This window comes from Intestinibacillus massiliensis (assembly GCF_900155735.1).
Taxonomy (GTDB): domain Bacteria; phylum Bacillota; class Clostridia; order Oscillospirales; family Butyricicoccaceae; genus Intestinibacillus; species Intestinibacillus massiliensis.
This window is the reverse complement of sequence record NZ_LT707059.1, coordinates 220,551-278,221: the sequence shown is the minus strand read 5'-3', so window position 1 is coordinate 278,221 and position 57,671 is coordinate 220,551. Positions and strand designations below refer to the sequence as shown.

Annotated in this window: 30 protein-coding genes and 1 pseudogene (2 of these 31 cut by a window edge); 6 read left to right on the top strand and 25 right to left on the bottom strand. The window is 60.4% G+C overall.

What is annotated here, in order from left to right; translation table 11 throughout:
* The 13 genes and pseudogenes from hisB to pyrH all read right to left on the bottom strand — a co-directional run.
* Window positions 1-482 carry the 5' portion of an imidazoleglycerol-phosphate dehydratase HisB gene (gene hisB, locus CZ203_RS09135; protein ID WP_087065798.1) on the bottom strand. Its footprint begins 97 nt before the window's first position, so 482 of the gene's 579 nt are visible here — the first part of the coding sequence; its start codon is at window positions 480-482; its stop codon lies off the left edge, out of view.
* Window positions 475-1,776, bottom strand: a complete 1,302-nt coding sequence (gene hisD / locus CZ203_RS09130; protein ID WP_087065797.1) for a histidinol dehydrogenase — start codon at window positions 1,774-1,776, stop codon at window positions 475-477. Before hisD ends, hisB begins: the two co-directional genes overlap by 8 nt.
* 32 nt (window positions 1,777-1,808) lie before the next feature.
* Complete coding sequence (gene hisG, locus CZ203_RS15145) at window positions 1,809-2,477, bottom strand: ATP phosphoribosyltransferase (RefSeq protein ID WP_227104165.1); 669 nt, start codon at window positions 2,475-2,477, stop codon at window positions 1,809-1,811.
* Window positions 2,478-2,492: 15 nt separating this feature from the next.
* A pseudogene (gene hisZ, locus CZ203_RS15140) lies at window positions 2,493-3,446 on the bottom strand (ATP phosphoribosyltransferase regulatory subunit); the annotation flags it as partial.
* A gap of 62 nt (window positions 3,447-3,508) precedes the next feature.
* Complete coding sequence (locus tag CZ203_RS09120) at window positions 3,509-4,453, bottom strand: DUF3658 domain-containing protein (RefSeq protein ID WP_087065795.1); 945 nt, start codon at window positions 4,451-4,453, stop codon at window positions 3,509-3,511.
* Between the two features lie 11 nt (window positions 4,454-4,464).
* Window positions 4,465-8,823: a PolC-type DNA polymerase III gene (locus CZ203_RS09115; RefSeq protein ID WP_087065794.1), complete on the bottom strand. Its 4,359-nt coding sequence runs from the start codon at window positions 8,821-8,823 to the stop codon at window positions 4,465-4,467.
* Between the two features lie 15 nt (window positions 8,824-8,838).
* A complete protein-coding gene (gene ispG / locus CZ203_RS09110; RefSeq protein ID WP_087065793.1) occupies window positions 8,839-9,885 on the bottom strand; it encodes a flavodoxin-dependent (E)-4-hydroxy-3-methylbut-2-enyl-diphosphate synthase in 1,047 nt (348 codons plus the stop codon).
* Between the two features lie 24 nt (window positions 9,886-9,909).
* Window positions 9,910-10,950 carry a M50 family metallopeptidase gene (locus CZ203_RS09105; RefSeq protein ID WP_087065792.1) on the bottom strand — a complete coding sequence of 347 codons (1,041 nt, stop codon included), beginning with the start codon at window positions 10,948-10,950 and terminating at the stop codon, window positions 9,910-9,912.
* 21 nt (window positions 10,951-10,971) lie between these two features.
* Entirely contained in the window at window positions 10,972-12,123 is a 1,152-nt protein-coding gene (locus CZ203_RS09100) for a 1-deoxy-D-xylulose-5-phosphate reductoisomerase (RefSeq protein WP_087065791.1), read from the bottom strand.
* A gap of 28 nt (window positions 12,124-12,151) precedes the next feature.
* Entirely contained in the window at window positions 12,152-12,973 is an 822-nt protein-coding gene (locus tag CZ203_RS09095) for a phosphatidate cytidylyltransferase (protein WP_087065790.1), read from the bottom strand.
* Between the two features lie 2 nt (window positions 12,974-12,975).
* The gene (locus CZ203_RS09090) at window positions 12,976-13,716 is read right to left on the bottom strand and encodes an isoprenyl transferase (protein ID WP_087065789.1); all 741 of its coding nucleotides are present in this window, start codon (window positions 13,714-13,716) and stop codon (window positions 12,976-12,978) included.
* Window positions 13,717-13,828: 112 nt separating this feature from the next.
* Window positions 13,829-14,383, bottom strand: coding sequence for a ribosome recycling factor (frr, locus tag CZ203_RS09085; protein WP_087065788.1), 555 nt, complete (start codon window positions 14,381-14,383; stop codon window positions 13,829-13,831).
* Window positions 14,384-14,385: 2 nt separating this feature from the next.
* A complete protein-coding gene (pyrH, locus tag CZ203_RS09080) occupies window positions 14,386-15,108 on the bottom strand; it encodes a UMP kinase (RefSeq protein ID WP_087066223.1) in 723 nt (240 codons plus the stop codon).
* Window positions 15,109-15,718: 610 nt separating this feature from the next.
* Here pyrH and CZ203_RS09075 point away from each other — a divergent pair.
* Entirely contained in the window at window positions 15,719-19,654 is a 3,936-nt protein-coding gene (locus tag CZ203_RS09075) for an S-layer homology domain-containing protein (RefSeq protein WP_087065787.1), read from the top strand.
* A gap of 130 nt (window positions 19,655-19,784) precedes the next feature.
* Here the strand turns inward: CZ203_RS09075 and CZ203_RS09070 are convergent, their stop codons facing one another.
* From CZ203_RS09070 to CZ203_RS09060, 3 genes are all read right to left on the bottom strand, one after another.
* A complete protein-coding gene (locus CZ203_RS09070) occupies window positions 19,785-22,595 on the bottom strand; it encodes an ATP-binding protein (RefSeq protein ID WP_087065786.1) in 2,811 nt (936 codons plus the stop codon).
* Between the two features lie 39 nt (window positions 22,596-22,634).
* Window positions 22,635-25,268: a hybrid sensor histidine kinase/response regulator gene (locus CZ203_RS09065; protein WP_087065785.1), complete on the bottom strand. Its 2,634-nt coding sequence runs from the start codon at window positions 25,266-25,268 to the stop codon at window positions 22,635-22,637.
* Between the two features lie 401 nt (window positions 25,269-25,669).
* Window positions 25,670-27,334 (bottom strand): putative bifunctional diguanylate cyclase/phosphodiesterase, encoded by a 1,665-nt coding sequence (locus tag CZ203_RS09060; protein WP_087065784.1) that lies wholly within the window; start codon window positions 27,332-27,334, stop codon window positions 25,670-25,672.
* 195 nt (window positions 27,335-27,529) lie between these two features.
* On the opposite strand from CZ203_RS09060, the gene CZ203_RS09055 reads away from it, so the two are divergent.
* Complete coding sequence (locus tag CZ203_RS09055) at window positions 27,530-28,984, top strand: GntR family transcriptional regulator (RefSeq protein WP_087065783.1); 1,455 nt, start codon at window positions 27,530-27,532, stop codon at window positions 28,982-28,984.
* A 233-nt stretch (window positions 28,985-29,217) separates the two neighbouring features.
* On the opposite strand, the gene CZ203_RS09050 is transcribed toward CZ203_RS09055, so the two are convergent.
* The 4 genes from CZ203_RS09050 to CZ203_RS09035 form a co-directional block, all read right to left on the bottom strand.
* On the bottom strand, window positions 29,218-31,986 hold the full coding sequence (locus tag CZ203_RS09050; RefSeq protein WP_087065782.1) for a response regulator: 2,769 nt from the start codon (window positions 31,984-31,986) through the stop codon (window positions 29,218-29,220).
* A gap of 339 nt (window positions 31,987-32,325) precedes the next feature.
* Window positions 32,326-33,993, bottom strand: coding sequence for a diguanylate cyclase (locus CZ203_RS09045; protein WP_087065781.1), 1,668 nt, complete (start codon window positions 33,991-33,993; stop codon window positions 32,326-32,328).
* Between the two features lie 157 nt (window positions 33,994-34,150).
* Window positions 34,151-46,915 carry a YDG domain-containing protein gene (locus CZ203_RS09040; RefSeq protein ID WP_143436184.1) on the bottom strand — a complete coding sequence of 4,255 codons (12,765 nt, stop codon included), beginning with the start codon at window positions 46,913-46,915 and terminating at the stop codon, window positions 34,151-34,153.
* On the bottom strand, window positions 46,912-47,310 hold the full coding sequence (locus CZ203_RS09035; RefSeq protein WP_087065779.1) for a response regulator: 399 nt from the start codon (window positions 47,308-47,310) through the stop codon (window positions 46,912-46,914). The genes CZ203_RS09040 and CZ203_RS09035 overlap by 4 nt, the downstream gene beginning before the upstream one ends.
* A gap of 292 nt (window positions 47,311-47,602) precedes the next feature.
* Here CZ203_RS09035 and CZ203_RS09030 point away from each other — a divergent pair, with 292 nt between their 5' ends.
* The 4 genes from CZ203_RS09030 to CZ203_RS09015 all read left to right on the top strand — a co-directional run bounded on the left by CZ203_RS09030 (window position 47,603) and on the right by CZ203_RS09015 (window position 53,753).
* A complete protein-coding gene (locus tag CZ203_RS09030) occupies window positions 47,603-48,361 on the top strand; it encodes a LytR/AlgR family response regulator transcription factor (RefSeq protein WP_087065778.1) in 759 nt (252 codons plus the stop codon).
* Complete coding sequence (locus CZ203_RS09025) at window positions 48,358-50,538, top strand: hypothetical protein (RefSeq protein ID WP_087065777.1); 2,181 nt, start codon at window positions 48,358-48,360, stop codon at window positions 50,536-50,538. Before CZ203_RS09030 ends, CZ203_RS09025 begins: the two co-directional genes overlap by 4 nt.
* On the top strand, window positions 50,538-52,478 hold the full coding sequence (locus CZ203_RS09020; protein ID WP_087065776.1) for a sensor histidine kinase: 1,941 nt from the start codon (window positions 50,538-50,540) through the stop codon (window positions 52,476-52,478). The genes CZ203_RS09025 and CZ203_RS09020 overlap by 1 nt, the downstream gene beginning before the upstream one ends.
* A gap of 78 nt (window positions 52,479-52,556) precedes the next feature.
* On the top strand, window positions 52,557-53,753 hold the full coding sequence (locus tag CZ203_RS09015) for a GGDEF domain-containing protein (protein ID WP_159456447.1): 1,197 nt from the start codon (window positions 52,557-52,559) through the stop codon (window positions 53,751-53,753).
* Between the two features lie 219 nt (window positions 53,754-53,972).
* Here the strand turns inward: CZ203_RS09015 and tsf are convergent, their stop codons facing one another.
* The 5 genes from tsf to CZ203_RS08990 all read right to left on the bottom strand — a co-directional run.
* The gene (gene tsf, locus CZ203_RS09010; RefSeq protein ID WP_087065774.1) at window positions 53,973-54,905 is read right to left on the bottom strand and encodes a translation elongation factor Ts; all 933 of its coding nucleotides are present in this window, start codon (window positions 54,903-54,905) and stop codon (window positions 53,973-53,975) included.
* Window positions 54,906-55,022: 117 nt separating this feature from the next.
* The gene (rpsB, locus tag CZ203_RS09005) at window positions 55,023-55,751 is read right to left on the bottom strand and encodes a 30S ribosomal protein S2 (RefSeq protein WP_087066222.1); all 729 of its coding nucleotides are present in this window, start codon (window positions 55,749-55,751) and stop codon (window positions 55,023-55,025) included.
* A gap of 185 nt (window positions 55,752-55,936) precedes the next feature.
* Entirely contained in the window at window positions 55,937-56,224 is a 288-nt protein-coding gene (locus CZ203_RS09000) for a YlmC/YmxH family sporulation protein (RefSeq protein ID WP_087065773.1), read from the bottom strand.
* Between the two features lie 12 nt (window positions 56,225-56,236).
* Window positions 56,237-57,097, bottom strand: coding sequence for a polysaccharide deacetylase family protein (locus CZ203_RS08995; protein ID WP_087065772.1), 861 nt, complete (start codon window positions 57,095-57,097; stop codon window positions 56,237-56,239).
* 12 nt (window positions 57,098-57,109) lie between these two features.
* On the bottom strand, window positions 57,110-57,671 hold the 3' portion of the coding sequence (locus tag CZ203_RS08990; RefSeq protein ID WP_235847493.1) for a M23 family metallopeptidase. Its footprint extends 431 nt past the window's final position; the window shows 562 of its 993 coding nt (coding positions 432-993); its start codon lies off the right edge, out of view — the gene reads right to left on this strand; the stop codon is at window positions 57,110-57,112.

Sequence of the window (57,671 nt, the reverse complement as noted above, 5' to 3'; positions counted from 1 at the left end):
TGGTGCGCGTTGTCGCCATATTCGCACCTGAGGTGCAGCGTCAGCCCGGCGTTCACCGCGAGCGCGCGCATGAACTCGGCCGTCAGGCAGGTGTCATAACCCCCGCACACCGGCTGCGGCATGGGCGCGTCGAACACCAGGTACGGCCTGCCGGAAACGTCCAGCGCACAAAAGCCGAGCGCCTCGTCCATCGGCACAAAGGATTGCCCGAAGCGCGCGATACCGGCCTTGTCGCCCAGCGCCTGGCTGAGCGCCTGCCCGAGCGCGATGCCAATATCCTCCACCGTGTGGTGGCCGTCGACCTGCAGGTCGCCCTTGCAGGTGACCGTAAGCCCACACCCGCTGTGCACGGCAAAGGAATTTAACATATGGTCAAAGAAGCCGATCCCCGTATCAATTGATATTAGGCTGCCATCGTCAAGGTCGAGGAACAGGGAAATATCGGTCTCTTTCGTCTTGCGTTTTACGTCGCCTTTACGCATTTTTATCCCCCTCCGTCCCCTGGAACCGGACGCGCACCGAATTGGCGTGCGCGTTCAGGTGCTCCGCCTCGGCAAGCGAGATGATATCGGCGGAGAGGGCTTCGAGCGCCTCCCGCGAATACTCGATGACGCTGGTCTTTTTAAGAAAGGTATCGGTAGACAGCGGCGAGAAAAAGCGCGCGGTGCCCGAGGTCGGCAGCACGTGGCACGGGCCCGCCATATAGTCGCCGAGCGGTTCCGGCGCATACTGCCCGAGGAATACCGCGCCCGCATTGTGGATGCGCGGCAGCAGCTCGCGCGGCGCGGCGGTCACAATTTCCAGATGCTCCGGCGCGACCTGGTCGGCCATCTTGCACGCATCCTTGAGATCCTCAAACACGATCGCGCAGCCATAGTTTTCAACCGAATCCCTGATGATGTCCCAGCGCGGCAGCGCCTTGGCCATGCGTTCCATTTCCGCGGAAATGGCCTGCGCCTGCGCCATGGAATCGGTCAGCAGGACGGCGGAGGCCAAGCGGTCGTGCTCGGCTTGGGAAAGCAGGTCGGCCGCCACATAGGTCGGGTTTGCCGTGTGGTCTGCAATCACCAGCACCTCTGAGGGACCGGCGATCATATCGATATCCACCGTGCCGAACGCCAGCTTTTTGGCCGCCGCCACATAGGCGTTGCCCGGCCCTACGATTTTGTCGACCTGTGGGATCAGGCTTGCGCCATAGGTCAGCGCGGCGACCGCCTGCACGCCGCCGCATGCGATGACGGTATCCACGCCCGCGATTTTTGCGGCCGCAAGCACCTCGCGGCTCAGGTTTTCCGTCGGCGGCGTGACCATGATGATTTCGCGCACGCCGGCCACCTTGGCCGGGATCGCGTTCATCAGCACGGAGGACGGATAGGCCGCCGTACCGCCCGGCACGTAGATGCCGACGCGGTCCAGCCCGCGTACGGTCTGCCCCAGCACCTGCCCCGGGCCGCGCTTAAACTCCCAGGTGCGCACCATCATGTGCTCATGGTAGTCGCGGATATTTTCCGCCGCGCGCAGCAGCGCGCCGATCAACGCGGGCGGGCAGCTTTCGCACGCCTTTTCCAGCAGTTCCTGCCCGATGATATAGGGTTTCTGTCCATCGAATTTGACCGAGTATTCCTCGACCGCCTCCAACCCGCGCATGCGCACGTCTTCCATGATGGCACGTACGGACAGCTCGATATCGCCGCGTGCACCCGCGGCGCGCGCCTTCATTTCCCGGATGACGCGCTGTTCCGCCTCGCCGTCCGCGATTACTGTTTTCAAGAACATATCTGACATTCCCTTTCCTATCCGGGCGGCGGTTAGTCCTGCGCCAGCCCGCTTTCCAGCTCGGCGATGACCTTCTGGATCTCCGCCTTTTTCAGCTTTGCGCTCGCCAGGTTCACAATCACGCGGGCGGAGATCGGGGCGACGTCCTCGATGACCTCAAGCCCGTTTTCCCGCAGCGTCGACCCGGTCTCTACAATATCGACGATCGCGTCCGCCAGCTCCAGCAGCGGCGCAAGCTCGACCGAGCCCTCGATCTTGATCGTCTCGACATCCATATTCTTCTTCGTAAAATACGCCTTGGTAACGGCCGGGTATTTAGTCGCGATGACCGGGGTCTTATAGCCGCCGTACACGTCCTTGCCCTTCTTGGTGGCCAGCGCGAAGCGGCACTTGCCAAAGCCCAGGTCTACCATCTCATAAAAGCTGCCGCCCTTTTCCATAATCGTGTCCTTGCCGACGACGCCCATATCGCAAACGCCATGCTCGACATAGGTGATCACGTCCGCGGCCTTTGCGAGGACGATTTCCACATGGGTGCCCGGCAGCGTAAAGATCAGCTTGCGCGAGCCTGCTTCCAGCTCGCTGATATCGTACCCCGAGGCCTTGAGCAGCGACAGCGTCTTCTTTTCCAGCCGCCCCTTGGTCAGCGCGATGCGCACCGTGCCCTTGCGGCTCTGCGCGGACGTATCCGCCGCGCCCATCAGCGATTCTGCAACGCTCTCGACGTCAATGCCGAAGCCGCCCGCGGGGATGCTGCGCCCGAATTTGGCGCACAGGTCGTTATACCGCCCGCCGGACAGGATGGCCGCGCCCGCGCCGCCGATATAGCCGCGGAACATAATGCCGGTATAGTAATCCATCTCGTGTACCAGGCCGAGGTCGATCATCACCGCGTCGCTGTAACCCGCCCGGTCGAGCGCGGCGTACAGGCGGCGCAGGTACGCGACCGCGCCGAGCACGCGCACGTTGCCGGTCAGGTTTTCCACCTCGTCAAGTACCTCGATCCCGCCGAAAAGCTGCGGCATCGCGCACAGCGCGCGGTAGGCCGGGCGGTCGCGGTACGGCTCGAGCATATCGCCCAGCGCGGCGAACGATTTGTTTTCAATCAGGCGGCGGATGCCCTCGGCAGTTTCACGGTCCACGCCGAGCGCCTCGATGAGCGCCTTGTAAATCTCCGCATGGCCAAGCTCGATGCGGAAGCTCTGCGCCCCCGCCATGCCCAGCGCCTCAAACGCGGAGGACAGGATATCGAGGTCGGCTTCCAGGCCGTCCGCGCCCATCAGTTCCGCGCCGATCTGCAAGAACTCGCCCTTGTGCCCGTGGTCGCCTGATACGGAGCGGAACACCTTCTGGCTATAGTACAGCCGCACCGGCAGCGCCGCGCTGTCCAGCCGGGTGGCCGCGATGCGCGCGATCGGCGTGGTATTGTCCGGGCGGGCGACGCAGATGCGCCCCGAGCGGTCGATGACCTTCAGCATGGTCTCCTGGTCAAGCTCCGGGTTCGCCTGCGCAAAGACGTCATAATACTCGACCGAGGGCGTCACGATTTCACTGTAGCCGCGCTTTTCCAGCGTGCTGCGGATTTTCCCCTCGGTGTCGCGCAGCGCGCGGCATGAGGCAAACAGCAGGTCGCGCGTGCCCTCGGGCGTAGATATGCAAAAACGGTTCATAGTTCCGTTGTCTCCTTCATTACTTCATTGTGCTAAAATGATAACACACGAAACCCCTATTGTCAACCCCCGCGGCGGATTACCAGGTCGCGATAGGTTTCGCCGTCTGCCACCACGCCGACCTTGCCCTGTGCGATCAGGCTGCGGAGCCGTTTATAGATCAGCATATCGCTGATATGGAGCTGATGCCGCCCAATCACGCAGCCGATCACCGACGCCGCGCACACGTCGTCCACCGGGACTTCGGACAAAATCAGCCCGTCATAGTAATCCTCCGGCGCGGAACACAGCCTGCCGTCCTCCAGCACGCGCATGGGCGCGTTTTCCCGGCACAGCGTTTCCCACTCCGCCACGAGCTTGGCGCACTCCTCGTGGGACAGCAAACGGCGCTTTTCATAAAAATAACCGGCGTCTACCGGGCTTAGCTCCCCCGTCGACGCGAAATACGCCGTGCCATGCCCGGTTTTCCGGCCGCGCCGGTAGGTGCGCCGCAAGTGCCGCCGCACGCGCCAGCGCAGGTACCATTGCGGGCGGCGCAGCGGCTTGCCGTTGTTTTTCACCACGCCGATCACGCCCATGCCGCAGTCCTTGCCGCTGAGCCAGTCCGGTTCCTTCTGCGCTTCTGCGGGCATGCTGTCGGCATGCACCACCCAGATGGGGACGCCGCGCGCCGCGAGGCGGCTGACGGCATAGAGCATGCCGCAGCGCTCGCGCGCATTGTCGCCGTACCAGATGACCGCCTCGTCCACCTGGCCGAGCATGGGCAGGGACGTTTGGAAATGGCGGCGCAGGTATTCGTCCCGCTGCCCCGGGGCATCCCCCATACCCACCGCCCATGGGCACAGGATATCCCCGCGGGCATCCGGGTCGTCCAGCGCGGCCAGGTCCCCTTGGGAGAGGTCGTCCAGCAGCGGCACGATATGGCCGGCGGGCAGCTCCGGCGCCAGGCTGTGGCGCGCGGCCTTGAGCATCCCGCCGGGGCTTTCCCCAAAACAAATCCAGTACATTTCGTCCCTCCTCAGAACAGCGATACCTGTGTCGATTTCGGCATCGTGCCGAGTGCGCCGATCTCCTCCAGCGCTTCCACGACCGACTTGCCCACCTTGGCGCAGCGGATCGTCATTTCCTCTGCGGACAGGAACGGCCCCTTCTGGCGCTCCTGCACAATGTCCAGCGCCGCCTGCTCGCCCACGCCGGGCATGGAGGTAAACGGCGGGATCAGGCCGTTTTCCGTGACAATAAAGTTCTTTGCGTCCGATCGGTATACGTCCATCGGCTCAAAGGCAAAGCCGCGTTTATAAAATTCGTGGCACACCTCGAGCGTGGTAGCGGTTTCCTTTTCCGCCGCCGTAATCGTCTTGTCGCGCTCTTTTTCGGCCAGCTCGCGGAGCTTTGCCTTGCAGACCGCGTCGCCGCGGATCATGCAGGATGCGTCAAAGCCTTTGGCGCGGATCGAGAAATAGGCCGAATAGAACGCCAGCGGGCGGTGCACCTTAAACCACGCGATGCGGAACGCCATCATGACGTAAGCGACCGCGTGCGCCTTGGGGAACATGTATTTGATCTTTTTACAGGAGTCAATATACCATTCCGGCACATTTTGTTCGCGCATCGCGTCCTCCCATTCGGGCTTCAGCCCCTTGCCCTTTCGGACGGACTCCATAATGGTAAAGGACAGCTTGGGCTGCACGCCCTGCAAAATAAGGTAGTTCATAATATCGTCACGGCAGCAGATGCACCCGGAAAGCGGGATGCCCTGGCGTACCAGCTCCTGCGCGTTGCCGAGCCATACGTCGGTGCCGTGCGATAGGCCGGAAATGGAGACCAGGTCGGCGAAGGTGTGCGGCTGCGTGTCGCGCAGCATGCCGCGCACGAACTTCGTGCCGAACTCCGGCACCGCGATGCTGCCCATTTCGCCGAGGATCTCGTCCGTCCCGTCCACGTACCGCAGCGCCTCGCAGGAGGTAAAGAGGCTCATGGTCTCCGGGTCGTCCAGCGGGATTTCACGCGCGTTCACGCCGGTCAGCTCCTCCAGGTGCTTGATCATCGTCGGGTCGTCGTGCCCAAGCTCGTCAAGCTTGAGCAGGTTTGCATCGATGGAGTGGTATTCAAAATGGGTCGTGACAATCTCGGAATTGGGGTCGTCCGCCGGGTGCTGCACGGGGCAGAAATCGTAGATTTCGACCTCCTTGGGGACGACGACGATGCCGCCCGGGTGCTGCCCCGTCGTGCGCTTGATGCCGGTGCAGCCGGCTGTCAGGCGGTTTTCCTCGGCGTGCGAGCACTCGATGCCGCGCTCCTCCATGTACTTTTTGACATAGCCGTACGCCGTCTTCTCCGCGACCGTGCCGAGCGTGCCCGCGCGGAACACATGGTCGTGCCCGAAAATCTCGCCGGTATACCAGTGGATTTTGGGCTGATACTCGCCGGAAAAGTTGAGGTCGATATCGGGCACCTTGTCGCCCTCAAACCCCAGGAAGGTTTCAAACGGGATGGAAAAGCCCTCTTTGCTCAGCTTATGACCGCACTGCGGGCATATTTTGTCCGGCAGGTCGACGCCGCAGGACATGTCCTCGTGCCACTCGACAAATTTGCAATCTGGGCACAGGTAGTGCGGCGCAAGCGAGTTTACCTCCGTGATATCGGACATAAACGCCGCGAGCGACGAGCCGACCGAACCGCGCGAGCCGACCAGGTATCCATCCTCGATGGACTTGCAGACCAGCTTCTGCGCGATGATGTACATCACGTCGTAGCCGTTGCCGATGATCGAGCCCAGCTCGCGATCCAGGCGCTTCTGCACCAGTTCCGGCAGCGGGTCGCCGTAAATGCGGCGCGCCTTTTCGCGGCACATGTTTTCCAAATCCTCCGCGGAGCCGTCGATCTTCGGGGGATAGTTTTCGCGCGGCACCGGGCGCACCTCGTCGCACATGCCGGCGATCAAGTTCGTGTTGGTTACAACCACCTCAAAGGCGCGGTCGGCGCCGAGATAGGAAAACTCGTCCAGCATCTCATCCGTCGTCTTGAGGTAGAGCGGCGCCTGGTTGTCCGCGTCCGGGAACCCCTGCCCTGCCATCAGGATGCGGCGGAACGCCTCGTCCTCCGGCTCCAGGAAGTGTACGTCGCCCGTCGCGCAGCAGGGCTTGCCCAACTCGTCCGCAAGCTTTAGGATTTTCCGGTTCCAGTCCCGGAGCTGCTCCTCGTCGCGCGCCATGCCCTTTTCCAGCATAAAGCGGTTGTTGCCGATCGGCTGGATCTCCAGGTAATCATAAAATTCCGCGATTTTTTTCAGCTCATCCCATTCCGCGCCGTCCGTCATGGCGCGGAACAGCTCGCCCGCCTCGCAGGCCGACCCGAAAATCAGCCCCTCGCGGTGCCGCAGCAGCTCGCTGCGGGGGATAATGGGACGTTTATAGAAGTATTCCAGATAGGATTTGGAAATCAGCTTGTACAGGTTCCGCAGCCCGGCCTGGTTCTTGACCAGGATGATGAAATGGTAGCGTTGCAGGTTTTTCAGGCTGCCGGACTTGGCTTTTTTGCCGGCGAGCACGGCGTTGACGTCCGCAATACGCACCGCGCCCTCCTCCCGCAGCAGGTCGAGCAGCTTTATGTAAATGCGCGCCAGAACGGCGGCGTCCTCGCTTGCGCGGTGGTGCTCAAACGGGCCGACGGCCAGCTTCTTTGCCAGCACGTTCAGCTTATACCGCCCAAGGTCGGGCAGCAGGATGCGCGCCATTTCCAGCGTGTCAATATAGGTGAACGCCTCCGTGCGCCCCAGCCGCCTGCACGCCGCATGGATAAACGACATATCGAAGCCGGCGTTGTGCGCCACGAGCGGCCGACCGTCCACAAACGCCAGGAACGCCGCCAACGCGTCGGGCAGTTCGGGCGCATCCGCAACCATATCGTCGGTAATGCCGGTCAGTTCGGTGATCTCCGCCGGGATCGGCTTGTGCGGGTTGACATAGGTCTGGAACCCCTCCGCCGTCTGCCCATCCCGTATGACGGTCGCCGCGATTTCGGTAATCTCCTCGGAATCGGGGCGCAGGCCGGTGGTTTCGATATCAAAGCAGACAAACTCGCCGGTAAGGAGGCCGTCCCCCGTGCCGCGCACGACGGAAACCGCCGCCGCGTCGTTGACATAGTAGGCTTCCACGCCGTAAAGCACCTTGAAGCCCTCTATTTTGCCCCATTCGACCGCGTGCATCGCATCCGGGAAGGCCTGCGCCACGCCGTGGTCGGTGATCGCCATGGCCGTATGCCCCCAGTATTTGGCGCGCTCAATCAGCTTTTTCGCCGGGGAGATGCCGTCCATCGCGGACATATTGGTATGTAGGTGCAGTTCGACGCGCTTTTGTTCGCTTTTGTCCTGCCGGATGACCTTTTTGGACTTTACGATGCCGCTCGGCTCCAGGATCGTTTCCTTTTCCCACTGGTCATAGGTGACCTTGCCCTGCACGACCAGGTGCATGCCGGTCTTGATTGCGCCGACCAGCTCGCCCGCCTGGTCCTTGGCCATAAATTTGCACACGCGCACGGAATTGGTGTTGTCCGTGATGTCAAAGGACAGCTTGACCCATTCCTTGCCGGTCTTTTTGCTCTTGATTTCTCGGTGGTCGACAAAGAACACGTCCCCCTTGACCGTCACGCGGTCAAGCTCGTGCACCGCGTCGCGGATCGGGATGGGCGCATCCTCATACAGCTTGCCGAGGATGAGGTTTTCCTCCTTGACCTCGGCGGCCTTCTGCCTGCGGTATCCCCCGCCTTCCGCGGGCGCAGGCTTGGGGCGCGGCTTCTTCGGGCGGGTTTCCGCCGCCTGCGCGGCTTCCTGCGCCTGCTGTTCCGAAGCCTTCTGGAGCTGCGCCGCGCGCGCCTGCTGCGCCGCCTGCCGCGCCGCCGCCACGCGTTCCTCCGGCAGCGGCACCGCCACGACGGGGCAGGCCATGCCGGTCTCCGTGCGTATCTGCTCGGAAAGCTGGCGGAGGGACAGGGACAGGTATTCCGCCGCGGTATCCGACATGGAGACGCGCAGCTCGCCTCCCTCGTACTTCCACTCGCTCCCGGCCAGAAGCCCCTGCGCGGATGGCAGCTTCGCGCGCAGCTCGTCCGACAGCGTGCGGATATAGTCCTCCGACAGCCCGGCTTCCATGCGGTAGCGCGGGGAAATGCGCATGCGCGCCAGCTTGTACCGCTTGGCGATGCCCGTTTCCAGCCGGTGCAGCGCCGTACACGGCACGACCTCGTCAAATTCCACGTGGCAGAGCATCGTGCGTTTGTCCTGGCTGACGGCAAGGGAGCATACCTGCCCGCTGGACAGGTATGCTCCCAATTCTTCACTTTGAAACTGGTCGAAAACCTCGCAGAGTGCTCTTGCCATAGTGCTCCCTTTTCCTCAAAGTTTCTGTATTTCCTCCATGAGCGCTTCCACAAGTGCTTCCTCGGGCACCTTGCGGACGATCTCCCCCTTGCGGAAGACCAGCCCGACCCCGTCGCCGCCCGCGATGCCCACATCGGCTTCGCGCGCCTCGCCCGGGCCGTTCACCGCGCAGCCCATAACCGCCACCTTCAGGCGCTTGCCTTGGATGGAAGCCACGCGCTGCTCGACCTCCTTGGCGATGCCGATCAGGTCGATGTGCGTGCGGCCGCAGGTGGGGCAAGAAACGACGTTGATGCCGTCCTCCGCCAAGCCGACCGCCTTGAGGATCGCCCGCGCCGCGTGGATTTCCTTGACCGGGTCGTCCGTCAGCGAAACGCGGACCGTATCGCCGATGCCGAGCGCAAGCAGGCCGCCGATCCCGGCCGCCGACTTGACCGTGCCCATGTACTCCGTACCCGCCTCGGTTACGCCGAGGTGCAGCGGGTAATCCGTGCGCGTGGCCGCCAGCCGGTAGGCCTTCATCGTGTCCGGCACGGAGGACGATTTGATGGAAATGCAAATATCGTCAAAATCAAACTTATGGAGCAGCGAAACATGGTACAGCGCGCTTTCCACCATCGCCTCCGGCGTGGGGCCGCCGAATTTCGCCAGGATCTCCTTTTCCACGGAGCCGGAATTTACGCCGATCCGGATCGGGATACCCGCGCGCGCCGCCGCCTGCGCGACGGCCTTCACCCGGTCGTCCGCGCCGATGTTGCCGGGGTTCAGGCGGATTTTGTGCACGCCCGCCTCGATCGCCGTGAGCGCGATGCGGTAATCAAAATGGATATCCGCCACCACCGGGATCGGCGACTGCGCGCAAATGGTCTCCAGCGCGCGCGCGGCCTCCTGGTCGGGTACGGCGCAGCGCACAATCTCGCAGCCCGCGTCGGCGAGCGCACGGATCTGGAGCAGCGTCGCCTGCGCGTCCCGCGTATCGGTATTGGTCATCGACTGCACGGAGACCGGCGCATCGCCGCCGACCCGTACCGCACCGACCTGGATTTGTTTCTTGCTGTTCATAACGTTCCTTCTTTATTCTGTCGTTTACCCGCGCGTCAGCAGGCGCAGGATATCGTTCCCTGTGACATAGATCATCAGCAGCATCAGGAGCGCCAGCCCGGCGCCGTGCACCCAGCCCTCATACTTGGGCGGCACCGGCTTGCGGCGGATCGCCTCGATGATGATGAAGATCAGCCGCCCGCCGTCCAGCGCGGGCAGGGGCAGCAGGTTCATGACGCCGAGGTTGATCGAAATAAAAGCCACCAGCATCAGGAAATCGGAAAAGCTGGTCTTGACCGTCTGCACCAGCGCGTCGCCCACGCCGATCGGGCCGGAAAGCTGGTTGATGCCCACCTGGCCGGTCACCAGCATGCCCAGGCTGTCCCAGACCATGCGCCCGAGGTCGACCGCCATGTTGGCGGCGTACTGCGCGCGCGTCCACAGGTTCGCCGGCCGCATCTGGAAATTGATCCCGTACAGCGGGTTGCCGTTCGCGTCCTTAAATTCCGGTTTGAGCGGTATGTCCTCCAGCAAAAGCTTTTGGCCGTCACGCCGCACCTCAATGTCGTGCAGGCCGTCCTTGCTGCGGGCAAGACCAGCGTTAAAATCGGTCTTGGACAGCAGCACGTGGTAGCCGTTGACCTTCAGGATCTGGTCCCCGGGCATCAGCATCCCCTCGCCCTGGTAGGCAAAGCCCTCCTGGAAAGAAGCGATGGCGTTATCGGGCAGCGCCTTGAGCGGCATCAGCAGGCCGTACAGGATCAGGTAGCCGACAAGGAAGTTCATCAGCGCGCCGGCCGCGACGATGAGCGCCCGCCGCGAAATCTTGGCGCGCGCAAAGCTGTGCGGGCTTTCGGACTCGCCGTCCTCCCCTTCCATGACGCAGGCGCCGCCGAAGGGCAGCAGCCGCAGGCAATACCGCGTGCCGTGCCACTCCTTGGAAAGCAGCGTCGGCCCCATGCCGATCCAGAACTCGTTGACCTGCACGCCGCCGCGCTTTGCCGTTATAAAGTGGCCGAATTCATGTACAATAATCAGCAGGCTGAACGCCAGGATTGCCAAAAGGATCATACCAAAGGTCTGCAAATTCAAAGTCTCCTCTCCGGGTTACAAAAGGCGCGCACCATACTCCGTGACCAGCGTGCGCGCCATGCGGTCGCTTTCCAGCACGTCGTCGAGCGACACCTCGCCCTTCACCGGCACGCGCGCCATGGCTTCGCCGACAAGCGGCGCGATCTCGCAGAAACGGATTTTATCCTGTAAAAACAAGGCCACCGCGGCCTCGTTTGCACCGTTGAGCACCGCGCCGGCATTCCCTTTCTGGGCGGCGGCGGTGCGCGCGAGGCCAAGGGCGGGCTTTGACCAGTCGTCCGGCTCAAAGAAGCTCATCAGGCCGATTTCGCTCAGTCGCAGGCGCGGCGCCTTGCACGGCACGCGCGCGGGATAGGTCAGCGCATACTGGATGGGCAGGCGCATATCGGGCACGCCGAGCTGGGCGAGCACCGCGCCGTCCGCAAACTCAATCAGGGAATGCACGATGCTTTCCCGATGTACGACGATCTCAATATCCTCTGGCTCCATATCATAGAGCCACATCGCCTCGATCAGTTCCAGCCCCTTGTTCATCATGGAGGCGGAATCAATCGTGATTTTCGCGCCCATGGACCAGTTCGGGTGCTTGAGCGCCTGTTCGCGCGTGACGCGCTTGAGCTGGTCGGCCGAATACTTGAAAAAGGGGCCGCCGGACGCGGTGAGGATGATCTTTGCCGCGCGGTTGCCCCCGCGCGCCTGCATGCACTGGAAGATCGCGGAGTGCTCCGAATCCACCGGGAGGATGCGCACGCCCTTTTGGCGCGCGCGCGCCGTCACGATCTGCCCAGCGCACACCAGCGTTTCCTTGTTGGCGAGCGCAATGTCCTTGCCCGCGCCGATCGCCGCGAGCGTCGGCAGCAGGCCGACCATGCCGACCACGGCGGTGACCACGATATCGGCCGACGCTTCGGTCGCCGCGGCGATCAGGCCGTCCATCCCGGCGTAGACCGCGATATCCGTGTCCGCCAGCGCGGCGCGCAGCTGCGCCGCCGCCTCCTCGTCAAAGGCTGCGACAAGCTTCGGCCGCAGGGCGCGCGCCTGCCGCTCCAGCAGCCCAATATTCTTATTGGTCGTAAGGGCGACGACTTCGGCGTCGATCGAGGGCAGGATATCCACGGTCTGCGTGCCGATCGAACCAGTCGAACCCAAAATAGCGATTTTTTTCATAGTGTATCTTATCCCTTTCGGGCGCAGATTATGCGCCGAATAGCAGCAGCACCGCTTCGACCACCGGCGCGACAAAAATCACGCTGTCAAACCGGTCGAGCACGCCGCCGTGGCCCGGGAAAATCGAGCCGTAATCCTTAATGCCTGTCTGGCGCTTGATAATGGAGAACGACAGGTCGCCGACCTGCCCGATGATCGAGCCCGCCGCGCCGAGCAGCCCCGCCGCCGCGTAGGACAGCGACAGCCCCGCAAAATGGTTTACCAGCAGGGTGAACACCAGCAGGCATGCCACGCCGCCGAACACGCCGCCGATGCCGCCCTCCACCGTCTTCTTGGGGCTGATGACGGGCGCCAGCTTGTGCTTGCCGAACAGCATGCCGGCGAACAGCGCGAACGTGTCCGAGCCCCAGGCTGCCAGCAGCGGCATCAGGACGAGCAGCGCGCCGTTTTCCATCTGGAAAATACGGGTCAGCGACAGCAGCAGTTGCGGCAGGATCAGCGCGCCGAAAAAGGCGCACAGCACCTCGGACGCGCCCACCCGGTCGTGATGGCGGAGCAGTTCTGCGAACGAGCCGAGCAGCAGGACGATGACGAGCGCCAGCCCGATCCAGCCGTGCAGTGGGCTTTTCAGCATAAACCCAGCCTGGTTTAAGCCGCAGAGCAGGGAAACCACCACGGAAAGCAGCACAATCCTATGGTTTTTGACCAGCTTTGTGGAGCCGAGCAGTTCATACGTGGCCAGCGCGCACAGCAACGCGAGCGCGATCTCCAACACCGCGGGCGGAAACACGAACAGCGCCAGCAGGACAAACACAAAACCGACCGCGCCGAACAATACCCTTGCTAACATCTCTATACCCCTCCGAATCTGCGCTGGCGGCGGTTATAATCCGCAATTGCAGCGTCCATATCGCTTGTCTTGAAATCGGGCCACAGCGTATCGGTAAAGTAATACTCGCTGTACGCCGACTGCCAAAGCAGGAAATTTGAGACCCGGATTTCCCCGGAAGGCCGTATGATCAAATCCGGGTCGGGCATGTGGGCGGTGTACAGGCGCCCGGCGATGTGCGCTTCGGTGATATCCTCCGGCTGGAGCGTGCCCGCCTGCACCTCGCGCGCCAGGGCGCGCACGGCATTTTTGATCTCGTCGCGGCCGCCGTAGTTGATGCACAGGGTCGCCGTCGCCGCATCAGGCCCCAGCCCGTCGGCGATCTGCCCGGTCTCGTGGATCAGCGACATGATATCGTCGGGCAGAACGCTCAGGTCGCCGATGACGCGCACGGCCACGCCGCGCTCCGCCATCGTATCGGCCGCCTCGCGCAGGTACTTGCGGAAAAGGTCCATCAGTGCGTCTACTTCCTCCTGCGGGCGCTTCCAGTTTTCCGTGGAAAAGGCGTAGACCGTAAAGTAGCGCACGCCGATATCCTTGCAATAGGTCGCGACCGTGCGGAAGGTCTCCGCCCCGACCGCGTGCCCTGCGGAGCGCGGCAGGCCGCGTTTTTTCGCCCAACGGCCATTGCCGTCCATAATAACGGCAATATGCGTCGGCACAGCGCCAATATCCACCGTTTTTTTCTTTTTAAACAGCCCCACTCAAGCTTTCCCCCATGATTTGTGAATCTTTAGCATCCCATAAAAAGGGGCGGCGTACCGCCGCCCCCCATTTTTTCAGTTTGTGCCGCGGCGCAGGCCGGTGGCATCCCCCTTAAACTTCCGCCAGTTCCTTGGACTTCTTGGCGGTCATGCCGTCAATTTCTTTGACATACTTGTCGGTCAGCTTCTGCATCCCGTCTTCCGCGTCCGCCAGCTCATCCTCCGTCACTTCGTTCTTTTTGTGCGCAGACTTGAACTTATCGATCGCATCGCGGCGGATATTGCGGATGGCGACCTTGGATTCCTCGCCGGTCTTCGAGACCTGCTTGATCAGCTCTTTGCGGCGCTCCTCCGTCAGCGGCGGGAAGCCGAGGCGGATCACCTTGCCGTCGTTCTGCGGGTTGATGCCCACGTCAGACATCTGGATCGCCTTTTCGATCTGCTTGAGCACCGACGCATCCCACGGCTGGATTGCCAGCGTGCGCGGATCGGGTGTGGAAATCGCCGCCACCTGGTTCAGCGGGGTGGGGGTGTTATAATAGTCAATCGTGACCCTATCCAGTACTGCCGGGTTTGCGCGTCCCGCGCGGATGGCCGCCAGGTCGTGCGAAAGCACATCCAGCGTCTTTTTCATCTTATCCTCATATGGCTTAAAATCAGGCTTCATGCTCAATTCTCCTCCTGTACGATCGTACCGATTTTTTCACCCGTGACGACACGGTAAATATTTTCAGGGTCTTCCAGGGCAAATACCTGGATGGGGATATGGTTATCCATCGAGAGCGAGGTCGCCGTGGTATCCATGACGCCCAGCCCCTGGTTCAGCACATCCATGTACGAAAGCCGTTCGTATTTTTTGGCACCCGGATTGACGGCCGGGTCGGAATCGTATACGCCGTCGATGTTCTTTGCCAACAGGATCACATCGGCGTTGATTTCCGCCGCACGCAGCACCGCCGCAGTATCCGTCGAAAAATAGGGGTTGCCCGTGCCGCAACCAAAAATCACCACGCGCCCCTTTTCCAGGTGCCGGATGGCGCGCGCGCGGATATACGGCTCCGCGACCTTGTTCATTTCAATGGCAGTCTGGACGCGCACGTCTACACCGCGCTGCTCCAACGCGTCGCACAGCGCAAGCGCATTGATGGCCGTAGCCAGCATGCCCATATGGTCTGCGCGGGAACGTTCCATCTTCCCGCCGCCGTCCTTTACGCCGCGCCAAAAGTTTCCGCCGCCGACGACAATACCGATCTGGGTCCCAATCTCGTTGCAGCGCTTGATGACGTCGCAGACAGGGCCGATGACGTCGAAATTCAGCCCAAACTTTTTTTCACCCGCCAGCGCTTCGCCGCTCACTTTGATGAGCACGCGCTTGTACTTAGGACTTTCCATCATTATGCCCTCTCTTCCGTTAAACTTATCGTATCTATTTTACCTTATCCGCTCTATAAATGCAAAGGGTTTTGCATGTATTTTTCTTGAATGTAAAACCGCCCATACCACCCAAAACCGGGCGGCAGCACCGCGCACCATATGAACGGGCTGCCGGCGTAAAAGGGTGCCCTGGGTTTCCAAGGCGCTTCCCCCTGGAATTTCTGCGGCGTGTCGCGAACCTGCCTGTGTCAAAGCCGCCCCGATCCCGAACCGTCCCTATAGGGCCTTTTTTTGCCATAAATTGTAGCATGTTTTTGGGTAGGGGACAACACCCGCAACAGGTGCTGACGTACCAAACAGCGCTTTTCCCATCCCCCGGTGCGCCTAAACAGCCGGCCTGTTACCAGGCGTACCGCGCCATTTGGCAGGTAGCCCCATGCCTGCCGCGTACAAGGAAACATCTATCCCATGCGGCATGGATGTGCCGCCCAGGACGCTTTAGGCCGGTAGCGTGACCGTATAATTGTAAAAATATCACAAAAACAGTTTGTACAACCTCCAATTTTTCGTTATAATGGAATTAAGTCAATAATATACCCGGATTTTATTTAAAAGGGAGTGACCCTATATGAACCGGAAGCGCATCGTATCCTGCCTACTGCTAACCAGCTTGCTGCTTACGCTGACGCCTATGGCGGCGTTTGCAGCGGATGAGCCTGTCCTGATCTCCAACGCGGAGGAACTGGCTTCGGCCATCGCCAGCAACCCGGCGGGCAGCTACAAGCTTGCGAAGGACATTACCTTGGATGGAGAATGGATCCCCCTGCCGGTTCAGAACAGCGTTAATGACCCGTTCTTTACCGGCACCTTGGATGGGGACGGCCATGTGATCCGGGGGCTGAAGGTCGCCCTAAGCGAAACGGAAGGCCCTGCCGCCCTTATCAGCGAGATGGACAGCGGGAGCATCCAAAACCTGGGGCTTGAGCTGGCGCCCGAGGGCGTCAGCGGCGGCTACTGGGTGGGTGGCCTCGTCGGCTGCATGGACGCCGGGACGATTCAAAACTGCTATGTGAAGGGAACCGTGTCGCAGACCGGCAGCCCCAGCGAAGACAACCTAACTGCGGGCGGCTTGGTGGGTTACATGCTGGACGGGACGGTCTCCCGCTGTTATAGCGAGGGGGCTGTCTCCGGCGCGCAGCAGGTGGGCGGCCTCGTCGGCTGTATGGCGGGCGGAGTCCTGACCGACTGCTACTCCTGGAGCGATGTGAACGGCGATGATGTTGTGGGCGGCCTTGTGGGACAGATGGACGGCGGGAGCCTGACCCGCTGTTACTACGCCAAAGGGACCGTCACCGGCAGGGAGGGCGGCGGCTCCATCGGCACTGTGGTCGGCTGGCGAACCGACGCTGGAGACCTGGAGGAGTGCTACTACGTGCAGATGGGTGCGCAGGACGCCATCGGAGAAGACGATAAGCCTTGGCTTACCACTCCTGAGCACACATCCGACCTGACTTCCGGCAGCCCCTTATCCAGCGCCTGGGACGATACGGCCTGGCTGTTCGTACAGGGGCAATACCCCGTGTTCCGGCAAGGGGAGCCGCCGGAGGTGGGGACGCTGGATCCGCCGCAAGGCCTCACCTGTTCGTCCCAGCAGCTTTTGCCCACTACAGAGTGGCGCTATGAAGTGGCATTTCCGGCAGTGCGCAACGCCACAGGGTATTCCGTACAGCTCTACGGGGAGGACGGCCAGCCAGTGGGCGAACCCGTGGTATCGTCTAACGGCGCAACCAGCGGGACGGTGTCCATCAAGCTGAATGAGGCCATTGACGCGGCGGCGCTGCTGGAACTGGAAAAAGACCCAGGCAAGACCACGTTCCAGTTTACCTGCGGCGTGAAAGCCTTGGGGAGCGGCGGCCTGTCCAGCCCGGAATCAGACCCCGCGGCGCTTCCTGAATTGCATCTGCTGGAGTCCATCGCGAATGCAACGCTCCCCGGCCAGCGCCACCCGAAGGGTACCAGCTATTTAGATAAAATACGTCCCATGCTCCCGGCCTCGGCGGAAGCCGTAGCGGATGGGCAGCCTGCAGTCCTCGGCCTGTCCTGGCCGCCGCTGAACCCCATCCAGAAGGAGCAAGCCATCGTCGAGGTAGAGGCGGCTTTCCTGCTGCCGGAAAACGTCATCAACCCTAAGCGGCTTGGGGTGAGCGTCCGGCTGGTCTTTTATACCCAGCTGCAGCCCCCTTCAACCCTTTCCTGGGATCCCCTCGTGCCCGGCAAGGCCACATGGGTCAATACGGACAACGCAGGCTCCACCAGCGTACAGCTATTGAAAGACGGCGAAGCGGTTGGCGATTGGAAGCTCATTCCCAGGGCGGTGGCGCAGGAATACGACTTTACCCAAATGATCCGGGCTGCTGGCAGCGGCAGCTATACCTTCCAGGCAAAAGCAAACGGCAGCAAGGATGCAGACCAGCTTTACCTGGGAAGCGGCGTGGCCGTGGCTGCCGCGGCGTACCCGTATCAATATATTTCCACGGTCACGTTTGATCCCCAGGGCGGCGATCCGGTGCCGCCGCAAAGCGGCGTGGCCTACGGGGAAGCCATCACGCCGCCCGTGCCAACCCGTACCGGATATACATTCACGGGATGGTTCACCCAGCCGGCGGGCGCCGGCGCCGCCTTTACCAAAGATACGCCGGTGCTGGACAACCTCACCGTCTATGCCCAGTGGGCGGCCAACCCCTATACTGTGGCTTTTGATGCAAATGGCGGCACCGGCGGGATGGCAAGCCTTCCCTGCACCTATGGCCAAGTGGCCGCACTCCCCTCGAACGCCTTCACCCGGACGGGCTGGAACTTTGCAGGCTGGGGCACCGCGCCAGCCGGAGCGGTGCGCTACGGCGACGGACAGGGTGTGCTTAATCCACCCGGGGCGGCCTTGGGGCATGTCACCCTCTACGCCATATGGAGCCAGGAGCCCGCCTACCGGGTCAGCGGTACCGTGAAGGGCAGCGACGGCAACCCCATGGAAGGCGTAAAGGTAACGCTCAAGCAGGGCGTCACCGAGTGGCCTTCTACCGTGACCGACGGCCGGGGCGCCTATACGATTGAGGGTGTGCCGGACGGTACCTACAACCTGGTGGCTGGGTACGGGAGCAAGACCATGACCGTGCTGGTCACAGTCTCCGGCGCCAACGTGGATTTGAAGGTCATCACCATGCCGCAGGCCGATATCAACAGCGTGGTGGATGTGGCGGACACCGCCGATACCCCGCATGTGGTGGTGGGCGGCCTGGAGCAAGAGGCCGCCCAGCGGGCGGAACCCGGCAAGACGGTCACCATCTCCATGGCGGTGGCCGCCCAGCCCCGGGAAACTGGCGACCCGGCGGCGAAAGATCAAATAAGAAAGATCGAAGCCCTGGCGCAAGGGCAGGAACTGGAATTCCTGGATTTCACCGTATGGAAGCAGACACTGGACGGCATCCAAACGGAAACGGAAACGCTTGATGTGCTGAACACTGTACTGGAGCTGGTGATCCCCTTCGATTCCAGCGGCAAGCAGGCCGTCACGGTTTATCGCTGCCACAAGGGCAACGCCGAACCGCTGAAAGGCCTGGGGATCCGCCCCGATGCCTCCTCCCGCCAGGACGGTACCTTTTACCGGAAGGATGGGATGCTCTATGTGTACGCCAACCGCTATTCCACCTATGCGATTGGATATCGAGCGCCAGCCCCAACGCCCCCTACCTCCGGCGGCAGCGGCACGGCCAGCTATACCATCACCGCCACAGCGGGGACGGGCGGGACCATCTCCCCCAGCGGCAAGGTACGTGTCAGCCGCAATAGCCGGAAGGCCTTTACCATAAATCCCGCGGACGGCTACGTGGTATCCGACGTGCTGGTAGACGGCAAAAGCGTAGGTGCGGTGGACAGTTACACCTTCGAGAAGGTCGCTGCCGCGCACACCATCCGGGCGCTGTTCCAAGAAGGCGGCGCAGGGCGGCTTCCGTGGAACCCCTTCGGCGATGTGACGGAAGACGACTGGTTTTACGGCAGCGTGCGAGAGGCCTATGAAAAGGGGCTGATGGTGGGCACCTCCGGCCATGCGTTCTCCCCCGGCATGAATACGACCCGGGGAATGATGTTCACCATCCTGTGGCGGGTTGCCGGGGAACCGGAGGCCGACGCTGCCGTCCCCTTTACCGATGTAGTGCATGGGGCTTACTACGAAAAGGCGGTGGCGTGGGGAACGGAAACCGGCGTGGTGCAGGGCTATGGCAACGGCCTGTGCGGCCCCAACGACTTAATTACCCGGGAGCAGCTTGCCGCCATCCTCTACCGCTGGGCTGAATGGAAGGGGCAGGACGTCTCGGCAGATGTAGGCAGGGTGTTGTCACCTTTTGAAGATGCCGACCGAATATCCGGCTGGGCGCTACCCGCCATGGCGTGGGCGTGCGACAGAGGGGTGCTCCAAGGGCGAGGCTCCGGGATTCTCGACCCGGCCGCCCATGCTACCCGCGCAGAAGCGGCCGCCATGCTGCAGCGCTTCCTGCATCCGGCGTAAAAACGGCGAAAATTCTAAAGAGGGGTTCGGGATAACAATCCGTGTTATCCCGAACCCCTCTTTTTCGCCTTATTGCCTTGTGCTAAAATTGCGTATCCCTCTCCTGCCGGCGGCTTTACACAGTTGCGCATCACCTTGAAACGCCGCTATGTAACAAATCGTCCAGCAGGCGGTAAAGGTAGTTCACATCCAGCGGCTTGGGGACGAAACCGTCCATACCGGCGGCCATCGCCGCGTCCACATCCTCCTTGAAGGTGTTGGCCGTCATGGCCACGATGGGGATGGTGGCCGCGTCCGGCCGTGTCAGCGCCCGGATGGCGCGCGCGGCATCCAAGCCGTTCATCCCGGGCATCTGAATGTCCATCAGGATTGCCTGGAACTCGCCCAACTGGCTCTCTGAAAACCGCTCCAGCGCCTGGCGGCCATCCGCGCTCCGGCATACTTTTGCGCCCCGGATCTCCAAAAGCTGCGCCGCAATCTCGGCGTTGAGGTCGTTATCCTCCGCCAGGAGAATATGGATGCCGTCCAGCAGCATCCCCTCCGGCTGCCCTTCCCATCCGCCCGCAGGGGGTACCCCGGGATCGCCCAGCAGCAGGGTAACGGTAAAAAAGAACACGCTGCCCTGGCCAGGCTGGCTGTTGACGCGCAACTCGCCGCCCATCTTCTGGACGATGCTGCTGCTGATGGGCAGGCCAAGGCCAGTCCCCTGGCTCTTGGCGTGGCTGGTGCCAACCTGCTCAAAGCTCTCGAAAATACGTCCTTGGTCTTCCGGTGAGATGCCCGTGCCCGTATCCCGCACCTGGAACGTAAAGGTGGCCGCCGTGTCCGATGCGGCATCCTCCGTTACGCGCAGAAGGACCGATCCTCCGGCCGGGGTGAATTTAAAGGAGTTGGACAGCAGGTTTGTGAGCACCTGCCGTAAACGGATGGCATCGCCGGCCAAGCCGCAGTGGACAATTTCCTTTTGTAGCGAATACGTCAGCCCACGCCGCTGGGCTTCAGGCGCCATCATCGACTGGATTTCATCCAACATACGTTCCAGGGAGAAGGGTTCGCGGGCGAGGATCAGCTTCCCGCTGTCGATGCGGCTCATGTCCAGGATGTCGTTGATTAGGCCGAGCATATAGTTGGAGGAAGCACGGAGCTTCGACAGGTTCTCCTGCACGTCGGCCGGCGTCCCTTCCATCATGCTGGTGAGGTCTGCGAGACCCACCACGGCGTTCATGGGGGTGCGGAGCTCATGGCTCATACGGGACAGAAACTCCCCCTTGGCACGGCTCTCCGCCTCTGCTTTTTCCAGGTTGTTCTGCATGAGGGCGGCCCGCATACGGGCGCGGTAAATGCCCAGCACGGCTGCCACCAGAACCAGCAGGAAGAGGGAGAGCACGGCGATGAAGGTCATAGGGTTGGCGTAGATAAGCTCCATCAGCGAGAGACTGTTGGTACCAATGGAGACCATGTTCCGATCCAGGATTGCGGCGCGCTCCTGGGAAGAAAGGCTGTTGATGGCCTTGTTGAGGATGGTCAGCAGGTCAGGGTCGGCCGGCCGTCTGAGCGCAAAACCGATATTGCTGCGGTCGTTGACCAGGGTCACGGGCACCAGGTTGGAGAAATGGTAGCGCTGGATATCCCACTCCATCCGGCTGGCCAGGCCATAGGTAAAATCCGCCTCGCCACTGTTCACCGCGATCAGGGCGTCGGTAATTGTGGGATATATCCGCACCTCGGCGGCCGTAATCCCGGTGGGCAGCGGCTGCCCTTCGACGACGGCGCAAACCAGGCCTTCGTCCGGATAGGTTGCTGCTTTGTTGCGCACCACAATATTGTTGAGAGCCGCATAGGGGGACGTGATAGTCACGCCCTGCCGGACCGATTCCTCCTCCGACCCCATATAAAAGCAGAGCAGTTCCGCCTCCCCCTGCTGCAACATGCGGACCGCTTCGCTGTAAGTATCTGCATAAACATAAGTAAAGCCGAGCCCCGTAAACTCCGACACCTTGCCAAGGACGTCGGGTACAATGCCATCATGGATGTTCTCCGGCGAATTGAGGCAAAACAGGGGATGGTAACTTTCAGGAACCGCCACGGTGATGGCGCCCCGCCCCTCGATATAATCCCGCTCCGCTTCATTGAGCCGGATGTCAATGGCGCTCTGATCCTGGAAATGCGCCGAATACCGCTCCACGCTGAAGTTCGGGTTCGCGTCCGCGATCCTTTCCAAGGCCATGTTCAGCCCGTCCAAAACCTCCTGGTTGCCCACGTTGGTCACAATATAATAGGGCTGCGAGTCAAAAGCGGCGACGACGCGGAAGCCTTCCGGGTTTTCAAACCCATTCCCAAGCAGCAGGTCTATCTCTCCGCTCGCCAGATAGGGGTAGAGCTTCCCGTCCGCCGGGAGCTGCTCATAGGCATAGGTACGGATTTTACAATCCAAGTTGTGCATCGACAGGAACTCGCGCAGCCGCCGGATGTTTTCCTCCGCCCGCTCGTACACGCCGATGGTCTTGCCGTCCAGGCTGCGCAGGTCGTAGCTGTTAATGCTGCTGTCATCCAGCCTGGCCAAAAGGACCGATTTGTTGTACCCGATGTTGTAATCCGGATAGGCAAAGTATTGCTCAAAGCCAGGGGAATAATAGTTGCCCCCCATCAGATCGTACTTGCCATCTAGGAATTCCTCAATCATATGGTCGCCGTCGGTGTCGATGTATTCGTATTCCCAGCCGGTGTATTTGGCGATCTCATTCAGGTAATCCACCACCAGCCCCTGGCGGCTGCCGTCCTCCGCCGTCTCGGTCAGCCCCGCGACCTGCGGGAACGGGACGCGGAGCACGCGTGACCCCTGCCCCCCTGCTGCCGCACCGGCAGCAGGCACGGCAGCCAGGGGGATCATCAGGAGCGCGGCGATCCCCCTCCTCATCCAGTTTTTCAGTCGTTTTCGCATGGTCGTCTGTACTCCTTTAAGCGGGTCAGCGGCGCCCGTTCACCCGTGGCCGCCCCTGTGGATACAATCCGCAAGCGTTTTGCAAAGCTGCGCCACATCCAGCGGCTTGCTGACGTGGGCGTCCATCCCGGACGCCAGCGCCGAGGAGATGTCGTCGCTAAACGCGTTGGCCGTCGTGGCGATGATGGGGATGGCGTGCGCCAGCGGGTGGTTTGACGCACGGATACGCCTTGTGGCCTCGTGCCCATCCATGACCGGCATCTGCACATCCATCAGGATCGCATCATAGCCGCCGGGCTTGGAGGCAAGGAAAGCGTCCAGTGCCTGCTGGCCGTCCTCCACGCAGTCCACATCTGCCCCACTCATGCGCAGCAGGGTCGCCGCAATCTCCTGATTGAGGGCGTTATCCTCCGCCATCAGCAGGTGGAAGCCCTCTAGCGGCTTGCCGGCGGGCTTTTCCTCGCCCGCGCCGGCTGGCTGGCCCTTGTGCTCCAGCGCCGCCTTGATTGTGGCATAGACGCTCGAGCGGTAAAGCGGTTTGGGGAGGAAGCCGTTGACGCCCGCCGCCCTCGCCTCTTCTTCCACCTCGGAGATGTCATAGGCCGAGATCATGACAATCGGGACATCATTCCCCACCTCCCGGCGGATGCGGCGGGTCACCTCGACGCCGTCCATATCCGGCATCTTCCAGTCGATGAGGCACAGGTCGATATCCCGCCCCTCCCGGTGCATCTCCTTCACCCGCGCCACGCCCTCGGCGCCGGACAGGCGCCACTCCGCGCCAATCTTGATTTTCTCAAGCAGCACAGCGGTCTGTTCACAGACCTGCTGCTCGTCGTCCACGATCAGCGCGCGCAGCCCTTGCTGCGCAAAATCAGGCTCGGGCAGACGGCTCTCCCCGCCCTTTTCAAAGGGCAGGTCGACGATACACGTAGTCCCTACGCCGGGTTCGCTCTCGATCTGGATCTGGCCGCCCATCAGGGCAACCAGGTTTTTCGTGATAGACATGCCGAGGCCCGTACCTCCGAAGCGTTTGGAGATGGATGCGTCCGCCTGCTCAAAGGGCTGGAAGATGCGCTCGACAGCCTCCTTCGTCATGCCGATGCCGGTGTCGGAGAGGATAAACCGTAGGACGTCGGTCGTATTTCCGCTTTTGTGCCGGGAGACATCCAGGCGGATGCTGCCGCCCGGGGCGGTAAACTTTACCGCGTTGGAGCTGAGGTTCAAGAGGATCTGGTTCAGCCGCAGGGAGTCGCCGATAAAGACGGTATCCTCCCCAAAGCCCTCCATGGCCTCCGCAAATTCGATACCCTTGCCCTTGGCCTGGGCGTAAACGGTGGAAACGTACCCGTTGACAAGTTCAAAAATGTCAAAAGGCTCGTTTTGCAGCATCATCTTGCTGCTCTCAATTTTGGACATATCCAGCACGTCGTTGATCAGCATCAGCAGGTGCTTGGAGGAGAAGGTGATTTTCGCTAGGCAGTCCTCCACCCTGGCGGGATCCTTGACCGACGCGGCCGCAATCGTAGTCATGCCGATGATGGCGTTAAGGGGGGTACGGATCTCATGGCTCATGCGGGATAGGAAATCGCTCTTCGCCGTGTTGGCGCGCTCCGCGGTCAGCATGGCGTCCTGAAGCACCTGACGGGCGCGCACTTCCTCGGTGCGGTCGGAAAAAACCGTAATAAACTGCGGCGTTTTGGTGTCCTCCACCCGGTAGACCCGGATGAGCATCCAACATTTTTCCTTGTTGGGCTTGGTATACTCCACGAGCTTTTCAAAGGGCGAGGCAAACCCGGGATCGCCGACCTGTTCCCGCAAGGCCTGCGCATCCTCCTCGTGCAGGCCTTGGTAAAGGCTTTCCAGATCCTCCATCTGCCCGCCCAATATACGTTCCAGGTTAAGCCCGCGGTAGCGGATGGTGCCGGTGTCCGCGTCGCGGATGATGAACGCGTCGTCGATGCTCAGCGACAGGCTATCAAAAAGTTTGCTGCGGTACACCAGTTCCTTCCGCTGACGGTGCAGGACATATTGGGACGCCAGCAGCACGGCCACCATCAAGGCCATCAGCACGATAGAGGCGGTCAGGTTGGACTGCCGCAGCGCATTCGCCGTCTCTCCATAGCCCACCTTTTTTGCCTGGGCAACGTTAATAATCCCTTCCGTCTGGCGCAGCGCCTCGTCATAGAGCGGCTGCAAATGCGCCTGCCCATAGGCCTCTATTTCCTCCCCCGTGGTATCAAGCCGGGCGCAGTACTCCAAATATGCTTCCCGCTCCGTCTGCAAATGCGCCAGCGTTTCCCTTAGCGCCTGTACGTCTTCCGCGTTACCCAAATACAGCTCCCCGATCCGGGCGACCGGCGCCTCCAGCAGCCGATCCAGTTCATCCAGATTGACCCTGGCATATTCCACGTCATCAAGGCTGAAGTAGCGCTCCAGCCGTCCGGTGCGCAGGCTCATCTCGGAGACGTAAAGCTTCACATCCCCGGCGGCGATCACCACCTCGAAGGGATGGTCTGAAATGATTTCCGTCTGCGCCGCCAGGCTGGCGGAGGTATTGACAGTCATGATCAGATAGAAAAGCATTAACAGGATGAGGATTATTGTGCTGATCGCGCTCATCCGCTGGCTCCGGATCACGGACTGCTCTTTTTCTTCGACAGTTTTGTGCATCTCTTTTACTCCTCATATTCCAGCCGCACGCCCACCATGCCTGGATACCTGCCGCCGGCTATTCCCCACAGGTCCTTATTGTCCCATAATTTCACTGCGCGTTGCCTACCACACGGCGACGCCACTAGGTATCCATAACACACTGGCACAGGGGAAGCCGTCCCGCCCCCCGATCTGCCACGCTTGAACGTGAGCCAAAGCCGGATGCCTGCCCTATGTTGAAGCCCGCCACCATATGGATTTTTCCACCATCATGGTGCTGTCTCCGGGGCATGCCGCCTGTGCCGCGTCCCCCTCAGCCGTTTGTGATCCCCCACGGTATAGCCGCAACGCCCCGGCACCCCGTCCGAAAATAGGCCGTCTCAAAAATATCCATAGCCTTACGGAACCCGCTGCGGCTGTTATGCATTGCACGTCGCCCGTAGGCGCTCAAAGGCTTCCACCGGCATCGGTTTGGCAAAATAGTACCCCTGGACACATTCGCAGCCGATCTCGCGCAGGCGCTCCAGCTGCTCCGCCGTCTCGACGCCCTCCGCCACCACGCCCAGTTCCATCAGGTGCGCAAGGTTCATGATAAAGCGCATGATCTCCTGGTTGACCGGCGTTACCGGCTCGCTCTGGATGAATTGCATGTCCAGCTTCAAGACGTCCACCGGCATCTTGTGGAGCATGTGCAAAGACGAATAGCCGCTCCCGAAATCGTCCATTTCAATGACAAATCCCATCTCCCGCATATGGCTTACCGTATCGATGATCTGCTGCGGGTTTTCGGTGTAGGCGCTCTCCGTGATTTCCAGGTGGAGGCGCGAGGGCGGCAGTTGGTATTGATGGATCAGCCCCTTAAGGATATTGGCCAAATCCACATTATAGATGTCCGCCCGGGATACGTTTACCGAAATGGGCAGCGGGGGCAAGCCGCGTCCCTCCCAGTCCCGCAAGACGGCGCAGGCCTTGTCCCAGACGTATTGATCCAGCCGGGTGATAAACCCGTTGCGCTCAAATAGCGGGACAAATACCGCCGGGGACTGCACCCCCCATTCCGGATGGTTCCATCGGACCAGCGCCTCGGCGCCAACCATCCGGCTGTCTTTTATCCGGTATTTCGGCTGCAGGTAAATTTCAAACTGCCCGTCCGCCAAAGCATGTTCCATGCTGTCGACGATCTTCTGCTCCCGCAGCAGCTTGCTGCGGAGCACATCGTCATAATAGGCAAAATACTTTTGATACTGCCCTTTGATCCCCCGGGCTGCCAGCAGCGCGCGGTCGCACATCTGCTCCACCGGGACAGTCCGATCCCTCACATGATAGATCCCCCACTTTACCACGACATTCTGCATCTGGGACATCTCGTTAATCCGGGCGCAGACATCCTGAAACATATTTTCGGTATATTCACTATGGTGTTCGACCATACAGGCGAACTGATCCGCGTGGAAGTGGCTGCAAATCCCTTCGCCATAGGTATTTTCATGATAGCATTGCGCAATCGTCCTCAGGAGCCGGTCGCCCGTTGCAATGCCGAAAATGTCATTGACCAGCTTGAAATTGACGATATCTGAACAAATAATGTCATATCCCTTGTCCGGGTTCTGGAAAAGGCGCTCCCGCACCTGCCGGCAGAAGAAGGCCTTGCTGTACAGCCCGGTCAGCTGGTCGTACTGGAACTCGTTGACCAGGGCGGCCGTCTCCCGCAGGTGGATGATATTGGCGACCCTGTGCAGGATGATCTGCGGCTTATACGGCTTGGCCACAAAATCGGCCGCGCCGCAGGACAGCGCCGCCACCTCTTCCGACTCCGCGTCGTTCTGCGTGGTGACAATAACCGGGATAGAGGCGAATGCGGCATCCTCCTTGACCGCGGCCAGAAACGCATACCCGTCCATCACGGGCATGACAATATCCAGCAGGATAAGGGAAAAATGCCCCGCATACTCGTGTAAACGCGCAAGGGCCTCTTGCCCGTTTTCCGCCTCCACAACGTCGTAGCCAGGCTTCAATATCTCACGTAAGAGGCTGCGGTTTAGCATATTGTCTTCTACTACCAGGATGTTCCTTTTTGCGGCCATTGCGTATTTACACCTCTTTTTTCCCGCCGGCGTGAAAACGATAATTGTTCACATACATATATATTGAATTATATCAAATAGCTTTCCCAATAGCAACCTTGCGTTGCGGTAAGAAGGCTGTGGAAACGTGGGGTAAAAAATGCTATACTAGACCCATCGCAAGTTGGATTTCGCTGCAGACTGGAGGGGCATGTTTTGGAAAACAGCACGGAATTACGGAAAGTCGTCTACAACCTTTTACTGACCCAGATACAATTTGGCGCTTACGGCTGTGGGGACAAGCTCCCCACTATGGAAGAAACCAGCATACGGCTCCATGTGTCGATTGATACCGTCCGCACCGCATACCTAAAACTCAAAGAGGAGGGGTATATTTCCCTGTCGAAAAATGTTGGCGCTACGGTAAAGGTAAACTATGGCAGCCAAGAGACGGAACGGTTTATCCAGTCCTTCTTTGCGCTGCGCAAAACCGCAATCATTGATTTGGCTAGCGCCATGCGCCCCCTGTTCGGCAACGCGCAGTGGACCGGCCTGAAAAACGCTTCCGCGGAGACGCTGCGGGCAATCGAATCGCTTTCCAGCGGGGAGGCCGTTGCCGCGCCTTACGCAATGCTGGAACATCTCAACCAAAAATACAGCGCCCTCGGGAACACCCTGCTCATGCGCCTTGTTTGGCAGGTCTTTATGTTTATGCACGACCCCTTTTTCAGTATCAAAGAAAATTTGTGGTACTTTGACCAATTTGCCGACTATCTGCCGGAGGTGCTGGCACTTTGCCGGCATAAGGACTGGCCCGCGCTGCGCGTTACGGCGGATCAAGCGATGGATCAGCTGTCCCTAGCCCTCAACCGGTTCTATGCGTCCAAAATCACCATGCCACCGCCGGAACAGCAAATCGCTTTTGCCTGGAGCTCCTACCCCAAAAGCCAGCTTTGTTATACCTTTGCCATGGAGCTTCTGATTGCGATCAGCCGCGGGGTATATCCAGCCGGGAGCTTGCTCCCCTCCCAACAGGCGCTTGCAACGCAGCGCGGCGTTTCGCTCAGTACCGCCCGCCGGGCGCTCGAACTCCTGGGCAGCGTTGGCGCGGTGAAATCGGCAAAATATGTGGGTACACGGGTTGTGCCGTTTGACAGCGTCACAGAGAACAGCGATTTTACAAACCCTGTCCTCCAGCGGCGCCTATTGGATATGGCGGAAGCCCTCCAGGCGTTCGCCCTGTCCTGCCGGGAGGTATCCCTCCTGACGCTCTCCTCCCTTGACGGCGCTTCGGCCGCGGGGCTGTGCGAGGAACTCAAGGCGCACAAGCGGTGGCGGCGCGGGGAGACCCTGCCCTATTTCATCCTGGACCTGATCACAAAACACGCCCCCTATCAGGCGATACGAACCATATATGCCGAACTGCTGCGGCAGCACTTCTGGGGCTATGCGCTCCTGGGCATGAAAGGCGGCCATGAGGCCATCAACGCGACCTACGACCCTTATTTTGACGCGTTAACCGGAGCCTTGGAAAAATCGGATTACACGCAGTTTTCCAATACGTTGGAGGGGCTGATGCTCTATGAACTCCGCAGCAACGTGAATATCCTATCCCGGCTTGGCATTGCGGGGGTGGAAAACATATTTGTCCCTACAGAGAGCGAAACCTGAGAAAAAGCCCTGCGGAAAATCCCCAGGGCTTTTTCTCTGCCGTACAGAGCTTTTAATCTATTCTGTTGGACGGATGGCCTTCCCCCATTACCCGGCCACGCAGGGCGGTCAGGCCGCTTTTTCAGGTGCCGGATGGTGCATTAAAAAATGTCTATTTTGGATACCGGCCGATCCCTCTTTTGTGAAGCCGGACATGGCTAAAAGCATCGTGCCTGTCCGTATTGGGAAATGGCTTATTTGATCCATCTCTCGAGCGTCTCCATCAGCCGATCCAATTCGATCGGCTTTGCCACATGGTCGTTCATGCCGGCGCTGTGCGCCTTCCCGATATCCGTGGCGAAGGCGTTGGCCGTCAACGCCAGGATGGGGATGGTCGCCGCATCGCCCCTGCCCAGCGCCCGGATCGCCTCGGCCGCCTGGTAGCCGTCCATGACCGGCATCTGGATGTCCATTAAAATGCAGTCGTATGTACCGGGCGCCGAGGCCGCAAATTTATCCACGGCGATCCTGCCATTCTCCGCCGGATCAATGAGAAACCCGTGCATGGCCAGCAACTCGGCCGCGATCTCGCGGTTGATCTGGTTGTCCTCCACGAGCAGAACCCGTTTGCCCACCATGCTGGCGGTCGCCGTCCCGGCGGGAAGCGCGGCGGCGTCTGAGCGCCCACTACGGCAGAACTGGTGGAAGGTATGGGCAATCTTAGACTTAAACAGCGGTTTCGTGATAAAGGCGTCCGCCCCGGCCTGCCGGAACTCCTCCTCAATCTCGGAATAGTCATAGGCCGAAACTATAATAATGGGCACATCCCTGCCAAGATTTTTCCGGATGGCCTTGAGCGTCTCGAGCCCGTCCATCCCCGGCATCTTCCAGTCCAGAATAACGGAGAAAAAGCCGTCCTGTGCTTCATGGGCGGCCACCACGCGGCGGACCGCTTCCTTCCCCGACAGCACCCAGCTGCTCCGCATACCCAGTTCATCCAGGATTTCCGCCGCGCTTTCACAGATGATCTGGTCGTCGTCCACCACCAGTACCGGCAGGCCGGACAGCTCCTCGTCGTTCTCCTCCTTCTCCTCGCACAGGTCGAAGGAGACGGCGACAATGAACTGGCTGCCCTTCCCCAAGGTACTTCTGACCTCGATGGTGCCGTTCATCATACGGACAATATTTTGCGTGATCGCCATGCCCAGCCCGGTGCCCTGGATCTGTTTGGCCTTGGTCTCCTCCGCCCGGGAGAAAGGGTCAAAGATATGGGGGATAAATGCCTCCGACATCCCGATCCCATTGTCGGTGACAATAAACTCATACTGCCCCCGGCCTTTTGCAAAGGACGGTACCTCGCGGATCCGCAATCCGACGCTGCCGCCGTCCGGTGTATATTTTACCGCGTTGGAGAGCAGGTTCACCAGCACCTGCCGCAGCCGGTTCTGATCCGTCACTACCGCCTCATGCCGCACGTGGTCGGCGTTAATACGCAGTTCCTGGTGCTTTCCCGCCGCCAGCGGCCGGAACACATCCATGACGTCCTCGATCAGCTCCGGCAACGAGACCCGCTCGGAGAGCAGGTCGATTTTCCCGCTCTCGATTTTCGACATGTCCAGCACCTCATTGATGAGGCTCAGCAGATGCCGGCTGGAAACGTTGATCTTGTTCAGGCAGTCCTGTATCTTTTCCGGGGATCCCAGGTTCGCCTGGGCGATGACCGACATGCCGATAATCGCGTTCATAGGCGTGCGGATATCGTGGGACATGGAGGAAAGGAAGTTGGTCTTGGCGTCGTTGGCGACCTGTGCCGCCTTGCAGGCGTCTTCCAGCGCCTGCCGCTGCCGCGCCTGCTCCTTGCGCTCCGCCGTCACGTCTACGCCTACGCTGTAATAGGAGGGCACGCCGTCCCAGCTGTCCTCCCCGCTGACATAGCTGTACGTCACCATCAGGATTTTCACGTCCCCAGCCCGTGTGACGATGCGGCTCTCCACCGCCGTAGGTTTCCCGGTTTCCCTAGACTGCCGCATCACATCGGCGACGTGTCCAATGTCGTCCGGATGTACATAATCATATTGGGAGTGCAGCTCCCCCTCGAATTGCTCCTTGGTATAGCCAATCAACTCCAAAAAGCTGCCGCTGTACCAAAGGACCGTCCGCATATCCCGTCCGTCCACCCTTGCCAGTCCGCCCGGCACGCTGCGGATCAGCGCGTCCCGCTCCTGGTCTTTTTTTGCCAGCTTGTATTCCGTGCTGTACATATCGTGGGACAGCTCCAGGCGCGCCCGGCGCCCCTCCCAGTTGATGACCCGGTCCTTGATCATAAAAGTGCGCTCCAAAACCGGGTTGGAAAATTCCCACTCGTAAAAGGCCTCTTCACACAGCTTGCTATTGGTGCAGAAAGGGCACGGGGACGTGCGCCCCTGGATCACTTCATAGCATTTCCGCCCCAACGCCTTTACGGCGGGTATGCCCAGGACATCGCAGGCGCGCTGGTTCAGATACAGCAGCTCATAGGTCTCCATGTCGCTGACATAGACGTTGCCCTCATAGGAGTCCAGCATAAAGTAGAAATACTGGAGCTTTTGCTGATAAAGCCGTTGCAGCCCTTCCTTTTCGGCGGCCAACACGTCCATTGGGACAAGCTCTGCCCGCAGCACACGCCCGCCCGCGGCGCGGTCTTCCACAATGGTCCCATACAGGTGCGCCCAGGAAAATCCCCCATTTTTAAGGGGCAGGCGGATGGCCGTCTCGATCTCGCGGCTGCCGTTTTCCACCGCCTGCCGGATGGCGGCGAAATCACCAGGGGCTTCGGCATAGTATTGCCGCAGGTCATGGAATTTGGCGCAAAAGCCCTCCCTTGCATATCCGATACTGCTGAAAAAGCTGGTATTCCCCCAGCAAAAGGTCAGATTTTCGTCCAGCAGACAGCAGAATATGCCCGTTTTCAGCATATCCACCGCTGCCGGGCACCTGCTTTCTATATTCCCTCGATCCTGCCCCGCCACACACTTATTATCCATGATCTAACCGCCTATCCTAAACGAATCACAATGAACATTTTTTTGGTGAATGGATTCAGACAAAGGAGCATGCGCCCTTTCAAACCCTCAATAGTTCATGTACATATATAATTCAGTATAGCAAGATCAGGAACAAATAGCAACCGTTTCACATGACATGTTGGGCTTCTGTATTGGATCCGCCTGATTGAATCCCCCGTGCAGCCATTTCCAGCATTGCCGCTGCGGTGGTAAGCAGCGTTTAGGCTGATCCCCCCCTTCCAAAGCGGCATATATCCCACGAAAGGCCTGTTGCAGGTATTTCTGCAGCAGGCCTTTGCGGTATTTCTTAGGGATAGTTTACGGGGTCTCGCTCCTATGCTTTTCCCGTGCTTTTATCGCGGCTTTGTTCTGATACATCGCATCATCCGCCCGCTTGAACACGTTTGCAAAAACCAGGTCGGACTGCGAGTTATACACGGCGATCCCCCGGGCGATGGAAAGGTGGCTGTCCGGCCGCGCGGTCTGATTGTGTTCAGCCATTCCCTTTTCGAAGTCTTCCAACAGAACCGGATAGCTTTTCAGGTCATCATTTTCCAAGATCACTGCAAATTCGTCCCCGCCGATCCGGTAGACCGGGCTGTGCTTGAACGTTTTACAGATGAGCCGACAGGCATCCACGATCAGCATATCGCCGAAGTCATGGCCGTAGGTGTCATTGATGTACTTTAGGCCGTTAATATCCAGCACCACCACGGCAAATTCCGGGCGGCCAGTGCGCATTCGATCCTCCATCAACCGCTCCGCCTCTTGATATGCGGTTTTGTTTTTCACTCCGGTCATGGCGTCCCGGTAGGCCAGGCCGTTGATGTAGCTGATATACTGCTGCAAATGCTCCACGGTCTTCTGGAAGCTGTCCGCCAGGGTGCCCACTTCGTCTTTGGTCTGGGTGCTGATGGTGACGGACAGGTCGCCTTCGGCGATTTTCTTGGCCGCCGTATTGAGCTCCTTCAGCGGGCGGACGAGCCGCCGGGTAAATACCGCCGTGAGCCCCACGGAGAGGCAGCAGATGAGCAGGAGTGCCACGCAGTTTTGCAGGATAAGGCGGTTGCGGCCGGAATTGATCTCGTTTACAGGCGCGGTGACGGCCAGATGCATCCCATTCCGCAGGGTGCGGAATGCCAGCTCCTTTTTCACCCCGCTCCCCTCATAGGAATACAGGGTGCTGCCGGAAGTCCCATTCCCCAACTCCTCCACCAGCGGGCGCAGGCTTTTGTCCACACTGCCCATAGCCGTCCCCATTGCAAGGTCTTGATGGTACATGATGACGCCCTGGTTATCAGCAAGGAACGCATAGCCGCTGTCATAAATCCGGATCCCCTCGAGCATCCGCTCGATCACGTCAAAATTAATATCCATCCCTACCACACCCACGGTTTCGCCTTGCCGATAGAGCGGGATGACGTAGGAGATCATCTGCACATTGAGATTCTGATTGTAGTATGGCTCCATCCACATGGCCTGGCCATTTTTTACGGGGATGTAATACCAACCCACATGCTCGGTATCCGAGGGGCTAAAACTGGAAAGGTCGGTCGGCGTAAGCTGCTGGAAGCTGCCGCTGCGCTCCGTTTTGCTCCACAGGAGGCCGGAAGTCGGCGGGGTGAATTCCGGATTGAAACGGACATAGACGGCCAGCGCGCCTTCCGTATTATTCGCCGCGTTTACCGCCACCGATTCCAGTTTCTGTGTGTACCGGCCGACATAACCGGGATCGGTTTTCAGGCGATCCATGCTTTCCAGCTCATCTAGCGTATAGACCGATAACGTCTTTACCGACTGCTCAATCCGGGATAAGAGCGCATCCAGTTCCAGCGCCTTCCCCTCGCACAGGAGGTTCATGACCCTGGCGGAATCCCCATCGACCACCCGCTGGGCGTTCAAGATGCCTGCGCCGCCGATCACCCCCGCGGAGAGCAGGACACAGCTCAGGATCAATGCGATAAACTTTGTTTGTATCGATCTCATAGAGTACACCTCACAGTTGTGATATGAATTACCGCCCTTGCTTCCCGCAACAGCCGGTTCCCATAGAAATGCTTTTCGCTCCAAACCCACCTTGAAAGGAAGATGGGCTTGGAGCGAAAGGGGGCCATAGCCCCCTCCGCATCACAGGGCGCGCGTCTCATTTGTTTGCAAGCCCTGTCCAGGTTTCATAAATACTATTTTTCTTTCGCTCAAAGCTGTGGCTGTTCGTGGCCTCCTGGATGGCCAGATAGTACCATTGTCCCGGGTCGGCGTTGTCCGGCCATGCCTTCATGCCGGGCAATAAATCTTCCTCCGATCCTGGCTGTCGCCCAAGCACACGGTTGATGATCACAATGGCCTCGGCACGGGTGATGGTTCGGTCCGGGGCAAAAGCCCCATCCCCGGCGCCGTTGACCCAGCCATAGGAGGCCGCGCGGTTGATATCATCCCTTGCCCAATGGTTGGCCGTATCACGGAACAGGTCGCCGCCGGTATAAGGCTCGCTGGCGAACCGGGAAGCGATGGCGGCAAATTCCGCCCGGGTAATGGGCAAATCCGCACCAAAGGTGCCGTCCGTCCGCCCGGCGATGATGCCGGCGCGCGTCAGGGTGGAGACGGCCTCGTTATACCAGTCGGACGCCGCCACATCCGGGAAACTGTTGCTGGAGGCCTCATATTTGGCGCGCACATCGTCCCGGAGCAGCCGGTAGAAAATCATGGCGACCTCCGCCCGGGTGATGTTGTCTTCGGGATGCACCAAGCCGTCGGAGCGGCCTTCAATGTAAGCCATATGCTCCTGGACGTTCAGCCACTGATCCGCGCCGGTCGCACCTGGGGTGGCAATGGGATCGGTTTTATCCTGCGGCTTCTTATTTGAAGTGTGGTTGCCGGAACTGTGCCCGCCGCCCGTATACGTATCATAATAGATCGCATAGGTGGAGAACTTCCGCGCAAATACATAGGCGTAACGCCCGCTTACATAAAAGCTCTCAACCGCGGGCGTGTCGCTGGCTGCGATTTGCCGCAGTTCATCTACCTGCCCGTCGTGATAGCGGAACAGCTGATAGCCGCTTTTGCCTTGCGCCTCATCAGGAAGCGGGATGGCGATCTTCAGCAGTTCTTCCGTCACCGGCACAGGCTCGACCGTGCTCAGGGCGTCCTTCGGCGTGATAATCATGCTGACGGATAGATCGACCAACAGCCCTTGCGCCTTATCGGCAGCCTTTTCCTTGATTTTTGTAATCTCCGCCGTTGCTTTGGCCTCCGCAGCGGTCAGCCTGATTTCCACCGTGCCGCTGCCGTTGATTGCCGCCTGCGCCGCATTGTTTTTGGTGTAGAGATCCGTGTGGAACAGGTCATCCAGCTTATCCACGGCCACCGGGGGCGCGTCGCCCTCGACCTTGACCACGCTCTGCTTGGTGCCTACCCGGACAACCTCCAGCTTAGTGGTCCCGCCGTCCTTGACGGTCACCATCCGGGTCACTTTGTGCGTCCCGTCGGTAGCGACCAGATTGTACTCGCCGTCCTCCAGGCCCGTGAATGTAAAATGCTGCCCGGAGTGAAGGCCGCCTTGGCTGGCCACAATGACATTGCCCATCTCAATGGTAACCGTTATGACCGCATCCTTATCCGGATCTTCCACAGAGCCCTCGATGGCGCCGGTGGGCGGATTCTTGGGCTGGGTCTTAAAGAGGAGCGTTTCACTGGCCGTGTTGCCCGCCACGTCCGTGGCGGTCAGCCGCACCTCATATTCGGCGCCTGCCGCCAGGCCGTTCACCGTTTGCCTGTAAGTGGTTTTACCACTACCAGCCGTGCCAGGATTCAAGGGCGTCCAAACCGTATCCCCCGCCTTGCGGTACGCAAAGCCCTGGGAGGCGATGGGATAGCCGCCCTGCTGTACGCTGCCGCCCAAGGTGACTTTTTGCAAGTCCGTTTTATCGAACAGCGGTTTATCAAGCTGGATGATGGGCGCGGATTTGACGCTGGCGGTCACCTTCAGCACCAGCTCCTCAAAGCCCGGCCGCGTGACCTTGACCTGAATGGGTGTGTCTCCCACCGGGCCGACCTGGGGGATATCGCTCGTCCAGTTCTCCCCTTCGCCCGTGCTGTACTGAACCGTATCGCCTTCCTGGAGCCCGCTCACCGTAACGCCATCGTGCATCTTTTGGTCGTAAAGACCCTCGTAGCCCTTCGCGGTGACGCCATTGATGGGGTTATCGGTAATGGCGAGTGTGCCCGCCACATAGGTAAAGGTGTAGTTGTCGGCCTCGCCGCCGGATGGGGTCAGCTCGTGCGTCCCCTTAGATGTGGGGATGGTACCGGTAATGGTGGGCGCGGCGTATCCCGCTGCGTTTGCGGCGCTCTCGTCGTTTACAAAGCCGGTCACCTCCACCTCCAGTTTCGGAGACGTGGCGGCCCCGATAGTCTCGCCCTTATACGGGGCCGGCAGGGTGGCCGGCGCAATGGTGTACACCTTGGCCGGCGCGGGGTCGGGCAGCCTGTAGTTGGGGTTACCCAGGCCAGTGGCGGTGGCGATGTGCTCGCCCGCGCCCTGCTCCGCCCCGCCGGTAACGGTCACCGCACAGGAATCGTTGGGAACGAGGTTGCTTACCGCCGCGCTGACACTCTTCTCTGTTCCGGTATAGACGAGCCCCGTGTCGCCGCTCCAGGTCAGGACGGCCTCCCTCGGCCTGATCTCCGCGTTGGTGGCTACACCCTTGAGCTCCTTCGTGGACAGGACGTAGTTGTCCGCCGTACCGCCGGAAAGGGTGATATCCGTGATGTCGACCGTCTTGTTCTTGCCCGCCGCGGGGTCGGTAAAGGCGACGCTCCCGCTGGCCGTCAACGTTTCGCCGGTTACCACGCCGGAAAGCGCGAGCGTGCCGGTGGTGGCCAGCTTGCCGTCATACTCCCGGCTGCCGGCCGTGCCCGCCTGCAGCGACGGCGTGACCCTCCTGGCCGTGATGACGATGGGCGCACTGCCGGAGACGTCAGCGTAGTTGGGCTGTTCCACCTTGTAGTAGATCGTGATTTCGCCATCGGTGACGTCTTTAAACTGGTTGTTGCTGGAATTTGTATGGTTCCCATCGGTGTAATACGTCACCGTCGCGCCGCTGGGGATGTTGACCGTGATGCCATGGCTCTTGCCGTCATAAACGCCGGAATAGCCGTGGCTGCTCACGCCGCCGCTCATATCCGCTTTTGTGATGGTGAGCGTGCCGGTTTTAAGCTCGAACGTGTAGTTTTTGGCGCTGCCGCCCGTCAGGCTGATGGTATGCGTAGTCACGTTGGTCGGGATCGGATCGGTGGAGATCGTGGGCGCGATGTAATCCGCCGCGCTGGTGGCGTCCTCGCCGCCCTGGAAACCGGTGACCGCAATTTCCAATGCGGGCTTGTTGCCGAAAACCACCGTTTCGTCCTTGAATTGAGCCGTCAGCTTGGCTGGATTGATAGTATATGCCTTTGTCGCGGCGTCGGGCAAACTGTAATTCCCGTTGGAGAGCGCCGTTGCCGTCGCCGTGTGAGTGCCCACGTCCTTCTCTTTCCCTCCGCTGACTGTAACCGTGCAAATGTCGAAACCCGCACAGTTGGTTACGGAGGCGGTGATATCGGACGGCTGGCCGTCATAGGTGCGGATGCCCGCGTCTTCCCAGTCCAGCGTAGCCGTCAGGGGCGTGATACCCACGCCCAAATCCGCCCCGCCGCTGACCGTGGTAACAGCGAGCACGTAGTTCTTTTCCTGCGTTCCGGTGAGGGTAAGACTGCCGGCGGTAACGGATTTTTTCTCGCCTACGTTCTTGTCCGCGAAGGCGACCGTGCCCGCGTTGAGCGTCACAAAACCCTTGTCGGCATCCAGCACGCCGGTAAGCCCCAGCTTCACCTGATTCTCAGCGTCGACGCTTCCATCGTATATCCGGGTGGGGGTTGCGCTGGCGCTTATGGTGGGCGTCACCTTTTTGGGGTGGATGGTGATGGTGGCGGCACCGGCCTGTTCATCAAAGCCTTTCGCACTTACTTTAAACTGGACTTCCGTCTTGCCGGCCTCGATACGAGCCGGAACTTCCTCACTCCAATTAGTGCCGTCTATACTGTATTGGACCTTGATCTCATTGGGCTTCACGGCGGTATCCTTGTTCTCAACGATCAGAGTGTGGCTCTCTCCGTCGTAATCGCCCTCGTAATCCTTCACCACCACCACGTTAAACTCCCTGGAGAGGACGGTGAAGGTACCGGCAACATAGGCAAACTCATAGTTGGTCGCGCTGCCGTCGGCAGGCGTTATATCCTGCTTTGCCGGGGTGCCGTCACTACCGGGCGTTAGATCCGGTAGCGTCACGGTAGGTGCTGTGTAGTCGTTGCCGAGGCTTGCCGCCGTCTCACCATTTACAAAGCCGGTGACGGAAACGGTCTTGGCAGCATCAGGAATGGTATCTAAATAGATGACTGTCGCGCCGCCATAGGTCGCGGTCAGCGTGGCTTTTTCGATGGTATAGCTTTGGGTATTCGCATTACCTTGGATGGTATAGTTGGTGTTGGACAGGCTCGCCGTAGCGGTATAAGTCCCGGTGTTTACCTTATCCCCACCCGCTACTATTACCTGGCACACGTCGCCCGGCACAAGGCCGCTTGTCACGGTCGCCCGCACGTCGGAAGCGTTGCCGTCATACGTCCTCGTGCCTGTGTTCTCCCAAGTCAGCGCCACCTCCTTGGCGGTGATCTCCGCGCCGGTCTTTACGCCGGATTTCGTCGTGCTGTCCAGCACATAGTTTCCCGCCGCCTTGCCCGACAGGGCGATCCCGGTCACATCCACTGTTTTATTGCTCCCCACATCCTTGGAGGTAAACACGATGGTACCCTTGGCGGTGACGTCATCGTTCCCCACCACACCGTCCAGCGTGATGCTGCCGTTCGCGGTGGAGGTGTTGCCGTCGTAAGGTTTGGTACCAACCGAAACGCCGGCCACCGAGACCGCCTTCCGGTTGATGACGACCTGTGCGGAGCTGGTGATCTCCTGATAGCCCTCTTTTTTCACCTTGTAATAGACGGTATACACGCCCGCATCCTTGAACGCGGGATTTGCCGAAGTATATTCCCCATCCTGCGAGGTGCTGTAGGTAATTTGGGCGTTTGCCGCGTCGCCGGAAAGCGTCACGGAAATGCTGTGCGCGTTCCCGTTATAGGTATCCACGCTGCCCTTGGCAATCACACCGCCCGCCATGCTGGCGTATTGGACGATCAGCGTGCCGGGCACATACTTGAAGTTGTAGTTTTTAGCCGAGCCGCCCGCCGGCGTCAACTCCGCGCTCTGGTAGGAGGCGGCATTGCGGTTCAGCGGCCATGTGACTGTTGGCGCGGTGTAATCGGTGGCAGTTTCCGCCGTCTCGCCGCCCACAAATCCGGTGACCGTCACAAGGAGCTGCGGCTTCTGGCCGAAGGTGATGACCTCACCGGCGTAAGTGGCGATCAGCTCCGCCTTGGAAATGGAGATCGTGGCGCTGCCCTTGCGCGTTGCATAGCCATCTTTGGATACGGCGTAATAGACAGTCTGCGGTGTGTCGACCCCATCGGCGATGGTCACATCTTTGGCTGTCGGCTCCGCGATGGCCGTCGTATAGGTATCATCTGCATAGAAGGTGACCGTGGCGTCGGAGGCGTCGCCGGCTTTGAGGATCCCGATGCCGTGCGCCTTGCCATCATAAACGCCCTTGTAGCCGGTGACCGTCACCAGGTTGTCAAACGGCTTGGCGGTATTGATAGTGACAACCACGGAATCACTCATGAGGTCGCTGCCTATTGCAGGCCGCCGGATTTGGACGTTGGCGCCCTGCCCGGCTTCCAGCGTGCCGCCGTCCGGCCAGGGGTTCCAGGTAAGCCCGCCGTCGGTGGAATACTCGTAATCGCCGGGATCGCCATGCCCTGTGTTCAAAGTGATGCTGCCCATACCGTCCACCGTGTCGGGCTGGGTAACGGTGAAGTCCTCCGTGCTGTCGCCCACGGTGGGCGCGGGCTGTTTAAACACCGCGATCAATGTCGTAGTGCCGGCTATTTCCAGCGATGTAAAACCACCGCCCTGTTCATAGAGCCGGAAGCCGTCGTTTGCCGCCGGCTGCTGCGCGGCGGGGCGGTCTGTCCAGCCCACGAAGGTATAGCCGTCCTTGGCTGGCGCTGGGGTGAATAGGACGTTGTAGGTGCTTCCCTTCCGTGCCACAGAACCGGCGGGGAAGCTGCACGTGCCGCCGTTGGCCTTGTACGCCACGCTGTAAAACATAACTTCCACATCGTCGCCCGCATTGGCCGTATGGGTGAAGCGCACGCCGGTATCGGTTCCGCCTAGCAGCACCGCGTAGCTCCCCGGCGCGCTGACCGCGCCGCTGGCGGTATTATAGGTCTTGGTCCTGCTAGCGTAAGTGGTGGAAATCGGGGCGTCCGTCAGATTGCCGGAGGCATCCACCGGCTGCACCTTAACGGCCTGGCCGGTCCACACCGCGTTATCCTTATAAAGGGAGATGCTGGTAGTGGTGTTAGTAGCCTTGACCCACTGGGCGTAAACCGTCATATTCCCCGTGACGGGGGTCTGATAGGCGTCGAATTTACTGCCGCCGGTCTTTGCCGTATACCAGCCGTTAAAGGTATATCCCGTCCTGGCCGGGCTGGCGGGCAGATTTCCCAGGGTGACGGAGCCGCTTTGCGGCTTACGTACCGAAATTTTACTGGGCGTGGCTACCACGGTCGCGCCGTTGCTGTCGAAGGTCACCGTATACGACGCATCCGGCTCCCACGGGGTGGGGTCTGCGGGGGTATTTTCGGCTTCCTCCTGGGTGATAGGGCCGGGGTTCGTAGGTTTATATGTAATTTCCTCGCCCGGCTTAAATGCCTGCTTCATGCTGATGAAGTAGCCGTAGTCATTTCCGGTGGTGGAGGTGAAGAGGAAACCCTCCGCCCCCAACGAGTATATTTTGCCCGCCTTGGAGACCTGGACGCCGCCTCCCGCATCCGCTTGCTCCACGCTGCTTGCGAACCAGAGGATGAAGGGGTTGCTGGAGTTCCCGGACGGCTTAAAGTAGAAAATCTTGCCGCTGATCTGGGCGCTTGACATCTGGCCGATCGTAACCTTGCTCCCGTTTTTGACCAAGCCGCTGTCGGTAAAGGGGTTGGCGAACTGGAACACCCGGAAGGACTGGCCGGCGCTGGGATAGGCCGGGGTACGGTGGCAGTCGAACACCTGGTACTGGCTGTACCGCCCGGCGAAGATGCCCTCGCCGCTGGCCCATCTTGCGGTGAGCTTGGCAGGGCCGCCCGACAGTGGATAGATGCGGAGCGGGGCGCCGTTTTGGTCATAATACTGTACGCCGCCGGCGTCATAGTATCCCGCGAAGGTGCAGTTCTCCTTCAGCGGCAGGGCGCCGAGGGCGGGCATCATCTGCCCCGCGGTCGCCAGAACCGACGCCGTGCCGGAGGTGCCCCCGTTTTGGTTCAGCGTAACCGTCACCTTGTTGGTGTCGTACTGGGCGGTGAGCGTGAGGTCTTTATCCGCTGTAATCGCTCCGCCCAAGTCATAGGCGTGGCCGTCCTGATCCATCCAGCCGGTGAGGGAAACGCCAGCCTTGGCAAGGCCCGTCACGGCTGGGATGGTGAAGGGCAGGCCAGCCAGCTTTTTATGGCCGGTGGGCAGCGTCGCGCCGCTGCCTCCGCCTGCATCATAGGTGATGGTATACTGCGGGATTTTCGTCAGTAGGTCGTTCGCCGCCGCTTTGGAATCGGCGTGTACGCCCAGGTATGCCCCGTCCTCGGGGCCGAGGACGGCGTTGGCGGCGGGAACCGCGGCCTCGTCAGTCGAGTAGTAGTAGGCCTGGCCGCCGTATTCCATCGTTTTCGCGCCTGTGTTGGCCTGCGGATTACTCACCGAGGTGCCGTCCTCCTTGATGCCAATGACCTGCACCGCCGTCTCCCGGTTGGAGAAAAGGAGCGGCGCCCAGTTCCCACTGTTGGCGGCTGTGCGGTAGTAGCCGCCATAGGCGCTGCCGTAGAGGTCGGACGAGAGCTTCTTATAGTAGCTGATGGCCGTCGTCTCCAAAATCAGCGCGTCATCGCTGTTGTAGCCCGCCCGATAGAACTTAATGCCCTGCGCCGTGGGGCTGCCCGTGCCGATGATCCGCGCGGTTTTGACCGCAGTGCCAGTACCGGCTGTGCCGGCGACAATGGTTTTCTTGTCGGATGACCGCAGGGAGGCGTCGGTCAGCGCGCTTTCGGCGGCGTTGTATGCGGTGGAGCCTTTCAGCTCCATGCCGTCGAGGTTCATTATGCCGCCGTCCGAGGCGGTGGAAATCGCCATGGTAACAGCGGTGCAGTCGATCTGCCCGTTTCCGTTGAGGGCGACCGTAATCGAATTCGTGGTGGAGTGGATTCCGTAGCCGCTGCTTGCGTCGGTGCTCTTCGCCGTCACCCGCGCGCCGTCGCGGATGGTTATCGCTCTGCCGCAGACGATCCCATAGCCGGTATCGTTGGTTTGGGCGGTGGGGATGTTGCCGCCGGTGGCGGCCACCACGCTGTCGCCCTGAATGGTCAGGGCGCCGCCCACACAAATGCCGTCGCTGCTGCAGGAGTATTGTCCGGTATGGCTGGTATTGCCCGCCGTGGCGGTGACCCTGCCGCCGTCGATCGTCAGATCGCTGCCGGCGTAAAAGGCGTAGGAGCAGGACATTTTATCCGCCGGAGCGTTGCCGCTTTTCGCGGTGACCGTACCGGAAATCACGCTGGCTCCCACTTTTGCGCTCTGCGCGAAGATCACGACGCCGTAGAGGTAGGAACCGTAATTGGAGGAAGCGCTGGCGTCGGCGGTCAGCGTCGCCCCGCGCTCCACTACCAGCATGCCCTTGTAGCTATCGGCGTCGGTGGTTGATTGTAAGCCGCATTGCACGCCCCGGGCCATGCGGCTGGCGGCGGAGCATTTGGCGGTGACGTTTGCCGTCTCCGCGATGGTCAGCGTTTTCTTGGTATAAATGCCGATACTGTAATAGTCGACGTAACTCGTTACGGAGCCGCCCTGCACCTCCAGGCTGCCGCTGCCCTTGATGGTCAGGGAGCCGTCACAGTGGACGCCGTGGGTGTTGATCGTGCCGCTATAAATGCTGGTCGCCCGATTGCTGTTTTTCAGCACGACGGTCGTCCCGTCCGGCACTGTAATCGCCGTAGCCGCCGAGGTGGTAAAGTCCAGGCCGTCCAGCACCAGCGTTTTGGCGGCATAGGTGCCGCCGCCCGCACCGTACCACGCCCAGCCCTTATCCGTGCTGGACGAGTTGACGGCCGTGCCGCCGAAGGGTACGCCGTAGTTCCAGGCGTTCGCACTCTTGGTAAAGTCCAGCGTAAAAGTCTGCGTCGCGGGAGTGATCTTTACGGTCTTCTGTTCTGTACCGTTTGCCACGAACTGCGTACCGCCGCTCAGCGTCGCGGTATTATTCAGGGACGCCTCCGCCGTGTTATAGGTGGGGGAGCCTTTGGCGGTCATCCCGTTCAGGGTGATACTTGCCGTGTGGCCGCCGGTAGTAGTATCCGCGCGGATGGCCGTCGTGTTGCCGGTGGCATAGACGATCCCGCCGGTCACGCGCATCTGCGTTTTATAGTAGGCGTAAATACCCTTGCCGCCCCCGGCGCCTCCGTTGCAGTTCACTGTGACCCTGCCGCCGGAAATCTTGATGGCGTCGGCATCCCCGCCGTTGCCCACATGGATGCCGGTGGAATCGCTGGTTGCGTGGCTGCCCGTAGCGGTTACGTTCAGCGCACCGCCGGAAACGGTCAGATTATTCGCCAGGTTGATGCCGCGGGTGTAATTGCCGCTCGTGCCTTCGGAGCTCACCGTCACCGTGGGGTTTCCCGAAATCGTCAGGGAATTGCCGCGCAGCCCCATGACCTGCTTGCCGCTTTTGGCGGCGATCTCCACCCGCGCGGTGTCCCCGATGTTCAGGGTAACCATATAAAGCCCGTAAGAGACCCCATCCTTGCTGGTCACTTTTCCGCTAGTCGCCTTGACCACCGCGTCCCCGCCGATAACAGCGGTCTTGCCAGTGGCCGAAGCCAGGATTCCGAGGCTGTATCCGTCGAGGCTAGTGTTCTGTGTGCCTGTGACATCACCCGCCGTGGCGGTCACAACGCCGCCGGTGATGGTCAGGTTTCCGACCCCCTGGCTGATGCCGTGGGATGAGGCGCGCTTCTCGATTCCCCCGCTTGCCCCAACGCCCGCCGCGTTGCCCGCGGTGGCGGTCACGATACCGCCGGTGATGGCCAGATCGCCGCCATTGAGCATCCGGATGCCGTACGAGCCGCTCTGCGCCGCGCTTGCATAGGTCGCGTTGCCCGCAATGGCGGTCAGCTTCCCGCCGCTGATTTCGCCGCCCATTGCGCCGATCATGACCGCGGTGGAGAGGTATCCGCTGTCCTCAGACTTGGCGGCCAGCGTGGCGTTATCCTGCAAAATTAGGCCTTTACAGTCCACGCCATAGGTAAATGAACTTACCGTGATCGAACGGACCGTGCCGCTTGCGGCGGTAATGGAGACGTTTTCCTTCAGGGTAAGCGTGCCCGCAATCTGTAAGCCGGTTGTGTTATAGCCGCCGTCGCTGCCGGCCATTCCCTGGCCGCCCCTGACATACAGGCTGCCGTCCCCCCGGAAGGTGATGTTGCTCTCGCCGGTGCTGCTGCCGCCATAGATCCCCTGCGTATGGCTGGTATTGCTGGCGTACTGGGACGCCACCCTGTTTTCGCCCTTTACCACAACGGTAGCGTTGGCCGGAAGCTTCATCGCCATGGCCGAACCGGTTTCAAAGAAAAGCCCGTCCATAACAAGGGTGTTTGCATCGTAACCGTCCCCGGCTGTGCCGTACCATGCCCAGCCCGCCTCGTTCAGCGCGTCGGTGTTCGCACCCGTGCCGCCGAATGCTTTACCGTATGTCCATGCGCCCTGCGCGGCGGTGAAGTCCAGCGTAAAGCCCTGCACCTGATAGACATAGACGGTGTCCGCGTTGGGTGAGGCCATGGCCGGCGTGCCGTCTGTCACCTTGAAGCAGGAGAGGTTATTGTGGACGTCGCTGGTATTGCCGCCGGCATAATGCTTAAAGATCGCCACCTCTTCAAGCGAGAAGATTGAAGCGTTCTCGCTGGCAGAGCCGACGGCGCGCATGTTGCCGCCCAGGGTAATGCCGCTGTTTCCACTGCCGGCAACCACCGCCCCGCCGGATTTTGCTACATCGCTGCTCCAGCCCTGCGCAAAACTGCCGCTGGCATACAGCGTGCCACCCTTAATGTTGACGGAGGCGTAGATACTGGTGCTGGCAATATTCTTATAGGCGTAAACGCCCCGCCCATTCCCGGCGGTTGCAATTGCCGTGATATGCCCGCCTTCAATATTGATAATGGAGCTGGAACCACCGGTCGTTGTGCCGACATAAATCCCGTTGCTTCTCGCCTCGGCGTACAGCTTGCCGGAGCCGCCCTTAAAGGTCAGCGTGCCGCCCTGCTCTCCCGCGATACGGATCGCGGTTGTCCCCGAGACCACGCGGTTGTCCGAGCCGTCCGCCAGCACGACGGTGGAACCCTTGGGCAGAATAATTGCATTGTCATTGGTGGTAGTAAAAGTAAGGCCGCTCAGCACCAGGGTTTTGGCGCTATAGCCGTCCGCCGCGGTGCCGTACCATGCCCAGCCCATTTCCGGGCTGGATGAATTGGTGTTTGTGCCCCCAAAAGCCGCGCCATAGTTCCAACCGCCGGCGCCCCTGGTAAAGTCCAGGACAACGCTTTCCGCAGCCGGCGCGGCAGCGTTTACCTGTGCCAGCGTATAGAGGGAGAAGTGCGCGGGAGTTATGGTGATTTCACCCTCGTCCGCTTTTACCTCCGCCGCTACCGGTTCAGCGGCGGAAAGGTCGTCCTCCACATGGTAGACTTCCATTGTCTGCCCGCCGCCCGCCGCCGGGAGTTCAATATTACGGAAGCTGACGGCGACGGCCTCGGCCGCAGTCATCCCTTCGGGCAGGGTTGGCTGCAATTCCACCTCCCTGCCCTCGGCGTCCAAACCCATTACCTTGATGTCAAAGGTCACAGTTTCCAGGAGCTTGGGCTTGGCAGCCTCTTCACTATCCCCGTCCAGCGGGGCGGGCGCAGAAGCGTCCAGCGCGGTCTGGATGGCCGTTTCAATCTGCTCGATTTTTTGTGTTTCTATAATTTTTTCTACGCGCAATCTGGCGTCCGCCGGGAACACGCCTGCCTGCGCCGTCAGGGTGATTTCCATATCATCCACCGTTTGGGTCAGGGTTAGGGCGCGTTGGCCTCCAGAAACGACGTCCTGCCCTTCGGCGGTAACGTCCTGACCGCCAGAAACGATGTCCCGGTCTTCAACGATGATTGTAACGGAAGGCATGGTAATGCCTTCTGCAAGAGTATACTCTTGCGGCAATATTGCCGTGAAAACATACGTTCCAGCCGTATCCGGGTCATAAGCGGGGGACGCCCGCCAACCCGCCACGATGGGAACGGCCTTTATGCCCCCGTCACCCGGTGCCGGAGGCAAAGTGCCGTCGGTCTCCGCAGGCTCGGTCTCCACAGGTTTGGCTTCTGTGGGTGCGCTTTCTGCAGGTGCGCCTTCTCCCGGTTCGCTTCCAGCCGGGTTTTCTTCCTCCACTACGGGAGGCGGCACAGGCGCCGCCGGTGTGGCCACATATGCCGTGAGCGTCTCCGGCAGAAGGAGATCCTCCTGCAGCGTGCCCAGCGGCACCCTCTGTTCCGCCGCCGTCTCCGCCAGCGGCTCAAACGCCTGGATTTCGATGGAGCCCTCCGCCGCCATGGCCGGGAATGGCAAGCAAGTGCCAAGCATCATCAGGGCAACCCAAAAGGATACCACCCGTTTTCCCGAGGAATTACGTTCCCTCTTTCTCATATCCATCCCTCAACTTCCCTTTTTGCATCCTCTTCCAGCCCGGCTTTACCCGCCGCGCCAACCGCTGCCCGGATCGCGGCGGCGGTAACGGGGTAAGGCAGGAACCCGTTGATCCCCTTTTGTTTAAAAACGCCCCTAGGCGTTTTTTCGTCCGTCACGAGAAAGACTTTCGCATGGGGCCGATAGAACCGCACGCCCTGCGCCACCCGGAGCCCGCTCAGCCGCTTCATATTCACACGCGTAAACACCATGCTTACCTCTGCGCGGAAGCTGTACTGCACGGCCAAGGCGGGAACGCTGAAATCCACGACTTTCTCTTTGGGAAAAACTTCCCGCAGCTTATCGGCCAGCCCGGTAAGCCCCTCGGGGTGCGTGTCCACCGCCAGGATCGTCATAACGCATCAAACTCTCCTTTCTGTGGTCAGAACAGGCTTTCGCATGGGGGCGCCCCATTGCGAAAGAATCCCCTAGGGAATCCATGCTCGTTTTGCGTATTTGCCTTGTATTTTGTGATTTTATCATAATAAAAATGCTTGCGGCGCGTTTTGTGACGAGTGGCCTCGTTCCCGTGACGAATAGGCGGCGTGGATAGAAAAAGGCCTTTTCGCCGCGGCGGCAAGTTGACAATCGCCGCGGCGCTATGCTTAAATAGAAATAAAGTAACAGGATGAGTGGGGCGGTTCGGAAATGAGTATCAAGATCGCGGTATGTGAAGATTGCCCGAAGGATGCGGAGTTCCTCCGTGGGCAAATGAACCGGTATTGCCAGGACAACAGTTTGCCGCCCTTTGAGGTAGACATTTTTTCCACTGGTCTTACGTTCTCTGAGCACTGTGTGCCAGGGACCTATGACCTCATCTTTATGGACATCTACTTGGAACACGAAGATGGGATGCAGGTAATCCAGGAGCTCCGGCGGCTGGACCAGGACTGTCCTGTCGTCTTTTTTACCCGCAGCGCCGACCACATGCTGGAAGCCTTCGAGGTCAACGCGACCCATTACCTGACAAAGCCCCTAGCCTACCCTAAACTGGCGCAGGCGCTCGACCGCTGCCTGCGGCTCCACAAAAAGCAATCCAAGTTTATCCTGCTGCACACGGAAAAGACGCTTCGGAGGGTGCTCCTGCGCGAGATCATCTTTGTGGAGGTCTTTGGGAATATCAGCGTCGTCCATCTGAAGAAAGAGGATATCCATACGCGCACGACGTTAAAGGATATGGAACGGGAAATAGAAAAGGCGGGCGGCAGCGCCGAATTCCTGCGTTGCCATCGGAGCGTGCTGGTGAACATGAACCATATTACCGCGTTGCACGGCTCCGTCTTCCTGATGGATACGGGGCTGCCCGTACCCATCTCGAAATACAGCCGTAAGCAGGTTGTCCGGGCATACGAGCTGTTTGCGCTCCAGAACATGCGGGAAAGCCACGCAGTGGGGGCCGGGGTATGACGCGGTGGCGGATTGCGGCGCTGCTGCTGGCTCTCCTGCTGTGCACGCTGCCGGTGCGGGCCGAGGAGGATCTGCCAGGGGGCTGGGGCTTTTCGCCCGGATGGGAGGACAGCCCCAGCCCGGAGGGAGAGCCCCCTGGCCCCGAGCCGGAAGAGGGGCAGGACCTGTCAGGAGGCGGGGACCTCTGGCCTGGCGGGGATGGATCCCTGCCGGGAGGCGGGATCCTCTGGCCAGGGGATTGGGAGCCGCCCGATCCCGAGCCGGGAGACGGGGAAGGCTCCGAACCGGAGGTGGACCCGTCTACCTGGGCAGACGGCACGGTGGATAACGCCAGGGAGCTGTGCGCCTGGATGCGGAGCCTGGGCCCCGAGGGAGGCGAAATCACCCTGGGGGACACCGTTACCCTTACCTGGGAGGACGTCGCCTACTTCGGCGCGAACCTGGAAGCCCCCGCCGTCATCCACACCGGGCCCCACAGCCTGGTCTATGACGGCAAAGGCATCCGCGTCATCGGGCAGGAAGTAGGGATGTTCCAGATAGAGGGCGAGGGGGTGGACGCCCCCGTGCTGGAGATCCGGGGCGACCAGTTCTTTGGCAGCGACTGGAACGAGATCCTTGCCTACCAGGAGGTCACCGCCTCCGGCCGGGACGGCCAGGGGGGTGTGGCCGTCCGGGTCACGTCGGACAGCGAAACCCGCAACAATCTGGAGTACTACAGGACCCGGGGGCGCATCCATGCCTATGGGATGGGAGCCGTGGGGCTGAAGCTGGACGTGCCAGCCCTGGTGAACTGCCTGGACATCGACGTTTCCGGGGAAGGCGCCCTGGCCATCGACGGCCCGGAGGGGACGGCGGCTTTCCTGTGCACCCTTACCGCCGGGGCGGGCGGCTCTGTGGCGGGAAGCGGGGTGAATACGGACGGCTCCATCCTCCCCCCAGAGACGGAAGGCCCCCGCATCGACCGCCGGGTTGGCATCGACCCCCAGATCCCCCTGGGGACGAGCCGCCGTGACATCGAACGCATCGTAGGGCTTCACTATCTCCAGCGCTACCGCCTAACGGACGGCAGCTATGTGGACGTCGAGCTGGCCTACGACGAAGGCTTCGCCAAACATCTGGACACCTCCGTCCCGGGATCGGTGGATATCCCCGTGGCTCTGCCCAAACCCCTACAGGGGCTTGGGCTGGAAGGGGAAAACGGCCTCACCTTCCGTGTGTGGATCCGGGATCCGGCCTTGCCCATCCTGGCCGATATGGAGCAGGAGGACGGCCTTATAACCTTTTATACCTCCTATGATTTTATTTCCGCGGGGAGCGTCTGGGATCCGGGGACGCGGCTTTGGCGCTCCGACGACGGCGGCGTTACCTGGCACGACGCTACCGGTTGGGACGCCGTGACATGGTGCGCTGAAGGCTATTCCGTGGAACTGTTCCGCCTGGACACGGCGGGACTAAACAGCCCCATCTCCCTGGTACTGGAAAACCGCGCTGGATGGGGCAACGTGGTGACGCTCACCCCCGGGGAAGAAGGCGTTATCACCCCCGGCACCGGCGGCGACCGTGACGGCGGCGACCGGGAGGAACAGCCGGGCGGCGACGGCGGGCAGCATGGCGGCGGCAGCCCCGCCGATGGGGCGGAACCCAACGCCCCTTCAGGAGAACCCTCAGGCGATAGGACGTCCCCTGGCTCCCATACGAAGCCCAGTCCACAACCGGATGGCGGTGAAGCTGATACGCCTACGCCGCAGGGCAATGAAAGCGTAGCCGCGGATCCCCCCGGGCATGATACGCCCCTTCATACGCTGGAGGATGCGCCTGTGCCGGAAGCCGCCCCTGCGGGGCTGCCTGTGGAAGCGGCATCCCCGCCCTCCCCCCATGCAGCACAGGAGACGCATTCCAGCGTTGCCACGCTGGCCTCTGCCCCAGATCAGGTACCTGAGACCCAACCCCCAGCACAGGCAGGGCTAGACATACCGGAGGAGAAACCGACGCCTGACCCCGTCGAGACTGGCGAAACCCCAAATCCTGATGCGGAGACGCCACCCCCCGCCCCAGCCCAGGCGCCGCAGGCAGAGCCGTCCCACCGTGGCGCGCTTGCCCTGCCTGCCCTCGTGCTGTGCATTGCGGGCGGTTTGACCGCGCTGGTTACCCTCCGGAAAAAACGGGGTGGGCGCTGATGCAGGAAATAAGGATCAGGCAGGCGGCAGGGGAGCGCATCCGCGTGAAGCTGGGGTTTCCCCTGCTTTTGCTGTCGCTCTGTATCCTCACGGCGGCAGTGTGTTCGTTTTTATACCGGTACGATAATAAATATACCGCCCCCGGCCCAGGCGCTGCGTATGGCAATATGGATTTGCGCGGGGATGATGCGTTCGAACCGCGCGGCCTTGTATGGCTGGCAGACGGCTGGGAATTTTACGGCGGCGAATTGCTCACCCCGCATGATTTTCAGAACAGCGCCCCCACGCCTGACCGTTATGTGTTCGCGGGGCAGCTCGGCGGGTTTGAAACGGTAAACGGCCAGCCCCACGGCAGCGCCAGCTACCGGATCACAATCACATTGCCGGAGCGGGCGCAAACCTATGCCCTCTACCTGCCCGAGGTCTTTTCTGCCTGCCGGCTGTATGTCAACGGCACGGAGCGGCTGACCCTCGGGCAGGCCGACCCCGAGCACTACCGGGCGGAAACGGCGGAAAAGGCCGTTTATTTCGAGGCGGCGGGTCAGGTGGAACTCCTGCTTGCCGTCTCCGATTATTCCCATACTTACAGCGGGCTGGTGTACCCGCCCGCCCTGGGGCTGCCCGACGCTGTGGACTGGATGGCCGCCTTGCGGCTCAACCTGCGCACCGCGCTTTTGACCCTTACGGCGCTGATCGGTGGCATCGCCCTGCTGCTTTTCGCCGCGAACCGGGGTAATCCCCTGCCCGCCCTTTACGCGCTTGTGTGCCTGTCCTTCCTGGGCTATACCTGCTACCCGGTGGCCAAGACGCTATTCCCCACTTTAGGCGGGCTTCACTTTGTAGAAAACCTGTCCTTTTGTGCCATGATCCTGCTGGTTTTCCTCTTACAGCGGAAACTCCTTGCCCTGGAGCACCCGGTAAACACCTTCGGTATCCTGTTTGGTGCAGCCGTTTGCCTGGCCTGCGTGTCCTACCACCTGCTCCTGCCGGGAGCCGGCCTGGGTCTGCTCCTCTCTTACTCCAAGCTCATGGCGCTTTATAAATGGTTGAGCGCAGCCCTGCTGACGGCGGGCGCCGTCCTTAGCCTGCGGCAGGCGGACGAAACCACCCCCCACGCCAAGGTGCTCCTGTGCGGCATGGCCGTCTTTGACACCGCGCTGGCTATGGATCGGCTACTGCCCCTCTATGAGCCCATTTACTCGGGGTGGTTCCTGGAACTGGCCAGCCTTTGCCTTGTACTGCTCATTGGGGCGGTGCTCCTACGGGAGATCTATGGCCGCGCTGTCACCAGCCTGGTGCTGGAGGAGGATATCCATCTGACCCGTCAGAACATCGCCATGCAGAAGGAGCAGCACCATACCATGATGGAAGCGATCGCACAGGAGCGGGCTTTCCGCCATGATCTGCGGCAGCATATCTCCGTCCTGCATGAACTCGCCGGGGCGGACGATTTAGACGCCCTCAAGCGGTACTTCGATAAGCTGGAGGGCGCGCTGCCCCCTCGGCAGGACGGCGCTTTTTGCGAAAACGCGCCGGTGGATACGATCATCCGCCACTATGCCGCCCGTGCCGGGCTGGTGGGCGCGGAATTCGCCGCGGCAGTCCAAGTGGGCGCGGATATCGCCATCAGCGAAGTGGATCTGTGCGTGATCTTTGGCAACCTGCTGGAAAATGCCGTGGAGGCCTGTGCGCGGCAGCAGGAGGGCAGTAAGTACATCCATGTATGCGCAGGGCCGTCCGTAGGGGCATTTGCCATAACCGTTGAAAACCGCTTCAGCGGCTCCCTGCGGCGGAACCCGTCTGGGTTCCTCTCCAGCAAGGGTTCACGGCCAGGCATCGGGACGGCCTCCGTACGGGCGATCACCAAAAAATACGGAGGCATGGCGTCCTTTGAGACGGTCGGCGATACTTTTAGAGCCAGCGTCATTTTGCATTTATAAGCTGATTTTTCCCGTTTTTTAATTATGCGGATATTTAAACGCCTATCAAGCTTTTCCACAATAACAGAGGTGCATTGCATGGATTTTTTCACATTCCTAAAAGACAGCCTTTCAGACGGGCGGCAAGTGTTGCGCCAAGGCGAGATCGATCAACGCCAGCTCCCGCCGGAGCTGCTGGAACGGCTGGATACGAAAAATGCCGTGACCAACGTGCACCGTTTAGTCCCCTTTTCCGTGCTGATCTTCTTGATCGAAATCCTGAACCAGGTTGTTATTTTCACGGCGGACGTTTCCCCTGCCGTCCATGAGGCATACCTAGCTGCGGGTGGCTTCATGATGATGCTGATGGCCGTTGTCGTTGTCTTGGCGTACCAGTTCCTTACAGCTTCCATGGTGGATCGCCGACACTGTAAATGCCTGTACCGGGCCTTTTGGTGGCTCTTCACCATAAACATGCTGGTATTTGTCTGCCTGGAGATTGTCACCCGGAACCTGACCAACAACTACTTCTATCTGCTCATCCTTACCGCCGCGTTCCCCCTGCTCTCCCGGCGGGAAGCGTTTTGGCTCTTTGGGCTGGACGCCGTTGTTACCATCACTGTGGCGGTATTCCATGGCTTTACCCCCCAGCAGCTCCTCCAGCTCCCACTGATCGCCCTATTCGCCCTGATCCTGTCTCGCGTCCTCTACAACGCGCACCGGGGCAACGACATCACCCTGGGGCTGTTAGAAGCCTCCAACCAAAAGCTGTCGGCGCTTGCCCGCACCGACCCGCTCACCGGCCTGTTAAACCGGCGCGGCATCCAGGAAGCCCTTGGCGAGACGCTCGCGCAGAAGGGCGACGGTTGCGGCGTGGTGTTCCTAATGGTCGACATCGACCTTTTCAAATCCTATAACGACCGCTTTGGCCACAACCAAGGCGACGTGTGCCTCCAAACGGTGGCCAATACGCTCCGGCGTTGCGTGCGCGGCTCCGCCGACCTCGCCGCCCGGATCGGCGGGGAAGAGTTCCTGATGGCCCTTATCGACTGCCCGGCCGTGGAAGTCCTTCCTGCGGCCGAGCGGCTGCGGCAGGCGGTTTTGAACCTTGGGCTGGAAGCCGCTACCGGTGCAGTGAACCGCTGCGTGACGGTGAGCGTGGGGACAGCCTCCGCCAAGACCCCCATCGACTTTGTCACCCTGTACAACCAGGCCGACAAGGCGCTCTACCGCGCCAAAAACTCGGGCCGGAACTGCGTTGTACTGGGAAACGGGATCGACTGCAATCCAACATAAGGCTGGATATACACTTATCGGCAAGCGCAAAGGCGGCTTATTCTGTATCCGGCCGGTACCGATATGATTTTGAAATCACAAATGCCTTGCAGGCAACGGCCTCCTTTGCTGCGAATGCTGCAGAAGGCGGGAACGACCCTGCAAAAAGCAAAAAAGAACCAGAAGATACGGATGGTATCTTCTGGTTCTTTTTTATACGTGGGCTGTTTCCAGCTTTAATTACTTGGTCATGGACGCAACTTCAGCAGCGAAGTCGTCCTGCTTCTTCTCGATGCCCTCGCCCTTTTCGTAGCGGACATACTTGACCAGCTTGATCTCGCCGCCCAGCTCCTTGGCAACCTCAGCGATGTGCTTCTCGACAGAAGCCTTGCTGTCCTTGACAAAGACCTGCTGCAGCAGGCAGTTTTCCTCATAGTACTTGCCGACGCGGCCTTCTACCATCTTCGCGATGATATTCTCCGGCTTCGGCTTAGCGGCGGCCTTGTTCTCCTCGAGCGCCTGTGCCATCAGGATTTCGCGCTCCTTGTCCAGGGTCGCGTTGTCAACCTCGGACTTGTCCATGAACGCCGGGCGCATTGCCGCGGCCTGCATGCCGATGTCCTTGCCCAGCTCGGTAACGGTCGCGTTGCCCTTGAGGTTATCGGAAACCGCAAGGCCGACCAGGACGCCGATTACGCCGCCCATGTGGGTGTATGCAACATTCACAGTAGCGTCGTCGTAGCGCTCGAAGCGGCGGATCTGGATGTTCTCGCCGATGGTCAGAACCTTCTCCTGCAGCGCTTCCTGTACGGTGATATCGCCCATCTTGCAGGCCTTGAGCGCCTCCACGTCAGCCGGCGCGTCCTGCATGACAACGCCCGCCAGGTCGGCAACGAACTTCTGGAAGTCCGCGTTCTTGGCGACGAAGTCGGTCTCGGAGTTGACCTCGATGATCGCGCCCACGCCGCAGTCGCCGCAAACGGTCGCGCATACGACGCCTTCCGCCGCAACGCGGTCGGCCTTCTTAGCGGCCTTGGCGAGACCCTTCTCGCGCAGCAGCTCGATCGCCTTGTCAAAGTCGCCGTCGGATTCGGTCAGCGCCTTCTTGCAGTCCATCATGCCTACGTTCGTCATTTCACGCAGCTTCTTTACGTCAGCAGCAGTAAAAGCCATTTTAAAATTCCTCCTGTATATTGAAATCCATCGTGAACAAAGGGCGGGGCAGCCCTTCCTTGTATGGCATGCGCCAAATCAGAGTGTCCCCGCCCTTCCGCGTTAATATATTCTAAATTACTCGGCGTCCTTAGCCTCAGCCTTGGCCTCAACCTCGAGCTGCTCGCCCTGCTTGCCCTCGAGCACCGCGTTGGCCATAGTGCCGGAGATCAGCTTGATCGCGCGGATTGCGTCGTCGTTGCCCGGGATGACATAGTCGATCTCGTCCGGGTCGCAGTTGGTGTCGACGATTGCGACAACCGGGATGCCCAGCTTGCGGGCTTCCGCGATCGCGTTCTTCTCCTTGCGGGGATCAACTACGAACATCGCGCCCGGCAGCTTCTTCATTTCCTTGACGCCGCCCAGGTACTTTTCGAGCTTTGCGATCTCGAGCTGGAGCTTGATAACTTCCTTCTTCGGGAGCAGGTCGAAGGTGCCGTCCTGCTGCATCTTCTGGAGCTGGTTCAGACGTGCGATACGGGTACGCATGGTCTTAAAGTTGGTCAGCATGCCGCCCAGCCAACGGGCGTTTACGAAGTACATGCCGCAGCGCTCCGCCTCTTCCTTGATCGCGTCCTGCGCCTGCTTCTTGGTGCCCACGAACAGGATGGACTCGCCGGCCGCCGCGATATCACGGACGAAGAAATACGCCTCCTCGAGCTTCTTTACGGTCTTCTGCAGGTCGATGATGTAGATACCGTTGCGCTCGGTGAAGATGTAGGTCGCCATTTTCGGGTTCCAGCGGCGGGTCTGGTGGCCAAAGTGCACGCCCGCTTCCAGAAGCTGCTTCATAGAGATTACTGCCATTTTTGTTTCCTCCTCAAGGTTGTTTCCCTCCATCCCGTGTCATCTGCCGGCGGCACCCCCTTGCGGGAGGCACCCCGCCGCTGACATAAACGGGATGTGTGTTTTGTTCTGCACTCAATCGTGCTTTGATAGTATAGCATGCAATTTCGCGTTTGTCAAAGCATTTTTTGCAAAATTCTCCGATTTTATACGCGGAAGAAGCGTCGTTTTTCCTTTTCGCGGTGCGGGCGCGTCGTTTCCCACCGCACGAGGATAATGTCGTCCCCGATCTTGTCGATCGCGTCCCAGGGGATTACATATTCCTCCCCGCGCCCAAATAGGCCGAAAAACCAGCACGTGCCGGGGACGACCAGCGCCACCACGCGGCCGCACAGGATATCGACCTCCAGATCCCCCACGTAACCGAGCCGTGCGCCGTCACAGATATTGATAACCTCTTTCATACGCAGCTCGGCAATCCGGCAGCCCTGCATATCGCTCCCCCCTTACGTAATCCCCGCCTTTTTCATAAAGGCGCCGGTCGATATCCCAGCCGGGCGGTTGAACCGTTTCATCTGGTACAGGCAGTCCGGGTCGCGCGTCACGGTGTTGACGCCTTCCTCGCACCCAAGCGTACATTGGAACCCCATCTCCTTCAGGATCACCTCGCTCTCCTTGGACAGCGAGCCGAACGGGTAGGTATAGCAGGTCGGCTCCGGCAGCCCCGCGCCGGTGATCAGCTCCTGCGCCTCCCGGGTATCGTGCTGCAGGAAGGCGCGGTAGCTCGCCTCGTCCTCCCCGCGCGTGCGCAGGCAGCCGCGCCGGTTGCCGTAGGTATGCAGGTCGTACGAGTGGTTTTGTATCTCCACCGTGCCGTCCGCCGCCATTTCACGGCACCGCTCGGTTGTCAGGTGCGACCAATACGCGTTTTCCTGCCCGTTTTCCGTAAACAGCGCGGTCTGGCTGCCGATAATGGAAATCACCGCGCGCATGCCCTGTTCCTTCAGGATCGGGTAGGCGTACAGGTAATTGTTATAGTAGCCGTCGTCGAAAGTAATCATGACCGGCTTCTCCGGCAGCGGCGCGCCCTCCCGCACATAGGCCAGCAGGTCGGATACGGTGACGCTTTCATACCCGTGCTCCTTTAAATAGGCGAGATCCGCCTTTAAGGCGTCGGGCGGCAGCACGTATTTCCCCGTGCGCGCCGAATCCTTCAGGATGCTGTGATACATCAGGACCGGCACCTGCACGCCGGCGTCCGCGGACGCCGAGGCCATGACCTGCTGCCCCGCGACCATGCTGTTGGCGGTAAAAATGCCCCAGAGCGCCAGCACGGTCGCCGCCATCTGTAATATGGTTTTCTTCATGCTCCCCTCCCGTTATTCCGTGCCGCACCAGATCATATCGTACATACGGTAGTATTCCTTGCCCTCCCGGTACACCGTGCTGCGGTGCTCGGAAAGCAGGCGCGTCAGGGCGTACAGGTCGACCCATATCTCGTTATTCGACTCCTTCTGTTTCTCGTCGAACACCAATTCAAGCCCGTAGTGCAGGTGCGGCGTTTCAATCCCGTTGACGTTTTCCTTGCTGGAATACCCGGTCTGGCCGAGATAACCGATCACCTGCCCCGCCGTCACGCGGTCGCCCTCGCGCAGCCCCTCCTGGAACGGATGGTCCTTGCGCAGATGCGCATAATACCAGTAACGCTTCTGATCCAGGCTGCGGATGCCGATCCGCCAGCCGCCGTACTGGTTCCAGCCCATGACTTCCACGGTACCGGTTTCCACGGCCACGATCGGCGTGCCGACCGAACCCATGAGGTCGTGCCCCATATGCTGGCGCGCAAAGCCGTAGGAGCGGCTCGCCCCGAAGTCGTCGAAATCATTATAGTAGTAACCCTCCGCGACCGGGGAGTAGGCGCGCAGGCCATACCGCGCTGTC

What these genes read in the sequence shown, in the direction of transcription:
- CZ203_RS09060 (WP_087065784.1), bottom strand. Translation starts at nt 27,334, where the DNA reads ATGGCCGCAAAAAGGAACATCCTGGTAGTAGAAGACAATATGCTAAAC.
- CZ203_RS08995 (WP_087065772.1), bottom strand. Translation starts at nt 57,097, where the DNA reads ATGAAGAAAACCATATTACAGATGGCGGCGACCGTGCTGGCGCTCTGG.
- CZ203_RS09015 (WP_159456447.1), top strand. Translation starts at nt 52,557, where the DNA reads ATGGATTTTTTCACATTCCTAAAAGACAGCCTTTCAGACGGGCGGCAA.
- ispG (WP_087065793.1), bottom strand. Translation starts at nt 9,885, where the DNA reads ATGAACAGCAAGAAACAAATCCAGGTCGGTGCGGTACGGGTCGGCGGC.
- CZ203_RS09075 (WP_087065787.1), top strand. Translation starts at nt 15,719, where the DNA reads ATGAACCGGAAGCGCATCGTATCCTGCCTACTGCTAACCAGCTTGCTG.
- frr (WP_087065788.1), bottom strand. Translation starts at nt 14,383, where the DNA reads ATGAAGCCTGATTTTAAGCCATATGAGGATAAGATGAAAAAGACGCTG.
- CZ203_RS09035 (WP_087065779.1), bottom strand. Translation starts at nt 47,310, where the DNA reads ATGACGATCCTGGCGGTGGACACGCACCCCGAGGGGCTTACCGGGCTG.
- CZ203_RS09030 (WP_087065778.1), top strand. Translation starts at nt 47,603, where the DNA reads ATGAGTATCAAGATCGCGGTATGTGAAGATTGCCCGAAGGATGCGGAG.
- CZ203_RS09040 (WP_143436184.1), bottom strand. Translation starts at nt 46,915, where the DNA reads ATGAGAAAGAGGGAACGTAATTCCTCGGGAAAACGGGTGGTATCCTTT.
- CZ203_RS09070 (WP_087065786.1), bottom strand. Translation starts at nt 22,595, where the DNA reads ATGCGAAAACGACTGAAAAACTGGATGAGGAGGGGGATCGCCGCGCTC.
- pyrH (WP_087066223.1), bottom strand. Translation starts at nt 15,108, where the DNA reads ATGGAAAGTCCTAAGTACAAGCGCGTGCTCATCAAAGTGAGCGGCGAA.
- CZ203_RS09065 (WP_087065785.1), bottom strand. Translation starts at nt 25,268, where the DNA reads ATGCACAAAACTGTCGAAGAAAAAGAGCAGTCCGTGATCCGGAGCCAG.
- CZ203_RS09115 (WP_087065794.1), bottom strand. Translation starts at nt 8,823, where the DNA reads ATGGCAAGAGCACTCTGCGAGGTTTTCGACCAGTTTCAAAGTGAAGAA.
- CZ203_RS09045 (WP_087065781.1), bottom strand. Translation starts at nt 33,993, where the DNA reads ATGAGATCGATACAAACAAAGTTTATCGCATTGATCCTGAGCTGTGTC.
- CZ203_RS09100 (WP_087065791.1), bottom strand. Translation starts at nt 12,123, where the DNA reads ATGAAAAAAATCGCTATTTTGGGTTCGACTGGTTCGATCGGCACGCAG.
- CZ203_RS09050 (WP_087065782.1), bottom strand. Translation starts at nt 31,986, where the DNA reads ATGGATAATAAGTGTGTGGCGGGGCAGGATCGAGGGAATATAGAAAGC.
- CZ203_RS09095 (WP_087065790.1), bottom strand. Translation starts at nt 12,973, where the DNA reads ATGTTAGCAAGGGTATTGTTCGGCGCGGTCGGTTTTGTGTTTGTCCTG.
- CZ203_RS09000 (WP_087065773.1), bottom strand. Translation starts at nt 56,224, where the DNA reads ATGCAGGGCTGCCGGATTGCCGAGCTGCGTATGAAAGAGGTTATCAAT.
- CZ203_RS09020 (WP_087065776.1), top strand. Translation starts at nt 50,538, where the DNA reads ATGCAGGAAATAAGGATCAGGCAGGCGGCAGGGGAGCGCATCCGCGTG.
- hisD (WP_087065797.1), bottom strand. Translation starts at nt 1,776, where the DNA reads ATGTTCTTGAAAACAGTAATCGCGGACGGCGAGGCGGAACAGCGCGTC.
- hisG (WP_227104165.1), bottom strand. Translation starts at nt 2,477, where the DNA reads ATGGGCGCGGCGGATACGTCCGCGCAGAGCCGCAAGGGCACGGTGCGC.
- CZ203_RS09025 (WP_087065777.1), top strand. Translation starts at nt 48,358, where the DNA reads ATGACGCGGTGGCGGATTGCGGCGCTGCTGCTGGCTCTCCTGCTGTGC.
- CZ203_RS09120 (WP_087065795.1), bottom strand. Translation starts at nt 4,453, where the DNA reads ATGTACTGGATTTGTTTTGGGGAAAGCCCCGGCGGGATGCTCAAGGCC.
- rpsB (WP_087066222.1), bottom strand. Translation starts at nt 55,751, where the DNA reads ATGGCAGTAATCTCTATGAAGCAGCTTCTGGAAGCGGGCGTGCACTTT.
- tsf (WP_087065774.1), bottom strand. Translation starts at nt 54,905, where the DNA reads ATGGCTTTTACTGCTGCTGACGTAAAGAAGCTGCGTGAAATGACGAAC.